Origin of the sequence: Streptococcus sp. HF-1907, from assembly GCF_015594605.1 — a bacterium.
GTDB lineage: Bacteria > Bacillota > Bacilli > Lactobacillales > Streptococcaceae > Streptococcus.
Map to the genome: position 1 here is coordinate 1 of NZ_JADNQT010000014.1, position 53074 is coordinate 53074.

The 53074-nt window shown below is 42.8% G+C and carries 56 protein-coding genes and 9 pseudogenes; 16 read left to right on the forward strand and 49 right to left on the reverse strand.

The genetic code is table 11. From position 1 onward, the window contains the following. The 5 genes from IYQ92_RS07780 to IYQ92_RS07800 form a co-directional block, all read left to right on the forward strand. The coding region (locus IYQ92_RS07780) for an IS3 family transposase (RefSeq protein WP_133162783.1) at positions 1–96 on the forward strand (96 nt) is incomplete at its 5' end. Positions 97–619: 523 nt separating this feature from the next. After that, entirely contained in the window at positions 620–1372 is a 753-nt protein-coding gene (locus IYQ92_RS07785; RefSeq protein WP_195676129.1) for a DUF6261 family protein, read from the forward strand. A gap of 34 nt (positions 1373–1406) precedes the next feature. Continuing rightward, positions 1407–1565: a hypothetical protein gene (locus tag IYQ92_RS07790; protein WP_195676130.1), complete on the forward strand. Its 159-nt coding sequence runs from the start codon at positions 1407–1409 to the stop codon at positions 1563–1565. A 425-nt stretch (positions 1566–1990) separates the two neighbouring features. Continuing rightward, the gene (locus tag IYQ92_RS07795; protein ID WP_195676131.1) at positions 1991–2419 is read left to right on the forward strand and encodes a hypothetical protein; all 429 of its coding nucleotides are present in this window, start codon (positions 1991–1993) and stop codon (positions 2417–2419) included. Between the two features lie 276 nt (positions 2420–2695). After that, positions 2696–4216, forward strand: coding sequence for an ATP-binding cassette domain-containing protein (locus tag IYQ92_RS07800; RefSeq protein ID WP_195676132.1), 1521 nt, complete (start codon positions 2696–2698; stop codon positions 4214–4216). Positions 4217–4240: 24 nt separating this feature from the next. Here the strand turns inward: IYQ92_RS07800 and IYQ92_RS07805 are convergent, their stop codons facing one another. The 5 genes and pseudogenes from IYQ92_RS07805 to IYQ92_RS07825 all read right to left on the reverse strand — a co-directional run bounded on the left by IYQ92_RS07805 (position 4241) and on the right by IYQ92_RS07825 (position 7372). Then, positions 4241–4405 (reverse strand): hypothetical protein, encoded by a 165-nt coding sequence (locus IYQ92_RS07805; RefSeq protein ID WP_195676133.1) that lies wholly within the window; start codon positions 4403–4405, stop codon positions 4241–4243. Positions 4406–4456: 51 nt separating this feature from the next. Beyond that, positions 4457–5770: a GTPase ObgE gene (gene obgE, locus IYQ92_RS07810; RefSeq protein WP_195676134.1), complete on the reverse strand. Its 1314-nt coding sequence runs from the start codon at positions 5768–5770 to the stop codon at positions 4457–4459. A gap of 57 nt (positions 5771–5827) precedes the next feature. Then, complete coding sequence (locus IYQ92_RS07815) at positions 5828–5956, reverse strand: DUF4044 domain-containing protein (RefSeq protein ID WP_195676135.1); 129 nt, start codon at positions 5954–5956, stop codon at positions 5828–5830. A gap of 71 nt (positions 5957–6027) precedes the next feature. Beyond that, the gene (locus tag IYQ92_RS07820) at positions 6028–6756 is read right to left on the reverse strand and encodes a pseudouridine synthase (RefSeq protein ID WP_195676136.1); all 729 of its coding nucleotides are present in this window, start codon (positions 6754–6756) and stop codon (positions 6028–6030) included. Further along, positions 6756–7372: pseudogene (locus IYQ92_RS07825) on the reverse strand (sugar O-acetyltransferase). Before IYQ92_RS07825 ends, IYQ92_RS07820 begins: the two are co-directional and overlap by 1 nt. A 142-nt stretch (positions 7373–7514) precedes the next feature. Here IYQ92_RS07825 and IYQ92_RS10540 point away from each other — a divergent pair. From IYQ92_RS10540 to IYQ92_RS07840, 4 genes are all read left to right on the forward strand, one after another. Further along, the gene (locus tag IYQ92_RS10540) at positions 7515–7847 is read left to right on the forward strand and encodes a hypothetical protein (protein WP_267490051.1); all 333 of its coding nucleotides are present in this window, start codon (positions 7515–7517) and stop codon (positions 7845–7847) included. A gap of 64 nt (positions 7848–7911) precedes the next feature. After that, on the forward strand, positions 7912–8553 hold the full coding sequence (locus IYQ92_RS07830; RefSeq protein ID WP_267490052.1) for a hypothetical protein: 642 nt from the start codon (positions 7912–7914) through the stop codon (positions 8551–8553). 64 nt (positions 8554–8617) lie between these two features. Next, positions 8618–9292 (forward strand): NAD(P)H-dependent oxidoreductase, encoded by a 675-nt coding sequence (locus IYQ92_RS07835; protein WP_195676137.1) that lies wholly within the window; start codon positions 8618–8620, stop codon positions 9290–9292. A gap of 17 nt (positions 9293–9309) precedes the next feature. Further along, positions 9310–9702: a VOC family protein gene (locus IYQ92_RS07840; RefSeq protein ID WP_195676138.1), complete on the forward strand. Its 393-nt coding sequence runs from the start codon at positions 9310–9312 to the stop codon at positions 9700–9702. Between the two features lie 53 nt (positions 9703–9755). Here the strand turns inward: IYQ92_RS07840 and IYQ92_RS07845 are convergent, their stop codons facing one another. From IYQ92_RS07845 to rplK, 22 genes and pseudogenes are all read right to left on the reverse strand, one after another. Then, complete coding sequence (locus IYQ92_RS07845) at positions 9756–10919, reverse strand: sensor histidine kinase (RefSeq protein WP_195676139.1); 1164 nt, start codon at positions 10917–10919, stop codon at positions 9756–9758. Beyond that, positions 10916–11608 carry a response regulator transcription factor gene (locus IYQ92_RS07850; RefSeq protein ID WP_195676140.1) on the reverse strand — a complete coding sequence of 231 codons (693 nt, stop codon included), beginning with the start codon at positions 11606–11608 and terminating at the stop codon, positions 10916–10918. Before IYQ92_RS07850 ends, IYQ92_RS07845 begins: the two co-directional genes overlap by 4 nt. A 72-nt stretch (positions 11609–11680) precedes the next feature. Beyond that, positions 11681–12532: a hypothetical protein gene (locus IYQ92_RS07855; protein WP_195676141.1), complete on the reverse strand. Its 852-nt coding sequence runs from the start codon at positions 12530–12532 to the stop codon at positions 11681–11683. Between the two features lie 190 nt (positions 12533–12722). Continuing rightward, a complete protein-coding gene (smpB, locus tag IYQ92_RS07860) occupies positions 12723–13190 on the reverse strand; it encodes an SsrA-binding protein SmpB (protein WP_195676142.1) in 468 nt (155 codons plus the stop codon). A gap of 226 nt (positions 13191–13416) precedes the next feature. After that, a pseudogene (gene rnr, locus IYQ92_RS07865) lies at positions 13417–15583 on the reverse strand (ribonuclease R); the annotation flags it as partial. Between the two features lie 116 nt (positions 15584–15699). Beyond that, positions 15700–15936 (reverse strand): preprotein translocase subunit SecG, encoded by a 237-nt coding sequence (secG, locus tag IYQ92_RS07870; protein WP_195676144.1) that lies wholly within the window; start codon positions 15934–15936, stop codon positions 15700–15702. A 46-nt stretch (positions 15937–15982) separates the two neighbouring features. Then, a complete protein-coding gene (gene rpmG, locus IYQ92_RS07875) occupies positions 15983–16129 on the reverse strand; it encodes a 50S ribosomal protein L33 (protein ID WP_195676145.1) in 147 nt (48 codons plus the stop codon). Next, positions 16126–17337, reverse strand: a complete 1212-nt coding sequence (locus IYQ92_RS07880) for a multidrug efflux MFS transporter (RefSeq protein WP_195676183.1) — start codon at positions 17335–17337, stop codon at positions 16126–16128. The genes rpmG and IYQ92_RS07880 overlap by 4 nt, the downstream gene beginning before the upstream one ends. 523 nt (positions 17338–17860) lie before the next feature. Next, complete coding sequence (gene coaE / locus IYQ92_RS07885) at positions 17861–18451, reverse strand: dephospho-CoA kinase (RefSeq protein ID WP_195676146.1); 591 nt, start codon at positions 18449–18451, stop codon at positions 17861–17863. After that, positions 18444–19268: a DNA-formamidopyrimidine glycosylase gene (mutM, locus tag IYQ92_RS07890; protein WP_195676147.1), complete on the reverse strand. Its 825-nt coding sequence runs from the start codon at positions 19266–19268 to the stop codon at positions 18444–18446. Before mutM ends, coaE begins: the two co-directional genes overlap by 8 nt. A 53-nt stretch (positions 19269–19321) precedes the next feature. After that, positions 19322–20221, reverse strand: coding sequence for a GTPase Era (era, locus tag IYQ92_RS07895; protein ID WP_195676148.1), 900 nt, complete (start codon positions 20219–20221; stop codon positions 19322–19324). 35 nt (positions 20222–20256) lie between these two features. Next, positions 20257–20658 carry a diacylglycerol kinase gene (gene dagK, locus IYQ92_RS07900; protein WP_195676149.1) on the reverse strand — a complete coding sequence of 134 codons (402 nt, stop codon included), beginning with the start codon at positions 20656–20658 and terminating at the stop codon, positions 20257–20259. Continuing rightward, positions 20639–21136 (reverse strand): rRNA maturation RNase YbeY, encoded by a 498-nt coding sequence (gene ybeY / locus IYQ92_RS07905; RefSeq protein WP_195676150.1) that lies wholly within the window; start codon positions 21134–21136, stop codon positions 20639–20641. Before ybeY ends, dagK begins: the two co-directional genes overlap by 20 nt. Positions 21137–21225: 89 nt before the next feature. Next, the gene (locus IYQ92_RS07910; RefSeq protein WP_195676151.1) at positions 21226–21381 is read right to left on the reverse strand and encodes a hypothetical protein; all 156 of its coding nucleotides are present in this window, start codon (positions 21379–21381) and stop codon (positions 21226–21228) included. Between the two features lie 36 nt (positions 21382–21417). Then, the gene (locus IYQ92_RS07915; protein WP_195676184.1) at positions 21418–22398 is read right to left on the reverse strand and encodes a PhoH family protein; all 981 of its coding nucleotides are present in this window, start codon (positions 22396–22398) and stop codon (positions 21418–21420) included. 570 nt (positions 22399–22968) lie between these two features. Next, positions 22969–23184 carry a YozE family protein gene (locus IYQ92_RS07920; protein ID WP_195676152.1) on the reverse strand — a complete coding sequence of 72 codons (216 nt, stop codon included), beginning with the start codon at positions 23182–23184 and terminating at the stop codon, positions 22969–22971. Further along, a complete protein-coding gene (gene msrA, locus IYQ92_RS07925) occupies positions 23181–23690 on the reverse strand; it encodes a peptide-methionine (S)-S-oxide reductase MsrA (protein WP_195676185.1) in 510 nt (169 codons plus the stop codon). Before msrA ends, IYQ92_RS07920 begins: the two co-directional genes overlap by 4 nt. 78 nt (positions 23691–23768) lie before the next feature. Then, entirely contained in the window at positions 23769–24623 is an 855-nt protein-coding gene (gene cvfB, locus IYQ92_RS07930) for an RNA-binding virulence regulatory protein CvfB (protein WP_195676153.1), read from the reverse strand. Between the two features lie 108 nt (positions 24624–24731). Then, on the reverse strand, positions 24732–25289 hold the full coding sequence (gene frr, locus IYQ92_RS07935) for a ribosome recycling factor (protein ID WP_195676154.1): 558 nt from the start codon (positions 25287–25289) through the stop codon (positions 24732–24734). 17 nt (positions 25290–25306) lie between these two features. Next, complete coding sequence (gene pyrH, locus IYQ92_RS07940) at positions 25307–26035, reverse strand: UMP kinase (RefSeq protein WP_195676155.1); 729 nt, start codon at positions 26033–26035, stop codon at positions 25307–25309. 115 nt (positions 26036–26150) lie between these two features. Then, positions 26151–26840 carry a 50S ribosomal protein L1 gene (gene rplA, locus IYQ92_RS07945; protein WP_195676156.1) on the reverse strand — a complete coding sequence of 230 codons (690 nt, stop codon included), beginning with the start codon at positions 26838–26840 and terminating at the stop codon, positions 26151–26153. A 102-nt stretch (positions 26841–26942) separates the two neighbouring features. Then, positions 26943–27368 (reverse strand): 50S ribosomal protein L11, encoded by a 426-nt coding sequence (gene rplK, locus IYQ92_RS07950; protein ID WP_195676157.1) that lies wholly within the window; start codon positions 27366–27368, stop codon positions 26943–26945. A gap of 172 nt (positions 27369–27540) precedes the next feature. Here rplK and IYQ92_RS07955 point away from each other — a divergent pair, with 172 nt between their 5' ends. Next, complete coding sequence (locus IYQ92_RS07955) at positions 27541–27891, forward strand: DUF3397 family protein (RefSeq protein ID WP_195676158.1); 351 nt, start codon at positions 27541–27543, stop codon at positions 27889–27891. Between the two features lie 46 nt (positions 27892–27937). Here the strand turns inward: IYQ92_RS07955 and pabB are convergent, their stop codons facing one another. Both pabB and IYQ92_RS07965 read right to left on the reverse strand, forming a co-directional pair. Beyond that, positions 27938–29659 (reverse strand): aminodeoxychorismate synthase component I, encoded by a 1722-nt coding sequence (gene pabB, locus IYQ92_RS07960; protein ID WP_195676159.1) that lies wholly within the window; start codon positions 29657–29659, stop codon positions 27938–27940. A 116-nt stretch (positions 29660–29775) separates the two neighbouring features. Further along, on the reverse strand, positions 29776–32148 hold the full coding sequence (locus tag IYQ92_RS07965) for a DNA translocase FtsK (RefSeq protein ID WP_195676160.1): 2373 nt from the start codon (positions 32146–32148) through the stop codon (positions 29776–29778). Between the two features lie 191 nt (positions 32149–32339). Here IYQ92_RS07965 and IYQ92_RS07970 point away from each other — a divergent pair, with 191 nt between their 5' ends. Then, entirely contained in the window at positions 32340–33146 is an 807-nt protein-coding gene (locus IYQ92_RS07970; RefSeq protein ID WP_195676161.1) for a peptidylprolyl isomerase, read from the forward strand. A 36-nt stretch (positions 33147–33182) separates the two neighbouring features. Here the strand turns inward: IYQ92_RS07970 and IYQ92_RS07975 are convergent, their stop codons facing one another. Genes IYQ92_RS07975 through IYQ92_RS07985 form a run of 3 tightly spaced genes read right to left on the reverse strand, consistent with a single transcriptional unit; the run spans position 33183 to position 35651 of the window. Further along, positions 33183–33992, reverse strand: a complete 810-nt coding sequence (locus IYQ92_RS07975; protein ID WP_195676162.1) for a metal ABC transporter permease — start codon at positions 33990–33992, stop codon at positions 33183–33185. Further along, the gene (locus IYQ92_RS07980) at positions 33989–34711 is read right to left on the reverse strand and encodes a metal ABC transporter ATP-binding protein (protein WP_195676163.1); all 723 of its coding nucleotides are present in this window, start codon (positions 34709–34711) and stop codon (positions 33989–33991) included. The genes IYQ92_RS07975 and IYQ92_RS07980 overlap by 4 nt, the downstream gene beginning before the upstream one ends. Before the next feature lie 13 nt (positions 34712–34724). Continuing rightward, positions 34725–35651, reverse strand: coding sequence for a metal ABC transporter substrate-binding protein (locus IYQ92_RS07985; RefSeq protein WP_195676164.1), 927 nt, complete (start codon positions 35649–35651; stop codon positions 34725–34727). Between the two features lie 156 nt (positions 35652–35807). Between IYQ92_RS07985 and IYQ92_RS07990 the strand changes: the two genes are divergently transcribed. Further along, positions 35808–36455, forward strand: coding sequence for a metal-dependent transcriptional regulator (locus tag IYQ92_RS07990; protein ID WP_195676165.1), 648 nt, complete (start codon positions 35808–35810; stop codon positions 36453–36455). Positions 36456–36504: 49 nt separating this feature from the next. On the opposite strand, the gene IYQ92_RS07995 is transcribed toward IYQ92_RS07990, so the two are convergent. The 15 genes and pseudogenes from IYQ92_RS07995 to IYQ92_RS08070 form a co-directional block, all read right to left on the reverse strand. Next, positions 36505–37197, reverse strand: coding sequence for a 5'-methylthioadenosine/adenosylhomocysteine nucleosidase (locus tag IYQ92_RS07995; RefSeq protein ID WP_195676166.1), 693 nt, complete (start codon positions 37195–37197; stop codon positions 36505–36507). Between the two features lie 8 nt (positions 37198–37205). Then, entirely contained in the window at positions 37206–37502 is a 297-nt protein-coding gene (gene macP, locus IYQ92_RS08000; RefSeq protein ID WP_195676167.1) for a cell wall synthase accessory phosphoprotein MacP, read from the reverse strand. After that, the gene (locus IYQ92_RS08005) at positions 37502–38056 is read right to left on the reverse strand and encodes an NUDIX domain-containing protein (RefSeq protein WP_195676168.1); all 555 of its coding nucleotides are present in this window, start codon (positions 38054–38056) and stop codon (positions 37502–37504) included. Before IYQ92_RS08005 ends, macP begins: the two co-directional genes overlap by 1 nt. 20 nt (positions 38057–38076) lie before the next feature. Next, a complete protein-coding gene (gene glmU / locus IYQ92_RS08010) occupies positions 38077–39456 on the reverse strand; it encodes a bifunctional UDP-N-acetylglucosamine diphosphorylase/glucosamine-1-phosphate N-acetyltransferase GlmU (protein WP_195676169.1) in 1380 nt (459 codons plus the stop codon). 121 nt (positions 39457–39577) lie between these two features. Then, positions 39578–39994, reverse strand: coding sequence for a VOC family protein (locus IYQ92_RS08015; protein ID WP_195676170.1), 417 nt, complete (start codon positions 39992–39994; stop codon positions 39578–39580). Between the two features lie 16 nt (positions 39995–40010). Further along, positions 40011–40373, reverse strand: a pseudogene (locus IYQ92_RS10645) (VOC family protein); the annotation flags it as partial. Between the two features lie 722 nt (positions 40374–41095). Then, positions 41096–42625: pseudogene (locus tag IYQ92_RS08030) on the reverse strand (adhesin). A gap of 1321 nt (positions 42626–43946) precedes the next feature. Beyond that, entirely contained in the window at positions 43947–44909 is a 963-nt protein-coding gene (locus IYQ92_RS08035) for a Gfo/Idh/MocA family protein (protein ID WP_195676173.1), read from the reverse strand. Positions 44910–45245: 336 nt separating this feature from the next. Next, the gene (locus IYQ92_RS08040) at positions 45246–45692 is read right to left on the reverse strand and encodes an ASCH domain-containing protein (RefSeq protein WP_195676174.1); all 447 of its coding nucleotides are present in this window, start codon (positions 45690–45692) and stop codon (positions 45246–45248) included. A 7-nt stretch (positions 45693–45699) separates the two neighbouring features. Continuing rightward, positions 45700–45942 (reverse strand): DUF3977 family protein, encoded by a 243-nt coding sequence (locus IYQ92_RS08045; protein ID WP_195676175.1) that lies wholly within the window; start codon positions 45940–45942, stop codon positions 45700–45702. Then, positions 45939–46637 (reverse strand): 3-oxoacyl-ACP reductase, encoded by a 699-nt coding sequence (locus tag IYQ92_RS08050; RefSeq protein ID WP_195676176.1) that lies wholly within the window; start codon positions 46635–46637, stop codon positions 45939–45941. The genes IYQ92_RS08045 and IYQ92_RS08050 overlap by 4 nt, the downstream gene beginning before the upstream one ends. Then, positions 46630–46866: a DUF2829 domain-containing protein gene (locus IYQ92_RS08055; RefSeq protein ID WP_195676177.1), complete on the reverse strand. Its 237-nt coding sequence runs from the start codon at positions 46864–46866 to the stop codon at positions 46630–46632. The genes IYQ92_RS08050 and IYQ92_RS08055 overlap by 8 nt, the downstream gene beginning before the upstream one ends. Before the next feature lie 95 nt (positions 46867–46961). After that, positions 46962–48102: pseudogene (locus tag IYQ92_RS08060) on the reverse strand (tyrosine-type recombinase/integrase). 317 nt (positions 48103–48419) lie between these two features. Beyond that, positions 48420–48659, reverse strand: coding sequence for a hypothetical protein (locus tag IYQ92_RS08065; RefSeq protein WP_195676178.1), 240 nt, complete (start codon positions 48657–48659; stop codon positions 48420–48422). 320 nt (positions 48660–48979) lie between these two features. Beyond that, complete coding sequence (locus IYQ92_RS08070) at positions 48980–49558, reverse strand: helix-turn-helix domain-containing protein (RefSeq protein WP_195676179.1); 579 nt, start codon at positions 49556–49558, stop codon at positions 48980–48982. 181 nt (positions 49559–49739) lie between these two features. On the opposite strand from IYQ92_RS08070, the gene IYQ92_RS08075 reads away from it, so the two are divergent. From IYQ92_RS08075 to IYQ92_RS08085, 4 genes and pseudogenes are all read left to right on the forward strand, one after another. Further along, entirely contained in the window at positions 49740–49937 is a 198-nt protein-coding gene (locus IYQ92_RS08075; RefSeq protein ID WP_195676180.1) for a helix-turn-helix domain-containing protein, read from the forward strand. 9 nt (positions 49938–49946) lie between these two features. Next, positions 49947–50364 (forward strand): annotated as a pseudogene (locus IYQ92_RS10365) (Rha family transcriptional regulator); the annotation flags it as partial. 32 nt (positions 50365–50396) lie between these two features. Then, positions 50397–50534: pseudogene (locus tag IYQ92_RS10725) on the forward strand (XRE family transcriptional regulator); the annotation flags it as partial. Then, a pseudogene (locus tag IYQ92_RS08085) lies at positions 50531–51029 on the forward strand (hypothetical protein); the annotation flags it as partial. The pseudogenes IYQ92_RS10725 and IYQ92_RS08085, both read left to right, overlap by 4 nt. Before the next feature lie 218 nt (positions 51030–51247). Here IYQ92_RS08085 and IYQ92_RS08090 read toward each other — a convergent pair. Both IYQ92_RS08090 and IYQ92_RS08095 read right to left on the reverse strand, forming a co-directional pair. Continuing rightward, complete coding sequence (locus tag IYQ92_RS08090) at positions 51248–52078, reverse strand: alpha/beta hydrolase (RefSeq protein ID WP_195676182.1); 831 nt, start codon at positions 52076–52078, stop codon at positions 51248–51250. Positions 52079–52593: 515 nt separating this feature from the next. Beyond that, a pseudogene (locus IYQ92_RS08095) lies at positions 52594–53074 on the reverse strand (IS982 family transposase); the annotation flags it as partial.

The window sequence follows — 53074 nt, forward strand, 5'->3', positions numbered from 1 at the left end:
ATTGTAGACTATATTGATTATTACAACAACAAACGAATTAAGGTAAAATTAAAAGGACTCAGTCCTGTGCAATACAGAACTAAATCCTTTGGATAAATTAAATGTCTAACTTTTTGGGGTCAGTACATCATCAGCGTTTTTTTCATTGATTTTCAACTTTTTCCTGTAAACCGATTTCTAAATTGAGTATTTTCGATTATAATAGCCTTTATAAGGTTTTTTGCCTTATAATTTCTACTACACTTTAGCCTGAGTGCCTCTTGAGAAAGGCATTCATCCTTCTTTTTATCTTTTAGGAAAATAGCATAGCTGGATTTCTTGTCTGCTCACCCTACCCGATTTAGGTAAAGGCTGACCAACCCCTCGGCTAGCCTCATCGGAGTGCGGAGAACACAATCGACCCATCGGTTGACCTCATCGGAACGCGGAGAACATAATCGACCCATCGGTCGCCTTCATCGGATTGCGAGGGACACAATCAACCCCTCGGCTGGCTTCATCGGAACGCGGAGAACATAATCGATGCCTCGGTTGCTATTTTCCAAAAATTGAACAAAGAAAATGACTGCTTTTTATCAAAGAGACGCCCCAGGCTAGGCCAAAATGAGGAGGAACTTACATGACAACATTGTCGCTTACAACGCTTGCCATCAGTAAGCTGCAAAACCACGAGGTGTCAGACTTAATCTCGCGCTTTTTAAAAGATTTTGACCAAAAGGGCTATAGTTTAGAGGATGACCTATCACTTGCCATCCTAGCCCAATTACGCAAAGATGCTCAAGCCTACCGAAAATCGCTTGAAGTACAACATCTAGACCAAAACACCAAGGAAATCTCACAAGCAGATGCCGACCGTGATGATGACCTAATCGCCTTTCGAGCAGGGCTCAGAGCCTATGCCAAAAGCCGCAACGCTGACAAACAAGCTGCCTACACGCAACTAGCTAGTCTGCTCAGCCATTATAAAAATATCGAAGACGCTAACCTCAACAAAGAGTCAGGGCAAATCACGGCGCTGCTGACGGACTTGAGCAAAGAGCCTTATAAAACAGCGCTCAAAACCTTGAGCTTGCAAGCCTTCGTCACCAATCTAGCCGAAAGTCAAGAACGCTTTGAAGAAGCCTATAGTAAGCGTCACGAAGCAAAGGGCAATCATAAACTCTCAGAAACAAAGGACAAACGACAGCTACTTCAAACCAGCTTCATCGACTTTTGTAACCAAATCGAAAATGCCAGCCGTTATCTGACAGATAAGACGACTTACCAACAGGTGCTAGCAAGCCTTAACCTTATTCGTAGTGAATATGCGGAAAGCCTTAAAAAGCGAAAAGGTAAAAAGGCTGTGGTGGGGAAAGAGGAGAGCAAGGAATAACCCAACTTTACAAACCTAGAAAGGTGAGGATGACATGATAACTAAAGAGGAAGCCCAACGCATCGTTGATAAATACCATGGTAGTTTCAGCCTCTTACAAAGAGAAGGAACGCTTGAAGAAAAAACCGCTGTCCTCAAATGGGTCGCCGACGAAGCCAACCGCAAACAACTTAAGCTAGCTGGGTTAGAATAGACTTCGGTTCTTAATTACTAGTCTAAAACTCCCTACTTACAAAAGTGGGGAGTTTTTACATGGATAAGGCGAATAAAGGGAGTCATAACCTGATATTTTCTACCTGATCCTAGAACCAAAAAAGCGAAGAAGACCTTAGCAATGGAACTTCATGGATTCTAAGAAATTGTCCACTGGATAATTTCTCTTCCATCCGCACTGCCCAGCAACATGGAAATTTCAAAATCGATACTATTTTGAAACTGTAATTAGTAAGGTAGCTAGGTAAGTCGCCATAGCGATTACCATAGTTTATCAGTGATTTTTAATCGCTGATAAACTTGCTACGTTAGAAAATATCAAAAACAAATTTGTAATAAATCTCCTAAAACGTTGCTATTGCACAAGTCAACGGTCTATGTTAAGATAACATTATGAAACACTTGATGACAAATTTATTTCGACCGATTACAGAATTTTTTACCTATCTCGTCGCTTTTACTGATGAGTTTATCATGATTAACTGGGAAAAGGTGAAAAGGCACCACTCCCGCTACTGGTGGGCACTGCTAGCTTATTTTATTTTCATGTTGCTGACGCTGGCACTCATTTACCTTGGTCTAGTCTTACTATACCAAAGTTTCTTGACTAAAAATACTGTGGTTTACGTCATCTTCTTTGTGGTTCTGCTCTTATCATTTTGGTTCACCTACCGCCTCATGATTTACACGCCAGCCATTCTTAGAAATACCGGCTATTACCTAAAGCAAGTCATCACCCAACCAAAACCTGCAAAAACAGTCCAGCCTAAAAAACAAGCGGTCGCTAAGAAAAAAACAAACCAGTCATCAAAACCCAAAAAATCATCGAAATAAGATAACATCCTTTGAGCCAAACACTCAAAGGATTTGTTTTTCTTTGACTTCTAACTGAAACTTTGCTAGAATTTAGGTAATCAAACAGGAGGACAAGGAGCCATGAACAAGTAAGACAAGTTTCTAGTATGGATAACCCTTATTAAGCTTGTTTTAGTGTGCCTTTTTCCTCAGATAAAAACAGCAAAGACTTAAGGTCTCTTGCACTTATTTTAGGTAGCCTCACTTTCTACTCTCTGCTTAATAAGGCAGGGAGTTTTTTCTTTGGAGGTTTTTATGTTACAAGTCAATCACTTAACCCTAACACATCTCAAGGACAACCGTCATTTGATTGAAGATTTATCTTTCGTCGTTAATTCTGGCGACCGCTTGGCTATCATCGGCGAGGAAGGGACGGGAAAATCAACTTTGCTGAAGTGGCTCTATCGACCTGAGATTCTAACAGACGACTTTTCCGCTTCTGGTCAGGTGACTTCTCACTTCAAGGAAGTAGGCTACTTGGCACAGGAACTGACAGTACATGACTTGGGGCTTAGCATTGCCGATTTTATTGACCAAGATATTAACTATGACCGTTTTGATTTTGGGCGTTTGTATCAAATGGCTGCGCAACTGCAATTTGATACTGACTATCTGGACAATCGGCAACTGTTAGTCAGTCAGCTGTCGGGTGGGGAACGATTGAAGTTACAGCTCATCAAGTTACTCGCTTACGACCCAGACTTGTTTCTTCTGGATGAGCCGACTAGTGACTTGGATGTGGCTAGCATGGCTTGGTTGGAGAGATTTATCCAGCAGTGCCCAGCGACTGTGATTCTGGTTTCTCACGATGAAACTTTCTTGAGGCATACTGCCACAGCTGTCTTGCATTTGGAAATGGTGAAAAAGCGTCAGGAGACTAGGCATACTTTTGAAGCAGTCAGCTATGAAGTGTATCAGCAAGAACGCTCTGCTCAATTTGAGCGACAGCTCCAAAAAGCGAAATCAGATAGGGAGGTCTTTGCCAAACGGCAGGCAAAGATGCACCGCATTCATCAAAGCGTGGAGCATACTGTGAGAAATACCCACGATGCGACAGCGGGGCGCTTGATTGCTAAGAAAATGCGAATTGTTCTGGCGCAGGAAAAGCGCTATACTAAGGAGGCGAAGGAACTGACCGAGATACCGGTAGATACCGAGGCTATTCAGGTCTTTTTCTCAGATATTCAGCCACTGCCCGCCTCAAAGACTATATTAAACTTACAAGATTGGCTGGCGCCACAGGGTCAGAGGGTTTCTTTAACCTTGAAAGGGCAGGACAAGATAGCCATTATTGGCGAAAATGGAATTGGTAAAAGCCGCCTTCTAGGGGAATTGCTGGCGCTGTTGAAGGATAAGGGAGTTCGTCTTGCCTACATGCCACAGTCTTATGACCTTGACCTGTCTGAAGAGCAGACGCCTGTGGCATTTTTAGTGGAGACTTGTCAGGTTGAAGAGGAAATCTGTCGTTCCTTGCTAGCTAGTCTCCTCTTCACGCGCCAAGAAATACAACATTCTTGCTTGGCCTTATCTGGTGGACAAAAAGCCAAACTGTATTTAGCCAAATTGATTTTGCAAAAACCACAGCTACTCATCCTCGATGAACCCAGCCGCCACTTCTCACCCCTATCACAGCCACAATTACGACAAATCTTGCAAGATTATCCCGGTGCCATTATCAGCATCTCACACGACAGACTATTTTTAAAAGAAGTCCCTCAAAAGATATACCAATTGACTAAAGATAGACTGGTTGAGTATTCATCAACGGAATCATAGAAAAAAGGATAGAGCTTAATCGCCCTATCCTTCTTCATTTTTCTTTTCCAATCGCTCGCGCTCCAAGCGGAACTTGCGGTTGGGATTCAATCGATTAAATAATTCTTCCAGTTTCTCAGCATTCCAAACATCTGCCGCAGAAACGAAATTACCATCTTTATCACGAAAAGATATCGGCTTATCACCCATAGTAATACCTCACTTATCAGATTGAACAGCTCCTTTAACGGTCTTTGTATCTTAGTCTACAAATTCAAATTCAAAGTTGCCGATACGAACGATGTCACCATCTTTAGCACCGCGTTCGCGAAGAGCCTCATCGACACCCATACCACGCAATTGACGGGCGAATTTCATGATGGATTCATCGCGCTCCATGTTGGTCATGACAAAGAGTTTTTCAAGTTTTTCACCCGAAAGCACCCAAGTTGCATCATCATCACGGCTGATGTCAAATGGACGCTCGTCCTCATTGAAACCGTAGTAAACTTCTTCCGCTTCCATATCAGACTCGTCATAGAGAAGGAATTCATCTGTTTGGTCAAGCAATTCTGCTGTCGCTTCTAGCAGATTTTCCAAGCCCTGATGCGCCAAGCTAGAGATTGGGAAGATTTGTGGCAACTCGTCAAATTCATCATAGTTGGCAGCCAATTTTTTTTTGAAAACTTTCAAGTTTTCTTGCGCTTCTGGCATATCCATCTTGTTAGCAACGATGATTTGCGGACGTTCCATGAGACGAAGGTTGTAAGTTTCAAGCTCGTTGTTGATTGAGACATAATCTTCGTAAGGGTCACGCCCTTCGCTGGCTGACATGTCGATGACATGAAGGATAACGCGGGTACGCTCGATATGGCGGAGGAATTGTGTTCCAAGACCCACACCTTGGCTAGCCCCTTCAATCAATCCAGGAAGGTCAGCCATGGCAAAGCTGTCGCCAGATTTAGTACGAACCATACCCAAGTTAGGAACGATTGTTGTGAAATGGTAGGCACCGATTTTTGGCTTAGCAGCTGAGACAACACTCAAGAGCGTTGATTTCCCGACTGAAGGGAATCCGACCAAACCAACGTCAGCCAAGATTTTCAATTCGAGTTCGAGTTCACGTTCTTCACCAGGTTCACCATTTTCAGCGATTTCTGGTGCAGGATTGCGAGGTGTCGCAAAGCGAATATTACCACGTCCACCGCGACCACCTTTAGCAATGACAAATTCTTGACCATTTTCAACCAAGTCAGTGATGATCTTGCCTGTTTCGGCATCACGAACGGTTGTTCCAGGCGGAATTGGCACAATTAAATTCTCAGCACCGCGGCCGTGCATGCCTTTTGTCATGCCTTTTTCACCAGCTTTTGCCTTAAAATTGCGATTGTAGCGGAAGTCCATAAGGGTGCGAAGCCCTTCGTCCACTTTAAAGACGACTGAGCCACCTTTACCACCATCGCCGCCCCAAGGACCGCCATTTGGCACATATTTTTCACGGCGGAAAGCCACCATACCATCACCACCGCGACCAGCTTTAACGCTAATCTTGGCAGTATCTAAAAACATACTCATAATTTTTCCTTATTCTTTATTATCTTCAAGCATAAAAAAACGCCTACTAGCGTTCTTTTACATGATTGCGCTGACAGCACTCATAATGAGACTTCCAACTGTGATCACTACCATAATTAAAACAACCAACAATGTGATTTTTTCAAATGTTGTTTTTTTACGTTGACCGTTATCTCCAAAAGCCACTCTTGTCACCTCGTCATTGATTCTAGTTAAAACTATCTTACCATGAAATACCTGTTTTCGCAAATGACAAGCTAGAGCTCGACGTCGAATATTTGGAGCGCAGCCAGTTCACTGTCTCTTAATCTGCGCCAGCTTCCTTTTGCCAAAGACTCATCTAAAACCAACGGCCCCACGCTCAGGCGTTTGAGGGTTGTGACTTCTTTGCCACGCGCCGCCACCATACGCTTGACCTGATGAAACTTGCCTTCCTTGATGGTGAGGCGAACCAAGCTGGTGTTCGCTTCTTGGTCTGTCTTCAGAATCTCCAAGTCAGCGGGCTGGCAGATGAAATCTTTGAGTTCAATCCCAGCCGCAAAGGCCTCGATGTCATCTGCCGTCATGATTCCAGCAACCTGCGCTTCATACAGCTTATCGACGTGCTTTTTAGGTGACAACATGGCGTGCGCTAGCTGACCGTTATTAGTCAGGAGTAGCAAACCGGTCGTATCAATATCCAGACGCCCCACAGGAAAAACTTCCTTATCAATAGCAGTCTGGTCTAGCAAATCTATGACGGTGCGGTGACTCTTATCCTCAGTCGCTGAAATCACACCCTCAGGCTTATTGAGCATGTAATAGACGAATTTTTCATAGCCTAGAACTTGACCAGCACAGGTAATCTCATCTTTATTCTCGTTAATTTGTGTCTTGGGAGATGTTTCAATCTGCCCATTAACCGTCACTCGTTTTTTCTTGAGCAGTGTCTTGACTTGGGTGCGCGAGCCCATGCCACAATCTACTAAAAATTTATCTAAACGCATCAGTCTATCTCATTCCAATCTATCCGTCGATTTTTAAAATAATAGTCTCTATCCTTGTCCGACACAGGTCTCAAGACCTTGCAAGGATTGCCGACCGCAACCACATTGTCAGGCAAATCCTTAGTCACAACACTGCCAGCACCGACAACAACATTATCACCAATAGTCACTCCAGGCAGAACAACTACATTTGCTCCCAGCCAGCAGTTTCGACCAATGGTCACAGGCATGTTGTACTGATAGGCTTTCTCTTTCAGCTCTGGTAAAATAGGGTGCCCTGCGGTAGCCAGCGTCACATTGGGACCCATCATGGTATGGTCTCCGATATAGATATGAGTATCGTCCACCAAGGTCAGATTGAAGTTAGCATAAACACCATCCCCAAAATGAACATGGTGCCCGCCCCAATTTGACCGTAAGGGTGGTTCAATATAGCAGTTATCACCAAAATCGCAAACATTTCTTTGAGTAATTGCTGGCGCTTAGCCATTTCTGACGGACGCGTTGCATTGAAACCATAGAGTTTTTCCAAGCAAGCGGTCTGCTCCGCAATAATGGTGTCATCGGTTGGGAGATAGAGGTCTCCAGTATGCATCTTTTCGCGGTCATTAGCCATCGCATTTTCCTACTTTTCCATAGTCTTGTATCCATTATATCATAGAAAAACTGGGCATGCTAAGTCGGAAAGTTGGCGCTTTTGGCTATCAGTACCGCTATTTTTGTTATAATAAAGGTGTCATCAAATGGAGGTAAAGGAAATGTCAAAACTACTAAGCCCAGTTCAGTTGGCTAAATTAGACTTGAAAAACCGAGTGGTCATGCCCCCATGTGTATGTACGGTGTTAAGGCGGAAGATGGGATGGTCACAGCCCTTTCATGAAGCCCATTATGGCGCACGTGCTATTGGTCAGGTTGGGCTTATCATCTTAGAAGCGACGGTCGTTGAATCCGATGGACGCTTGAGCAATCAAGACCTGGGTATCTGGTCTGACCAACAACTGCCTGGCTTGACTAAATTAGCTCGTCAGCTCCACGATTTGGGCAGTAAGGTTGGGCATTTAACTGGGGCATGGCGGTCGCAAGGCGCGTGATGCTAAGGACAGAATTGCTCCTAGCCCACGGCCTTATGACGATTCTTATGGTGTCCCTCGTGAAATGACATTGGCTGATATTAAGCGTTTCCAAGAGGCCTTCGTTGAGAGTGCTCGTCGTGCTCAGGAGGCTGGTTTTGACATGGTTGAACTGCACGGTGCCCACGGCTATCTCATCAATGAATTTTTAGAGCCTCTAACCAATCAGCGTCAGGATGCCTACGGCGGTTCTTTGGAAAATCGCTACCGCTTCCTATCTGAAATTGTCCAAGACGTCAAAAAAGTTTTCCACGGCTCTATCTGGGTGCGTTTGTCCATGACTGCCTACGATGAAACGGGTATCCAAAATAGCATCGAAGACTGGCAAACTATCGGTCGTTGGCTGGAAGCAGATGGCATTGATTGCCTTGATATTTCAACGGGTGGTGTCATCGACAAACGTCCAAACATTCCAATCTATGGCGGTTATCAAGCCCCCTTTACTGCTAAGATGAAGGAAGCAGTGACCATTCCTGTGACTGCTGTCGGTCTCATCACCTCACCCGAACTTGCTGAACACCTTCTTCAAACCAATCAGGCTGATTTAATTGAAGTCGGACGCGGTTTGATTCACAATGTCAACTGGCTTGCCGAGGCAGCGCAAGCGCTCCACGACCACGACTTTCAAACTTACAACAATTCTTACCAGCGTGGTCAGGTCAACTAAAACCCAGCTCTGCTATTTTCCAAAAATTATGTTATTATAAAAAGTAACACTATAGGAGGTTGCTATGTCAAAAGATACTATCAAAACTCAGGTCCGTAAGGCCTTAGATTTCCGCACGGCGGTCCGCGTTTACAACGAACAAACCATTCCGCGCGAGGATATGGACTACATTTTAGATACTGCTTGGCTCAGTCCATCGTCTGTTGGACTAGAAGGCTGGCGCTTTCTTGTTTTGGATCGCAAGGCCATCCAGCAAGTTCGAGATGAGCTTAAGGAAGTTGCTTGGGGCGCTCAAAATCAGTTGGATACGGCGAGTCATTTTGTGGTATTACTAGCTGAAAAGAATGCCCGCTATGATTCTGACAGCATGAAAAACAGCTTGGTTCGTCGTGGACTGGGTGATGAAGAGGCGCTAGTCAGCCGTCTTAAATTATACAAGTCTTTCCAAGAATCTGACATGAAACTTGATTCAGAGCGTGCGCTCCTGGACTGGACGGCTAAGCAAACTTACATCGCCATGGGCAATATGATGACCGCGGCAGCCATGATTCAAATCGACTCATGCCCAATCGAAGGTTTCAACTACGACGCTGTCAATGGTATCTTTGCTAAGCACGGTCTTATCGACAGTGACAAAGAAGCTGTTGCCAGCATGGTGTCCTTTGGCTATCGCCTCCGCGACCCAAAACACCCACGTAGCCGTAAACCACGTGAGCAAGTGATTACTTGGATTGACTAATTAAAAAAGGAGAAAAAATGCCATTTTTACATACTTGTATCCGCGTCAAAGATTTAGACGCATCTCTTAAATTCTACGAAAAAGCTCTTGGTTTCAAGGAAGTTCGTCGCAATGACTTTCCAGAATACAAATTTACCTTGGTCTATCTAGCCCTCGAAGACCATCCCGATGTTGAGCTTGAATTGACTTACAACTATGACCATGAAGCCTATGATTTAGGAAATGGTTACGGTCACATTGCCGTTGGGGTCGATGACTTAGAGGCAAGCCATGCTGCTCATAAAGAAGCTGGATACCCTATCACAGACCTCTCAGGACTACCAGGCAAACCAAAAATGTACTACTTCATCCAAGACCCAGACGGTTACAAGATTGAAGTCATTCGTTTGAAACAATTCTTAGACAAATAAGATAAAAGGACTTGAATCGCCTTGTTCAAGTCCTTTTTTATGTCTCTTTTTCCCTATTTCAGTTTAATATAAAAGACAACCTGTTCATCCTGATTATAGGCTTTGATTTTCCAGCCGTGCTGACGAATGATTTCCTGAGTCAGAGCAAGTCCGATGCCTGACAATCCACCTTTACCAGTATAAAAACGATCAAAGAGATGTTTTCCCTCATCAGATGTCAATAAGCGACCATCGTTTGCGATGATGATTTCTTTTGGATTGGCCTGCAGAGTAATCTTAGACTGAGCGTAGCGCAAGCTATTGTCCAAAATATTAGACAGAGCCCGCTCTAGTTGCTGAGGGTCCCCTACTACCATCGTATCCACAATGTCCTGCTCTATAGCTATGCCCTTCTCCTGAGCTGGGTAGTCAATATGATAAAGGCAATTATCCAGCAATTCCTGTAAGGAGAAGGAGGTCTTTTGCAACTTCAAGGCACCACTTTCCAAGCGTGATAAATGCAGAATTTCATTGACCAGCTTGGTCATTTTTTCTGTCTCTTTTAGAATAGCTTGGTTGGCACGGTCAGCTGGCATGAGCCCAGACGCAACACCGTCTGCATAGCCTTGAATCACCATAAGTGGCGTCTTCAAATCATGGGAGGCATTTTCAAAAAATTCCTTCTGCTTCTGACTATCCCTTTCCTGATAACGCCCCAAAATCAAACCAACCGCTCCAGCCACAAGCAAACTGATAAAAAGCACCACCCAAAGAACTAGAGAAATATAGGAAATCAAGCGATACTCAGGACTAACATCCGCAAAAATAATCAGTAGCTGACCATCAACTTTTTCAAGTTTTAAATAATAATGGCTTCCGCCGATACTAGCAAAAGTGAGCTTGTCACGATGGGCATGCGCCTTAGTCCACTTAACAATCCGATTAAGCTCTTTATCATGATTTTCCAAGTAATTTGACGAAATGTCCCAATCATGGTCAGTTGCCCAAGAGGACTTGCTAAAATCATCCTCTAGATAAATAATTTCCCCGTAGAGACGATTGTTATCATCGCTAGCTGCTTTTGCCCCTCTGACAACTTTTTCTGTCCCGCTAATGATTTCCTGCGCATTTGATGATACATAGGTCGTCATGGTTATGCGAAAGGTAAAAAGCATACAGAGGCTAAGTAAAGCTGCTGTCACACTAAAAATCAGAGTTGTTCGCCATTTAGATTTCATAGGCTGTGCTCCTCTAACTTGTAGCCGTATCCCCAGACGGTCGTCAATGCCACTCGGCTCTGCTGGGTAGATAATTTCTTACGAATCCGACGCACGGTCTCATCCGTAACTCGGGTTTCTAGCTCAGCCGATATGCCCCAAACCTTGTCCAACAAAGTCTCACGCGCCACCGCCTTGCCAGCTTCCAACATCAAATATTTTAGAACCTGAAGTTCAGTCTCCGTCAGCATCAGATTCTTGTCCCCCACGAAAATGGCGTGAGCATCGTCAGAATAACGAAGGTCACCAAAAATCGTTTGATTGGGTACCATTTGCGCGCTATCCATGTCAATTCGGCGAAAAAGCGACTTCATGCGACTAACCAAGATAGACGGCCGAAAAGGCTTCATCATGTAGTCATCACTCCCCGAATTGATGCCCAAAACGTAATCCATATCCGTGTCCTTTGCCGTCAAAAGAATAATAGGCACCTTGGACTGAGCACGAAGCAATTTGGTGATTTCAAGACCAGACCGACCAGGCATCATAATGTCTAGCAAAACCATGTCACAGGGGGTTGATTTGAAGCATTCCAAAAGAGCATCTCCTGTTTCGAATACTTGAACATCGTAGCCAGCATCCACTAAGAAAGTCTCCAAAATTTCACGAATGGAAGCATCGTCATCGGCAGCATATACACGTTTTTTCATCGTCATTCCTTTCACAACTGTAGCGTAAGATTACTGACCTTACTCTACCTTATCTGACCTCATTTTGCAAGTCTATCCTGCGTGGTAAGGGACACCTTGGACATCATTGTAAGTCCCAAAGACCTTTTCCTCAAGCGGACGAATGCTTTCTTGCGCCTTGTCAATCTTATCTTCCAGAGCCTTGGTTTCCTCATCACTAGGCTGAGCCCCCTTACCTTGGGACAGATTAGCCAATTCCGCTTTCATAGCATCAATTTTCTTGTAGGTCGTGATGAAGCTTTCTTTTTCCTCTTGGGAAATAGCAGAGCTAGCATTGATGCAACCTTCAACCATTTTTTGGTCGAAATCAGTCTGTTGGCTATAAAGTGGTGCTAACTGCTCTTCTAATGTTTTGATTTTCTGACTATCTGGGTTGCCAGCTTGTCTCAATTCCTCCACTTCTTTTTCCAGTTTCTGAATTTGCTCATTCAAGGCTAAATAAGCTTCCTTCTCAGTAGCTGTCAAAGCGGTGCTTTGAGTGATGCGGTTGGTCACATTCTTCTTCTCAGTGATGTCATTTTCAGCATCGATTTTAGCATTTAAATGCTCTACTGATTTGAAGATACTATCCAATTCTTTGTCGTATTGAGCAGCCTGCTTTTCATCTGTCAAATTGCCATCTTTATCATAAAGCGCAGCTATTTTATCATAGATAGGGGCAGCCTTTTGGTAGGCAGCTTTCAACTGTGTTTTTTCAGTAGCTGTCAGGGAGCTGGTCTGGTCAATCCATGCTAGGTCAGCTGATACATCTGTCTTTTGAGTAACCTGACTTGTAGTGCTCTCTGCAAGAACACAGTCTGTCTGACTGACACTTGTCGTCGCCAAAACAGTCACAGCTGCAAGTGAAGTCAAAAGGAGTGTCAAAGATTTTTTGCTTGTTTTCATAAGAATATACCTCGTTTTCATTTTTCAATAACTTATCTCATCTGAAGACACTCTTATTATAGCGCCAGCTATTATCAAAAATCCCCATAAACCTGCGTCAGACTTGTCACAAAAATGTCAAGGTTAGTCTTAGCTCTTAAAATATTGGAAGCATCAAAAAAACAGCTGACTCCTACCAGCTGCTAATGATTTATCTCGCATTGAAACTCTTGATTTGACGAGCAATGTCGCGATTTTGTTCGCGGCGTTTGATTGATTCGCGCTTGTCGTAATCGTGTTTCCCTTTCACAAGGCCGATTAAGACCTTGGCGAAGCCATCCTTGAGATAAACCTTGAGAGGAACCAGCGTCATACCAGTCCCTTTAAGTTCGTCAGATAACTTCTCAATCTCGCGTTTTTTTAAGAGGAGCTTACGAGTGCGGTCTGGGTCCTGATTCCAGATATTTCCTTGTTCAAATGGTGAAATATGGACATTGACCAGCCAAGCCTCACCATTTTTTATCTGCGCATAACCATCTTTGAGGGTGATTCTAGCTGCACGGACACTCTTGATTTCAGTACCAGTCAGCACAATCCCCGCCTCAATAGTGTCAACAATAGTATAATCATGACGCGCCTTCTTATTTTGCGCCACGACATTGCCTTCTCCTTTAGCCATACTTACCCTTTCTTAGTCTTGCCTTTCTGACCTTTCTTGGCTACGCCTTTATAGAAAGGTTTCTTTGCTTTTTTCTTTTTAGAAAAATCGGATTTATCATTTCTATCGTGATTTGAGCGGCTGTCGCCACCAGAGTGCTTAGCTGATTTTCCAGATCTGCGCTTATCAGATGACTTGCGGTCACAGCCACTACGACCAGCTTTCTTGTCACGACCACCACACTCACGACGATCAGACTTAGCAACCTTTTCAACTACATCATAGTCTGACGGGATATATTCAAAGTCAATATCACCAGTTTCCTTATCAGCTCGCGTTAATTTAATCTTGATTTGTTGACCAACGCGGAAGACCTTACCAGATTTTTCACCTTGAAGGGTAAGCGTACGTTCGTTGTAATTGTAGAATTCAGGCAGTGTTGTCACATGAATGAGACCTTCAATGGTATTTGGCAACTCAACGAAGAGTCCAAATTTGACCACGCTGGCAACCACACCGTCAAATTCTTCACCCACATGTTCTTCCATGTATTCAGCTTTCTTCATGGCTTCAACCACGCGCTCGGCATCAATGGCACGGCGTTCAAGCGTTGACGTCTGACCAGCAATTTCAGGAATAATACTTGCAAAATGCTCTGCATTTTCAGCGCGATTCTTGCCATACTCCCGAATCATGCGGTGAACCAGCAAGTCAGGGTAACGACGAATTGGACTGGTAAAGTGTGTGTAGTACTCAGCCGCAAGTCCGTAGTGACCATGGTTGTGTTCAGAGTAACGAGCCTGTTGCATAGAACGAAGAAGCATCATTGACAGAACTTCGCTACCCGATTGTCCTTCGACCTTCTTCATGAAGTCTTGCAAAGCAGACTGACTGATTTTATTGGCAGTTCCTTGTACTTGCACACCAAAGATTGACGCATAGTCGATGAACTTCTGCAATTTTTCAGCCTTGGGCTCTTCGTGAATACGGTAGATGAATGGCAATTTGAGACGCGCAAAATGTTCAGCAACCGTTTCATTAGCTGCAAGCATAAATGACTCAATCATACGCTCCGCAATACCACGCTCACGAACAACGATATCGACAGGCATCCCTTTGTCATTGACCAAAATCTTAGCTTCCATTGTGTCAAAGTTAAGGGCACCGCGACGCACACGCATGTCTTCCAAAATCTTATGAAGAGCTACCATATTGTGAACAGACGGCACAATGGCTTGGTACTGCTCAATCGTTTCCTGGTCACCCGCGATAATGTCGTTGACCGCTGAATAAGTCATGCGGAAAGTTGTCTTAATAACCGATTGTCCGATTTGGTGGTTAACAACATGACCATTACGGTCAATTTCCATGATACATGACTGGGTTAGACGGTCCACGTTTGGATTTAGCGAACAGATACCATTTGACAAACGTTCTGGCAACATTGGGACCACACGGTCTGTCACATAGACGGATGTTCCGCGACTGAGGGCTTCTCGGTTAAGGGCAGAGCCTTCTGTCACATAATGGGACACATCAGCAATATGAACACCAAGTTCAAAGTTACCATTGTCCAGTAATTTGATATGCACGGCATCATCCAAGTCTTTGGCATCCGCGCCGTCAATGGTAAAGGTGATTTCATTTCGGAGGTCCATGCGACCAATCAGGTCTTTTTCAGACGGCGCATCTGGCACAGCATTTGCTTCTGCCAAAACATCTTCTGGAAATTCTGAAACAATGTCCATGCTTTCAAGGACTTCAAGAACATCAATCCCCACATCACCTTGGTGCCCAACAATATCGCGAACCGCACCCACGAAATAATCATGACCCTTGGTTGGGTATTTTTCAATAGCAACCTTGATGATTTCAGTACCATCTAGGACAACAGGCTCTTTACGAATGTAAATCTTTTGTTGGATTTTTTGATTCTTTGACTTGATGTAGCCGGCATATTTTGGACGTTCATCGTCTAGGATGAACTTGCCAACAACTGTTTTTAAGCTACGTTCAACGACCTTAACAACACGTGCTTCGGCTGCTGTACCTTTGAGGCGGTCAGCTGGTTTCTTGATGACAACTTCAACGGTGTCGCCATCAACAGCATGACCTACATCATTGCGACCGATAAACATATCTTCTTCGGCTTCATCAACGCTGAGGAAACCAAAGCCTGCCTTGTTAGCGCGGAAAATACCTGTAACGGTAATTTGGTCTTTCTTTTCTTCTTTTTTACGAAGGGATAAGTTCCCCGCATTGTCAAAACGCAGTTGACGATGACTTTCTAGCTGTGACACAGCTTTAATCAGCTTTGGAAAGGCCTTCGCGCCAGCCATGTTAAGACCGGCAGCCAATTCATTAATATTAACCTTTCCATGCTCTTCTAAATAAGTTAAAATGTCTTCTTTCATGATATCCTTTTTCTCTCTTGGGGCTCACCACCCCGAATAATCTTGTCCTCACAATAAAAAAGGAGGTTGGGATTCTCCCACCCTCACTTATCTAGTCCTGCTCTTTTGATAGTCTTTTAGCGACTTGATAAAATTGCTAAGCCAAGGGCAATTAACAACCAGAAGAAGACTAAAACAGCAGTGAATCGTTGCATGAATGCTTCGAAACCACGCGCTTTTGAACGTTCAAAAAGTGCTTCTGAACCGCTATTATCAAAAACATTACTACTTGGATTTTTTTGCGGTTGCATGAAAATGGCAATCACAAGTAATACTGATAATACAAGTAGGATTGTGAGTAATAGGTTGTACATGTTAATTCCTCCAGTTTGGTCAATGTTCATTCTAACATAATTACCACTAGGATTCAACATGTAGGGTTACTTTTCTCTCCTTGGGGCAATACTTAAGCACCGAAATTTTTTCAGGATGATTGGCTTTATTCTTACTGGTAAGATAATTCTTACTGCCACACTCACTGCATTTTAAATTGATTTTTACTCTCACACGATTTCCTTAACTTTGATATATTTTCTAAAATTGATAAAGCACCAGCAGAAATTGAAGAGGACAATGGCACTAGTCACGTAAAATACTGAGCGGTAGCCCATTTGCGTAGCGACAGCGGAGCCCACAAAAGGACCTACGACTTGCCCCATGTAGCTAAACATCTGATTATAGCTGAAAATCCTTGAGATGCCTTCGCGTGGCGTGATTTTTGATAGGAGCGAATTGATGCTAGGCATCAAGGCACCTGTCCCAAAGCCATAGAGGAAGCGTAGAATCCCCAGCTGAAGGGGAGTCTTGGCTAGCGCACACAGAAAATACATGGTAAAACTGTAAAAGAGCGCCAGCAATAAGAGACGGTGATTGCCGATGCGGTCACCAATCTTCCCCAAGGTTGAGCTACTCAACATGCTTGAAAAACCCATGGCTGAAACAATGATACCAGCAACAAACATGAGGTTCTCCGTCTGTCCCAAATGTCGAATATAGAGCGATAGAATGGGAGAAACTGACTGGGCAGAAATTTGGATAATCATGCTGGTCACAAAGAGCCCAATCATGATTTGAATGCCTTGAACCTTGCTGAAAACTTCCTTGGTGGACATAGCTTCTGACCGATGAACAGGTTCAAAATCTTCTTTAATAAAGAAAATGGTCATCAAGGTCGAAATCAACAAAATCGTTCCAACCAAGAGGAATACATTTCGCATGCCTAGCCATTGAGCCAAAGCTCCTCCGATAAGAGGACCCAGTAAGGTTCCACCTGTAACACCTGTTGCTAAAGTTCCTAAAGCATATCCCGATTGTTTCTGTGGAGCTTGACTGGCAATCAAGGCTGTAGAATTGGGCACATAACCCGCGAAAATACCATTCAAAACCCGTAAGATTAAAAGCCAAGCGACATTTGGAATGAAGGCCAAGCCTCCCATAGTAAAAGTCATGACCAAGCTAGCTCGAACCATCATGGGCTTACGACCATAACGGTCAGCCAATTTTCCCCAGATGGGGGCGACCAAAGCTGAGGCTAGAGCTGACAAGGACACCGCAAGTCCCGCATAGAACTCAACACGATTCTTGGGCGCCCCTAACTCCTCAACATAAAGCGCCATAAAGGGCATCACCAAGGAAAAACTAGCCCCCGTAAAGAAATTCCCCAACCAAGCTACTTTTAAATTCTGCCGCCAATTAACCGATTCAACCGCCGCGATAAATCATCATCTTCTTTCTCTGAAATGTCTTTGATTATTATAACATAAATAGATAGGAAGCTAAGGGGATTTAGTTAGATTGTGGAAGAATTATAAGGAAAGGCTAGGACTATAAAGACGATAGAAAATTTATTTTTGAAATATTAATAAAATCACTCCAAAAATTTTCATATCACCTGCATCAGCCTAACTACTGCTACCAACTGAGTATTGCTAAGCTGTTTCACTTCTTTATTTATAAACTTCAAACGCATGCTAAAATGTTTTACCTCGGTATTCGCTGTTTTTTGGTTGATGTCGACTTGTTTCACCCCGTTGTGTAGGAATTTTTAGTGATGTTTTTCAACATGACAAAAAATTCATGTGATTCTGAGCAATGTTACACAACATCATCAAAAATTCACGTATTTCAGGACGATGTTGAAAAACATCACTAAAATTTCATGTACGTCAGAGTGAAGTTGGCTAACATCACCAAAAAGAAAACGGACAAGCCACACTCATCCGTTTTATCTTCTTCTAGTTAATTCAAATTTATCAAGACCTCATGTACCTGAAGCATGGTCTGACCCAGACTGCCGTTGTTATCAATAATCACATCTGCCATAGCCTTTTTTTCAGATAGGGGCATCTGGCTGGCTAAGCGCTTGTCGGCTTCTTCTGCTGAGTAGCCGTTGCGTTTCATGAGACGTTCTTTTTGTACTTCTGGGTCAACGGTCACCAACCAAATTTGGTCGAACCAGTCCACATAATCTGCTTCAATCAAGAGCGGAATATCCATGAAAAAGACTGGTAGCTGCTCTGCCATTTTATCCCTACGCTCAGCCAACTCTTGACGAATAATCTGGTCTTGAAGCTGAGAGGATTTTTTGAGATTTTCGGGACTTGAAAAAATCAGCTGCGACAAAAGGGAACGGTCAAGATTACTATCCGCATCCAAAATCTCAGTGCCCAGCCAGCCAACTAGAGCCTCATAGAGCTTGCCACCCTTGGCTTGAAGCTCATGCACCACTTGGTCGGCGTCAATCACCTGATAACCCAGGCGACGCAACTCAGCCACCACCGTTGATTTACCCGAAGCGATACCGCCCGTAAGTCCAATAATCTTAACCATTTACCTGACAATGAGGGCAGACGTGCGTCCCTCGACCTCCCAACTTAAATTTTTCAATCGGCGTTCCACAGCGTGCGCAAGGCTCGCCAGTCCTGCCATAAACCTGCAAAAAGTTCTGCATGGTTCCGTCCTCACCCAAAGCATTGCGATAAGTCCGAATGGTCGAGCCACCCTTCTCAATGCCCATCTGCAAGATACGAATAATCTCCTCGCGCAGACGTTTGGCTTCTTTCTCGCTTAGGGACATAGCAGAGCGACTTGGATGAATGCGACTAGCCCAGAGAGCTTCGTCCACATAGATATTTCCCAAACCCACAACTAAGCTCTGTTCTAGCAAAAGTGTCTTGATAGGCTTCTTAGACTGGCTCAATTTATCCTCAAATGGCGCTAGCGCAAAGTCAGCCTTCGTTGGCTCAGGACCAAGCTTCTTCTTGGCAAAATAATCCTCCAGCTGCGCTGAATAAACCAATTCAAAAGTCCCAAACTTGCGCACATCCTGATAAACAAGCGTCGAGCCATCATCAAGATGAAAGAAAACATGAAAATGCTTGTTGTCAGGCACCTGGTCTTTAAAAAGCAGGTATCTCCCTTCCATTCGCAGGTGTGAAATAATGGTTCGTTTCCCAAGATTGAGCAAAAGATACTTCCCACGACGACCAATAGACTCAAAAGTCGCTCCGACCACCGCCAGTTCAAACTCTTCCAGCGGATAATGAATCATCTTAGGCACGCGCGTCTCAAAGCCAACAATTTTTCGCCCGACAATCAAACACTCCAAACCACGGCGCACCGTTTCAACTTCAGGTAATTCTGGCATAAATTTCCTTTCTTCATTGTCACAAAAAGCTGAGCATGGCCCAGCTTCAAAGATTAATATTCCTTCTCGTTATAACCAAAGTCAGCTAGGTCCAGCTTTTTATCGCGCCAATTTTTCTTGACCTTAACCCAAGTTTCCAGGTAAACCTTGTCCCCTAGCATGATTTCGATGTCACGGCGAGCCATTTTACCGATTTTCTTGAGCATGGCACCTTGTTTACCGATGATGATACCTTTTTGGCTGTCGCGTTCTACCATGATCGTTGCACGGATATGCACCTTGTCCGTCTCTGGATCACGCTTCATAGAATCAACGATAACCGCAACGGAGTGAGGCACTTCCTGCTCAGTCAACTTAAGGATTTTTTCACGAATCATTTCTGACACCAAGAAACGTTCTGGGTGGTCAGTGATTTGGTCTTCTGGGAAATATTGGAAACCTTCTTCCAAGTTGTCTTTCAAGATGTTGATAAGGGTCTCAACGTTATTTCCTTGAAGGGCAGAAATAGGCACCACTTCTTTGAAATCCATTTGACTACGGAAATCATCGATTTGTTCCAAGAGTTGGTCTGGGTGGACTTTATCGATTTTATTGATAACCAAGATAACTGGAATTTTCGCTGCTTTAAGGCGTTCGATAATCATATCGTCACCTTTACCGCGTTTTTCATCAGCAGGCACCATGAAAAGGACGGTTTCCACTTCGCGGAGGGTGCTGTAAGCTGATTCCACCATGAAATCACCAAGAGCAGTCTTAGGTTTGTGAATACCAGGGGTGTCGATGAAGACGATTTGTTCAGTCTCAGTCGTATAAATCCCCATGATTTTGTTACGTGTTGTTTGTGCTTTGTCTGACATGATGGCAATTTTCTGCCCCATGACATGATTCAAAAATGTTGATTTTCCAACATTTGGACGACCAAGGATGGCTACGAAACCTGATTTAAAAGTCATTTGTTCTCCGTTTTATTTTCTAAATAGCTCTGCTATTACCCAAAAACTAAGGCCCAAATCTTTGGAATAAAGATAATCAGACCTGTCAATAGGGCAAAGCTGGACACGACCAAAACAGCGCCAGCTGCCATGTCTTTAGCGTTTTTCGCCAACATGGAAAAGTGATAATCACTGGCCAAATCCACCACATTTTCAATGGCAGAATTAACAATTTCGAAAGTGATTACTAAGATTATACTGAGGAGGAGGAAGAGCCACTCAACCACTGAGACTTGAAAAATCAATCCCGCAAAGAGGGCTAAAAGGGCTGAGACCGCGTGTTTGCGTAAGTTACGCTCCTCCTTAAAGGCGGTCACAATTCCCGTGATGGCAAATTCCATGCTGGAAACCAAGTCACGGTTCTTCCATTTCTTTTGATTATTGTCGTGTGAGGCCATAGGCGGTCAAAATCTCTTCCTGTAGAGTGAACATTTCTTTTTCTTCTTCTGGCGTGTAGTGGTCATAACCGTTAACGTGCAAGAAACCATGCACCGCTAAGAAGCCCATTTCACGTTCGAAAGAATGTCCGTATTCTTCTGCCTGCTCGCGCGCCTTATCAATGGAAATGAAAAGCTCACCGATATAGCTATCAAATTCGTCCATCATTTCAGCAAGTTCTGGATTGTCCGCCAAATCGTCCTCGTCAAAAGCGATGTCCATTTCAGGCTTGTACTCCAAGCTAATCACATCTGTCGGACGGTCAGTGTCACGGTATTCAAGGTTAAGTTCATGGCTGCGCTCATTGGTGACAAAGGTCACAGCCATTTCTTTGTTTTCTTTCCCCGTTTTTTGCGCTGCAAAGTCTAATAAATCTAGCGTCTGCTTTTTAATTTCTTCTGAAACTTGACCCGTTTCATCAATCATTTCTACGTACATAGTTTTCTTCTTTCGTTAACTTGATTTATCTTATTATACCATAAGAACACGCAAAAAGGGAGCGAAAGCTAGCGCTTACTCCCTTGACTCTAGTCTTTTGAATCATCTGATTTCGCAGGTTGATCAATCACCTCATAAGAGGTTAAACCCGACTTCTGCTCTGCTTTTTCCTTAGGAAAATCGCTGGCGCTGTCATAACGCAGTAGCTGACTGAAGATTGACTTCGCTGTTTGACAGCTCGTCACTATTCTAGTCAGCCTTGCGGGGGAAGGACGACAGAATCAATCCCTTCGGGATACTGATTCTTGTCCTTCTCCCTCATAAGCATTAATAATCTCTGCAACGACAGGGTGACGAATCACATCCTTAGCTGACAAATAAATGAAGTCAATCTGTTTAATGTTTTTCAATTTTTCAGTCGCATCAATGAGACCTGACTTAACGTTACGTGGCAAGTCAATTTGACTAATATCACCATTGACAATCATCTTAGAATTGAAACCAAGACGCGTCAAGAACATTTTCATCTGCATGATAGTCGTATTTTGCGCTTCATCTAAAATGACAAAGGCATCATCAAGCGTACGCCCACGCATATAAGCCAAAGGGGCAATCTCAATAATCTCACGCTCCATGAGACGAGTGGTCTGCTCCTTACCAAGAATCTGATAAAGGGCATCGTAAACAGGGCGAAGGTAAGGGTCAACCTTTTCTTTCAAGTCACCTGGCAAGAAACCAAGGCTCTCTCCAGCTTCAACAGCTGGGCGCGTTAAAATAATGCGCTTAACCTGACCGCGTTTAAGAGCAGTTACTGCCAAAGTCACCGCAAGGAAAGTTTTACCGGTACCTGCTGGACCAATACCAAAGACCACGTCGTGATTTTTAACGCTGTCCACATAGACTTTTTGTCCCAAAGTTTTGACACGAATAGGCTTACCGTAACTGTCCTTGATAATTTCTTCCTCATAAAGGGCAACAAACTTGTCAATGGTGCCATTTTTAACCATGGAAAGCGCCGTTACTACATCAGAAGTATTAACAATCATGCCACGCCCAACAAGAACTAAAAGGGCTTGAATGGTGATACGAGCCAGTTCGACATCTTCTTCGGTATCCCCTAAAATCTGCACGCGCTCTGTCCGAGCATGAATAATAACACCCAAATTTTCTTCAATCAATTTAAGATGACGCTCATTTGACCCAAACAAGCTCATCATATCATCAGGATGTTGTAAAGCAATTTCTCTTGAAAATTCTTGCAAATTCATTCTCTTTTCTGTCTTAATCTAGTTTATTATAACAAAAAATCCCCTAAGATGGGGAATGTATCCTTTTTTATACCCTTTCGTCCCCCTACAAATAAGTCTTGAACGTTTGCAGAAGGTTCTCGTAGGCCTACAATTGTCTTTTACAAGCCTGCAAAATAGTCTCGTAGCCCTACAAATGCTTTTTGCACGTGTGAAAATTGGATTTGTAGCCCTACAAATAGTTTTTGCAAGTCTGCAAAGTAGTCCCGTAGCCCTACGATGGGTGTTTGCAGGTCTGCAAAAGGTTATTGTAGGCCTACGATGGTATTTTTCATGCCTGTAAAACCTTATCGTAGGGCTAAGATAGGACTGTCAACTAAAAGGATTCTTCCTAACCAACCTCCAATTACTGCACCAAAAACAAAACCGAACACCAATCATCTGTAGCATTATTTTTATTTCTATCTGCTGAATCTGCTTTGAATTTTTAGTCGTTTCATACAATCAACTATTGGATAACTAGTGTGATAAGGATTATGACAAGTAGTCTAATCGCTAACCTTATCTTCTTCCTCTTTGTTTTTCTTAATGTGCCAGATAATCTTCCCAAATCTTATCAAATTCACTCAAATTAAATGAAAAGCTAGCCTCGTCTTCTAAATATCGGCTAACGGTTTCAAAATTTGAACTGTGCTTTGGAAAAGTTGTCTCCTCAAAAACGTGGTCTGCTAAGATAGCGGCTGGTTCATTTGACTTGGGATTGCGCTGGGTCATGAGCCAGGTATAAAATGATTTTCTCACTGCCAATTCTCCTCTAAAAATTGATGACGTTTTGCACTGCTGATAGCATAACGTTGTGGATTGGTTCTGTAGAAGGCTTGATGATAGTCCTCTGCTGGGTAGAAAGGCGCGGACGGTTCTATGCTGGTCACGATAGGTCTGTCGAAGCGCCCAGAAGCTTGTAAATTATCTTTTGACTGCTCTGCTATTTGGCGTTGCGCCTCTGTCTCGTAAAAAATCACTGGACGGTAGTTGTCGCCACGGTCTTCAAATTGCCCAAAAGCATCAGTCGGGTCAGTCTGTGCCCAGTAAATCTCCACCAAATCAGCGTAGGAAATTTTTTCAGGGTCAAAGATAATCTCAACCGCCTCAGTGTGACCAGTGGTCTTGCTACAAACCTGCTCGTAGGTCGGATTGGGAACATGACCACCTGTATAGCCCGATAAAACAGACTCAATGCCGTCTTGTTCCTCAAAAGGTTGTACCATACACCAGAAACAACCACCTGCAAAAATCGCTCTTTCCATCATCTGACGTCCTCCTAACTTTCCTAATATTGTAACAGAAAAGGAGCCAGTTGAAAACTACTAGCTCCTATCATAAAATTACAACAATTCAGTTCCAAACTGGTCTTGCTTGATTTTCTTAGCTTTCATCAAGCCACCAAGCGCTTTTTTAAATTGACCTTTTGAGATACCGAAGGTCGCCTTGATGTCAGCTGGTGATGATTTATCGTTCAAAGTCATAAAGCCACCGTTGTTTTCAAGATAAGTCAAAATCATTTGAGCGTCATTTTCTAACATTTCAAATGAGCGTGGTTTCAATGACAAATTTAGGGTACGGTCAACCTCACGGAATCCAATGACACGTGCATTGAGAACCTGTCCCAAACGTGGCTCATTATAGCGTTCGCTTGGGTGAATGAAGCCCAGCATATTATTTTCTGGTAGGTAGACGAAGGTTCCAGAAAGTTTCAAGCGGTAAACAATAGCTGACCAGTTTTGGTTTTGCATATTATTGTAAGCTGGACCTGCCATTTTTTGAAAAACTTCTGGCTCTGCTGGAATGGCCCAAATACGGTCTTTCTTATCCACATCAAGACGAACATAAAGTTTATCATCTTTTTTGGGCCACAATTCTTTCATTTCTGGAAGGACATCCAGTGATACGACGATTTGCTTATCAGGAAGACCAGTATCGACAAAGATGCCTAAATCCTTACGGACATCTGCTACCACACCCCAACCGTATGTTGAGCGTGTAGCTGTCACATTGATAGTCGTCAAACGAGCTTTTTGATGCATATCTGTGTAGGCGAAGCCTTTAATCATATCGCCAACTTGGTGTTGACCTTCTGATTTAGCAAGGGCAAAAGTCGTCCCATCTTTTTGAACAAAGTAAAAATCCTTGTTCTCATCGGTTACCATTCCTGTCAGGAAGGTTGCTAGTAATTCGTTCATTTATTCTCTTTTCTATTACATTAAAAAAATGGAGGGACCATCAACACAAATCCTTCTGGTTTTGATTGATTAGTCACCCCCATCTTTTTGTACTTCTTATTGGTTAGATTAAACTTCGAGCAATTCTTTTTCTTTATTTGCTGTCATTTGATCGATATGTTTTACAGCATCATCTGTTGCTTTTTGGATATCTTTTTCAAGAGATTTCAATTCATCCTCAGTGATTTCTTTATCTTTCTCTTGTTTTTTAGCTTCATCCATGGCATCACGACGGATGTTACGGATAGCGATTTTTGAGTTTTCGCCAACTTTTTTCACTTCTTTGGCTAAGTCTTTACGAGTTTCTTCCGTAAGAGCTGGGATAACCAAGCGGATTACAGAACCATCATTAGCTGGGTTGATACCAAGGTCAGATTCGTTGATGGCACGTTCGATATCCTTGATTGATGATTTGTCAAATGGTGAAATCAATAGAACACGTGCTTCTGGAACAGTGATAGAAGCCAATTGGTTAAGAGGTGTTGGTGCTCCGTAGTATTCAACTTGGATACGATCCAAAAGACTTGCGTTAGCACGACCTGCACGAATAGACGCAAATTCACGCGCCAAGCTTTGATGTGATTGTTCGAAACGTTCGATTGCTTTTGTTACAATTGCGTTTGCCATAATGTCAGAAATTCTCCTTATTCAGATACTTTGTTTGAAACGGTTGTACCGATTTGTTCACCGAAGACAACACGTTTGATATTTCCTGGTTCATTCATGTTGAAGACAACAAGGTCAATATCGTTATCCATTGATAATGTTGAAGCTGTTGCATCCATGATTTTGAGACCACGTTTGATAACTTCAACGTGTGTCAATTCATCAAATTTGACAGCGTTGGCATCTTTCTTAGGATCGGCATTGTAAACCCCATCAACGCCATTTTTCGCCATCAAGATAGCGTCAGCTTCTATTTCAGCTGCACGAAGGGCAGCTGTTGTATCTGTTGAAAAGTAAGGTGAACCAATTCCTGCACCAAAGACAACGATACGATTTTTTTCAAGGTGACGAAGGGCACGCCCACGGATGTAAGGTTCAGCCACATTTTGCATTGGGATAGCAGTTTGAACACGGGTATCCACACCATATTGTTGAAGGCTGTCAGCCATTACAAGAGCGTTCATAACTGTTCCAAGCATTCCAGTGTAGTCCGCCTGAACACGATCCATACCCGCAGCAGCTGCCGGCTCACCACGCCAGAGGTTACCGCCACCGATAACAAGAGCAATCTGAACACCTGAACTATGTACTTCAGCAATTTCTTTAGCTATAGCTTGAACGGTTGGCAAATCAATCCCCACACCTTTTTCACCAGCCAAGGCTTCACCTGATAACTTAATTAAAATACGACGATATTTAGGTTCCATCACTTTTACTCCTTATTTTATCCTATCTATTTTACCATATTTAGAACAATTTACCTAGTATAAATCCTCCTGAAATAGAAAAAACCACTTCCGAAGAAGCGGTTGTAACTACTAATTAAAATGAGTTTGGATCTACTTTGATACCAACACCTTGTGTAGTTGTGATTGAAAGGTTTGTGATGTATGTACCTTTCGCTGTAGCTGGTTTAGCTTTAACGATAACATCGTTGAATGCTTTGAAGTTTTCAATCAATTTATCAGCATCGAATGAAACTTTACCAATAAGAGCTTGAACGTTACCTGCTTTGTCAGCACGGTAAGTGATTTTGCCACCTTTAGACTCTTGAACTGCTTTAGTAACATCCATAGTTACTGTACCAGTTTTAGGGTTTGGCATCAAGTTACGTGGTCCAAGGACACGTCCAAGACGTCCAACAAGTGCCATCATATCTGGTGTTGCGATAACAACATCAAAGTCAAGCCATCCACCTTGGATTTTTTGTACCAAGTCATCTTCACCAACGAAGTCTGCGCCAGCTGCTTTAGCTTCTTCAGCTTTAGCACCACGAGCGAAAACAAGAACGCGAGAAGTTTTACCAGTACCTGCTGGCAATACCATAGCGCCACGGATTTGTTGGTCAGCTTTTTTAACGTCGATGTTAAGTTTGTATGAAACTTCTACAGTTGCGTCAAATTTCGCAAAGTTAGTTTCTTTTGCAAGAGCAACAGCTTCTTCTACGCTGTATGCTTTTGTGCTGTCGATTTTTTCAAGAGCAGCACGTAAGTTTTTACTTTTTTTAGCCATTTTAATTTTCTCCTTGTAATGTGGTCAATCGATTTGATTTAAAATCTCCCACGTCACTCATCGGAAACGATGAAGTCTTGCGGGTTATGTGGGTGTTGCTGATTAGTCAGTAACAGTGAATCCCATAGAACGAGCAGTACCTTCGATCATACGCATTGCAGACTCAATGTTTGCAGCGTTCAAATCTGGCATTTTAGTTTCAGCAATTTCTTGTACTTGTGCACGAGTAACTGTTGCAACTTTAGTTGTGTTAGGTGTACCTGATCCTTTTTCAACACCTGCAGCTTTTTTCAAAAGAACAGCAGCTGGTGGTGTTTTTGTAATGAAATCGAATGATTTATCTTCATAAACTGAGATAACAACCGGGATGATCATACCAGCTTGGTCAGCTGTACGAGCGTTAAATTCTTTTGTGAATCCCATGATGTTGATACCTGCTTGACCAAGAGCTGGTCCAACTGGTGGAGCTGGAGTTGCTTTACCAGCAGGAATTTGAAGTTTTACAAGTTTTTCGACTTTTTTAGCCATTTTAAAAAATCCTCCTGTTGTGGTTTTGGCGGTAACTCAATATTTTTACCTCCCACAGGTATGCCATTTAGCATACTCAACTATTATACCTTATTATTTTAAGAAATCAAGGATTTTATCTTTTCTTTTAAAAAAAGTTTACATCTCTGCGCTTTCATTATAAAATAAAGCTATGATGTATAAAATTATTGCAATCCTATTTCTCGTACTGACACCATTTTTTGCACAAATTTTGATTAAACTCTTTGAACTCAAGCGATTTGGGCTGCTTTTCACTGATTTAGCATTCCCGCTTTATGCTTTTGAGGCTTTTTTGATGATTAAAAAATTTCAAATTCAAGGATTTCTGCCTATCTACTTTATTCTCTTATCACTGCTGACCCTGATTCTGATTTTTCAAATCACACGCAAGGGACAATTTTTCACCTACCGCAGATTTATCAAATTATTTTGGCGCATTGGATTTATTTTAACCGTGATTTCTTATCTGGTGTTAACCATTTTCATTTTTATTAGCAAATAATCGTCCGCAATGTCACGGACGATTTTTTATTTTGAAAATAGCCGAGCTATTCTTTTGGTAAGGTCAAGGGATAGAGGCCTCGAAGGGCATTACAAGCATAGACGGCTGTCGCCGCTTTTAAGTCATCAAGAGTCAAAACACGTTCAGTAACTTTTCCTGTTTCTAAGAGGTGTCGGCGATAAATGCCATCTAATAGTCCAAGAGAAACAGGCGGTGTTACCCACTCACCATCTACTTCAAGCACCAAGTTCCCAATACTGGTCTCTGTCAGACGTCCATCTGATAGGTGATAAATCTGCTCTTGTTGAGCAGGTTGACGATGGGGACGATAACTCGTTTTAAAGTAGGCAAAAGCAGACTGACTGTCCTTATCCTCTTGTTTGACGAGGATAACTTTTTGAAAACTTTTTGGTAAGTCTTCTAATATCTGGCAGTCCAAAATGAATTTTCCTGATTTTGTCAAATTTATTTTAAGACGATAAGTCTCTTGTTCCAAGTTTCTTAAGAGCTTCGAGAGTTGGTCTTCTAGGGTAGCTTGGTGGTAGGGATAGTCATAATACTGTGCAGCTTCTTTTAATCGTTTGAGGTGTTCATTGTAGAATTTTATCTGACCTTTTTCGACTTTTGCTGTTGTGATGAGTTCAAATAGTGGGGAAACTTGCGTAAGAACAGCAGATTTTTGCCGCGTTTCTTCATACTCGTCTCCCGCTTGACTGTCCCAAGTAATTCCTCCACCTACACCATAATATGCTTGATCCTCCCGCATTTGAAGAGTCCTGATAGAAACATTGAAAATAGCTCTGCCATTTGGCAAACAAATCCCAATTGTCCCACAATAAATGCCACGTGGCCGTTCTTCCAAGCGATTGATAATGGCCATGATTGAAATCTTTGGAGCACCAGTAATTGAACCACAAGGAAATAGCGCTTGAAAAATTTGAAGTAGACTGGTTGATGGGTCCAGCTCTCCCTCGATTGTCGAGGTCATTTGCCAGACGGTTCGATATTGTTCAACATCACAAAGTTTGCAAACCTTGACAGTCCCCGTACGGCAAATACGTCCCATATCATTACGAAGTAAATCCACAATCATCATATTTTCAGCGCGATTTTTGAAATCAGCCGCTAGCCAAGCTTTTGCCTCCAAATCTGCCTTGAATTGCGGTTTCCTGGCAGTCGTTCCCTTCATTGGACGAGTCACTAAGGTATTGCCAAAACGTTTGAAAAAAAGCTCCGGACTGACAGATAAAATCCGCTTATCATCGTAGGCAATGTAAGCATTGTAGCCTGCTCCCTGCTCCACCATTAGACGCTGATAAATTTTCCAAGCATCAGCCCTAAAACGCTGGCTCAATTCCAATGTGTAATTCACTTGATAGGTATTGCCTTGCCGAATCTGAGACTTGATGTCTGCAATAGCCTCGTCATATCTTTCTTTAGAAATATTAGGTTTCCACTGATTGGGTAAATCTACCGGTGCATAAGTTAGAGGAAAGTCTTCTGTCTGAACTTGGTCATGCACCGTAAAATAAGCTAGGTATTCGCCTGCCAAACGATGGCTGGACACCTGAAAATGACTGTCAAAAGCTGACGCTGCCTCGTAGGACACATAACCGACAACATAGAAACCCTTAGCCTGATAGTCATTAACAGCCTGCAAAACTGCCTCTACCTGATTAAGTTCCTTAGCAATCAGTTCCTTTATTGGTTGGGTAAAACGTAAACGTTGCCCCAAATCTTTAAAATCAATAACTGTTTCAATATGCATACTGATTTCCTTATTCTTTTTTTACAGTATAACATACCAAGCTCCCCCTTTGTAGGGTGGACAGATATTTATTGCAAACACTAAAAAAGAAAATTCATTGCTGAACTTTCTTTTTATTATTCTGTCGTATTGGTTATTAGGACTTTGCGGGGTTTAGTGCCTTCGGCTGGTCCGATGACGCCTGCTGCTTCTAATTCTTCCATGAGTCGTGTGGCACGGTTGAAGCCGACAGAAAGTCGGCGCTGAATCATTGAAGCGCTAGCTTTTTGAGTTTCAAGTACCAAGGCTTTTGCGTCGTTAAAGAGTGGGTCTCCCTCAGAAGCTCCGCTATTTCCACCAGAAGCATCAGACTCGGAAACCTCTCCTGGGTCGAAACTCTCGTCATAGTCCGCATCAGACTGGTTCTTGATAAAGGTCACGATGCGTTCAACATCATCATCTGAGATGAAAGATCCTTGCAGTCGGACGGGGTGGTTCTCATCAATGGGCTTGAAGAGCATGTCCCCTCGACCAAGCAACTTTTCAGCACCATTTTCATCGAGAATAGTACGGCTATCGGTACCGCTGGATACGGCAAAGGCAATACGAGACGGAACATTGGCCTTAATCAGCCCCGAAATAACGTCAACAGATGGGCGCTGCGTTGCTAAAATCATATGAATGCCGGCAGCACGCGCCTTTTGCCCGAGACGAATGATGGCATCTTCAACTTCCTTGCTGGCAACCATCATCAAGTCCGCCAACTCATCAACGATAACGACAATGAGCGGTAATGGGATTTGTTTCTCATTGGATTGGGCATTGAATTCCTCTACTTTAGCGTTAAAACCTTCGATGTTTCGAACACCGACGTGGCTAAAAAGTTCGTAACGGTTTTCCATTTCGTCTACGACTTTTTGAAGTGCCTTGCTGGCTTTACGCGGATTGGTCACTACTGGAATCAATAGGTGCGGGATATCATTATAGACAGACAACTCCACCATCTTAGGGTCAACCATGAGGAATTTGACCTGGTCTGGACGAGCCTTCATCAAGATGCTGGAAATAATGCCATTGACAGCAACTGATTTCCCTGAGCCGGTCGAACCTGCCACAAGCAAATGAGGCATCCTAGCAAGGTTGAAAGAGCGGGCGGTACCATTGACAGCTTTTCCTAGTGGCACTTCCAGTAGTTTTTCAGGGTCTGTATTGGATTGCTCCCAAAGTTCGCGGAAGGAAACGGTGGCAATTTCTGAGTTGGGGACTTCGATACCAACCAGAGATTTTCCAGGAATCGGTGCTTCGATACGAACATCCTTTGCAGCAAGAGCCAGTGCCAAATCATCAGCTAGATTGGAAATGCGGTTGACACGAACACCAACGGCAGGCTTTATTTCATACTTGGTAACTGACGGTCCAATCTCCGCTCGCTCAACCTTGACGTCGATACCAAAGCTCTTGAAGGTATCTTCTAAAACCTTGATATTTTTGCGAACCAAGCTCTTTTCCTTGGATTGATTTTTAGGTTTGTCAGGGACAAATAAATCAATGCTTGGTAGCTTGTAGAGGAGGTTGGTCTTGGGATTGAAGTCAACAGTCACCTCGTCGTCTCCCGACAAATCGTCATCCATATCAAAAACCACTTCTTCAGGCTCTGAATTGATTGGTTCAGATTCGTCAGGTAAGTCTGTTGGTTCGTCGTAGCCAACGATTTCTGGTTCTGAGCTTGCAATGACTGGGTCTGCTGCCACTTCTGGTTCATCTTCTAAAATTTCACCCGTTTCTGGGTCGACTTTGACTGATGCCAAGTAGGCTTCTTCCTCTGCTTTTTCACGCTCTAAGCGTTCTTGCTCAGCGATAGCCTTGCGCATTTCGCGTTTGGCAAATCGTGCTTTTTTGCTGGCTTCGTACTTGCTGGTAAGGCTCTGCCATATTTTTTTTGCAAAATCAACCACATCGTAAACATCCCAAGTACTCATCAGAAAAATCCCCAGAGATATCAAGAGGAGGCCAATGAAGAAGGAGCCGACATTTGAAAAGAGGAAGGCAACTGGTTTGTAGAGTAGCGCTCCAAGGAGACCCCCACCCACAAAAGTCGTCACCTTAAACTGAGTCAAATCTTGCAAAATAAGCTGAATGGTTCTGCTAAAAACTTCCTGATTGTGGTAAGCCGACGATGAAAAAAGATAGGCGTGCCACTCAATCAAAAGTCCCCAGAATAAGATGATAAATCCTGAAATCAGACCCTCTTTCTGGCGCAGCCATTTAAAACCAAAGAGATAAAAAATAATCGCAAACATAGCTAGGTAAGCTAAACTTCCAACCAGCAAACGAACAACATTATAAACCGTGATGCCAAATAAGCCCAGACGAATGATGGCAATAAAGAGAATTGCCGTGATGATAAAGGTCGTCACCATCCGCTGAAAGGCTGCTTGTTTTTCCAGGTCAGCCTTGCTTGGACGCCGTGTCTTACTTCCTTTTTTTCTTGTTTTTTTCTTTGTAGCCATAGGTTCTGCATCTACTGATGACTGTCGAAATCAAGTCTCAGAGGCACCTTTCCCCACTTTCTATAAAATATCGTGCTCCTCTATTTTAACATAAATTCAGTCAGTACCCTAATTTTCCTTTTGCTTTAAGACATGGCTTGCGCTTTTATGGTAAAATGAAATCTTGTAAAGACAATTATTTAGGAGACAACATGAAAAAACTTATTTATCTTGGTCTTGCTGTCGTGTCATTGACTGCTCTGACTGGTTGCGAATCGGTTGAGCGCGCTCTCAAAGGTGATGATTACGTTGATGCCAAAATCGCAGCTAGCTCTAGTTCTGCAGCTAGTGGTCAGTCTCAAAAGACACTTGCCAAAGTCCTCAAAGCTAACAGTTCCGCCTTTCCCCAACTTAGCGACAAGGTTGGGAAAAATGAAGCTGAAGTCATTTTGAACACTTCCAAGGGTGATATTACCATCAAACTTTTCCCAAAATACGCTCCGCTAGCTGTTGAAAATTTCTTGACACACGCTAAAGACGGTTACTACAGTAACCTGACCTTCCACCGTGTCATCAAAAATTTCATGATTCAATCTGGCGACCCAAACGGTGATGGAACCGGCGGAAAATCCATTTGGAACGGCAAAAATAAAAAGATTGATTCAGGAAATGGTTTCAAAAACGAAATTTCACCTTATCTCTATAACATTCGTGGCGCCCTAGCTATGGCAAATGCTGGCACGGACACCAACGGTAGCCAATTCTTCATCAACCAAAATAGCGCTGACCAATCTAGTAATTTGTCAAGTTCAACGACTCCGTCAGCCATTATCAAGGCCTATGCCAAGGGAGGAAATCCTAGTCTAGACGGTGACTACACGGTCTTTGGACAAGTCATCTCTGGCATGGATATTGTTGATAGCATCGCTTCTGTTGCGACTGACGATTCCGACAAACCCAAAGAGGACATCACCATTAAATCTATTGAAATTGTTAAGGATTATGATTTCAGCAAGTAGCAGTAAAACCATCAGCCGAGACGACTGATGGTTTTCTTATGCCCATTTTTTGTAGATAAAGCAGATGCCAAATAGCAGAGCCGAGGTCAGGACAATACTTGAGCCCACAGCTAGGTTAAAAGTGTAACCGAGATAGATACCTACAATCGATACCAAGGCTCCAATGCTAGACGACAAGAAAATCATTTGGTTTAGTTTTTTGACAAATAGATAGGCTGTCGCTGCTGGCGTTATCAGAAGAGCCACAATCAAAATCGTTCCCACGCTCTGCATGGCTGTCACAGAGACCAGTGTCAGCAAAGTCATGAGTAAATAATGATAGAAGGTCACCTTAATGCCCATTGATTTTGCTAGGACGGGGTCAAAAGAGGTCAGCTGGAGTTCTTTATAGAAGACTTTAATCAAAATCAGAACCATCCCTGAGATGGCAATAGTCACGTACTTGTCAACATCTTGCACCGCTAAGATATTGCCAAAAAGAATATGAAAGAGATCGGTTGAACTTTGAGCTAGGCCGATGAGGATGACGCCGAGGGCTAGGAAGCTAGAGAAGGTAATGCCGATAGCAGTGTCACCCTTGATGATGCTGTTCTCCTTGATGTAGGTGATGATTGTCGAGGCTAGGAGACCAAAAATGATGGCACCGATAAAAAAGTTGAGCCCCAAAATGTAGGATAGGGCAACTCCGGGCAAAACTGCATGGGAAATGGCATCGCCCATCAGCGACATGGAGCGCAAAATAATGAAACAGCCGACAGCTCCTGCGACAACACCGATGACAACTCCGGTCACTAGGGCATTTTGCAAGAAATGATACTGCAATAAACCGTCTAAAAACTTGGTCATTGTGCTACCTCCTCGTCTAAGAAAATGGCAGAGCCATAAGTTTTCTTAAGATTGGACTTGGTAAAAATCTCTGGGGTCGAACCACAGGCAATTAGCTTTTGGTTTAGCAGCATCACCTGGTCAAAATAATGACTGACTTTGTTGAGGTCGTGATGGACTACCAAAATCGTCTTACCTGCCTTCCTCAAGTCCCACAATAAATCCACAATCAACTGTTCACTCGTGGCATCAATGCCTACAAAAGGTTCGTCTAGAAAAATAATATCTGCTTCTTGGACTAGGCAGCGGGCAACCAACATTCGTTGGAACTGTCCACCTGATAATTGACTGATGGGGTGATCCTGAAAAGCTGTTAATTGGAGTTGCTCAATCACCTGATCTACTTTTTGCCAATCGGATGATGTCAAGTGCTTAAACAAACCGACCGCCTTATAACGACCCAGCGATACACATTCTCGGACGGTAATCGGAAAATGATAGTCGATGTGGCTTTTTTGTTCAACATAAGCAACTTTTCCGAGTAAATTCGTTTCTTGGTTGTCTAAATAAATCCGTCCTGAACAGGGTACCAAACCTATCAAAGCTTTTAGTAGGGTTGATTTTCCAGCACCATTTGGACCAAGAATCCCCATTAACATCGGACCTTCCAGCGATAGGCTGACATCGTCTAAAACTGTTTTTTGACCATAAGTGACGGTCAGATGATTTGTTGCTAACATAGCTTTCCCCTCTTTATTTGCTCAAACCTTCAGCAATCTTATCCAAATTCCATTTCATCATGGCGTAATAGCTGTCGCCCGGCTTTCCTTTTTTAGCGATAGAATCTGTGAAAATTTCAGCGTAGATTGGAATGCCTGTCTCTTTGGCAACTGATTTCATCGGACGTTTATTAACACTGGATTCGACGAAAAGTGCTGATGGCTTTGTCGTTTTTAATTGTTGGACAAGACGGGTAATTTGGTCTGGTGTCCCCTCTTCTTCAGTGTTGATTTCCCAGATGTAGGCAGATGGGACGCCGTAGGCTTTTGAAAAATACTTGAAACAGCCTTCGCTTGTGACAATCAATTTCTTATCCGCTGGAATAGCCTTGAATTTAGTTTTTGCTTCTTGGTCAAGTTTTTCTAGTTTTGCCACGTAGGCATCTCGGTTTTTAGCATAAAAGGCTTTATTTTTAGGGTCCTTAGCAATCAATATTTTTGCGATATTCTTAGCATAGATAATCCCATTTTCAAGATTTAACCAGGCGTGAGGGTCTTCCTTGCCCTTTTTATTTTGACCTTCTAGGTAGATGACATCAACGCCATCGCTGACCGCAAAATAATCTTTATTTTTCACTTTTTGAGCATTTTTGATAAGTTTGGTAAACCAGGCATTCCCACCAGTTTCCAAATTGATACCGTTGTAAAAGACGACATCGGCATCTGTCGTTTTCTGAATATCCTCCGGAAGCGGTTCATATTCGTGAGGGTCTTGTCCGATTGGGACAATGCTATGCAGGTCAATCTTATTTCCTGCAATCCTTTTGGTCATATCTGCCAAAATGGAATTGGTCACGACCACCTTCAACTTCTCGCTAGAAGCTTGTTTAGCTTTACTTGAACAAGCTACAAGACCAACTGCCAACAAGGCGCAAGTCAAGAGCGCTAGCCATTTTTTCATAAAAATTCTCCTTTGTTAATCTTATTTATAAAATTAATTAAGTTCACTTAATTTTAAAGTTAGTATAACCCATCTCTGTGTTTCTGTCAATCACTTTTATATTTTTTTGCTATAATAGTTTTTGACAATAATTTTGAATGCTAAGAAAGAGAACTCATGACCCCAAATAAAGAAGATTATTTAAAATGTATTCACGAGCTCGGTGAACAAAATGGCAAAATTTCTAATAAAAAAATCGCTGAAATGATGCAGGTTTCAGCGCCAGCTGTTTCTGAAATGATTAAAAAAATGATTGCCGAGGAGCTCATTGTCAAAGATAAAACGCTAGGCTATTATTTGACCAAGCAGGGACTTCTGGTCGTTTCCGACCTTTATCGTAAGCACCGCCTGATTGAGGTTTTTCTAGTCAATCACCTTCACTACACTGCTGACGATATCCACGAAGAAGCCGAGGTTTTGGAGCACACGGTCTCAACTACCTTCATCGACCGCTTGGACCAGATGCTGGGATTTCCACGATTTTGCCCGCACGGGGGAACCATTCCCCCAAAAGGAGAATTGCTGGTTGAAATCAATCAGACGACCTTGGGTAATATCAAGAAGCTCGGGCACTACCAGCTTAGTCGCGTCCATGATGATTTCAAACTCCTCAAATACCTTGAAGAACACCATCTTGCCATGAACAGTCAGATTGAATTGCTGACCATTGATGATTTTGCACAGACTTATCACATTAGCTACGATAATCAGACATTGACCATTCCAAAAATCATTGCAGAGCAGATTTACGTTAATCCTATTTAGAGCATACAAAAAGAGCTAGGACCAACTCCCAGCTCTTTTCATATTGCTATTAAGCCAATTCTTTCAAAAATGCCATCAAGACTTGGGCAGATTGTTTGCCTGCTTGGATGATGAATTCATCAAAAGTGATGTTGGCATCGTGGGCTGCTGTGTCGCTCATGGCACGGATGACGATAAAAGGTTTGCCAGTCGCATGGGTTGCTTGGGCAATGGCTGCGCCTTCCATCTCAACTGCGAGGACCTGTGGGAAATGACCCTTGATGGCATCAATCTTATCTTGACCTGCAATAAAGCTATCCCCAGTCGCAATCAAACCGATTTTGCTAGCAAGTGATTGCTGAGTCAAGACTTTTTCAAAGGTTTCCACAAACTTAGCATCCGATTCAAAGTAGAGTGGCTGCATGGACATTTGACCATAGTCATAACCGAAGGCTGTCAAATCCACATCGTGATAGACTAATTTATCAGCAACCACTACGTCACCGATATTAAGCCCTTCTGCTACCGCGCCAGCTGAGCCAGTATTGATGATAGCATCCACACCAAAAGTTTCCACCAAAATGGCAACACTCATGGCAGACATGACTTTGCCGACACCAGATTGTACCAAGACCAAGTCATGGCCTGCAAATGTTCCAGTATAGTAAGTATTTGAGAGGACTGTTTCCTCTTTTTTGTTTTCCAAATGTTCCACAAGGAGTTTGAGTTCCTGCTCCATTGCAGCAATAATTCCAATTTTCATGTGTTTCCTCATAGTTTAAAGACGGCGTAAAATAGCAGAGCAACCAAAATGATTAGGACAAATAATATGAGATTCAGTTTTTTCTGAAAGGCACTGCGCTTTTCATTCTCAATACGACGGCTTTTATAAACCATCTTATCCTTGTTGGCTTTACCATGGCTGGCTAGTCGTTCTCGGAGAGATTTGCTTGGACGGTCACCGACTTCAATGACTTTGGTCTCTTGATTATCCAAAGGTTGGTCGTCCATCAACTCCCCGCGGTTAGCCTTTTCAATAATCTCATCAGTCAACAGAGGCTTTCCCATTAGGCCTTACCCCCGAGATGGAGTCCATAATATTGAAGGGCAATGATGGTTTTGGCATCCTTGATGGCGCCTGTCGCTACCAAATCCATGCACTCCTCGTAAGACAATTCAAAGAGTTCCAGCACCTCATCATCATCCTGCGGGCGTGGGTTGACCACTTTTTCCATGTCTGTCGCTAGGTAGAGCTTAATCTTTTCATTACAGAAGCCGATAGCGGTGTAAAATTCGTAAAGAAGTTCGAGTTTGCCTGTGTAGTGCGTTTCTTCTTCCAATTCACGCGCAGCTGCTTCAAGCTCAGACCCAGCTTCGCCTCTTTCCAACTTACCAGCGGGAATCTCATAAGAAATATCTTCAATAGCCTTGCGGTATTGCTTGACGAGGACGATTTTTCCTTCTGGCGTTACCGCTAGTACTGCTACCGCTCCGCGGTGAAAGACTAGTTCTCGTTTAGCCTGTCCAAGACCGTTGGGGAGTTGGACATCATCTACCGCAACTTTAAAAATATGACCGTCAAAAATCTCCGTCCGTTTGATGGTTTTTTCTTCAAATTCCATAGGTCACACCTCATATTGATTTATTGTTGAGAAGGGTGGTGTGGTTTTTTAATCGCATAGCCTTCTTTGTTGACTTGACGACCGCGACCAATAGCAATGCTGTCCATTGGGACATCTTCTGTGATGGTTGAGCCTGCTGCTGTCAGCGCATTGTCGCCAATTTCAAGCGGTGCAATCAAGGTTGAATTGCTGCCGACAAAGACGTTGTTGCCTATAGTCGTTTTGTATTTGTTTTGACCATCGTAGTTGACAGTGATAGTCCCAGCACCGAAGTTGACGTTGCTGCCCACTTCTGCATTGCCGATATAGGTCAAGTGACCAGCCTTGGTATTTTCACCGATAGATGAACCCTTGACTTCCACGAAGTTACCGATGTGAACGTCCTTAGCAAGGGTTGAACCTGGGCGAATATGAGCATATGGTCCTACCGTCACGCCAGCTTCAACAGTAGATTCTTCAATCATTGAGTTAGTGATAACGGCATCCTCACCGATAAGGGCATCTACCAAGTAAGTCCCGTTTGTTAGGACAGTCCGAGCACCGACTTTAGTTTGACCCTTGAGGGTAACGTTAGCTTCGATGACAGCTTCTTCACCGATTTCAACGTCCGCATCGAGGTAAGTCGCGTCTGGGTTGACGAAGGTCACACCGTTGACCATGTGTTGTTTGGTCAAACGCGCACGCATGACTTTTTCCGCCGTCGCCAAAGCCACACGGTCATTGACCCCAAGACTTTCATCGAAGTCGCGAAGTTTGTAGGCACCCACTTTTTCACCAGCTTCTTTGAAGATACCGATGACGTCTGTCAAATAGTACTCGCCTTGAGCGTTGTTAGTGTTGATGTTTTTGAGGGCTTCAAAGAGACGTTTGTTGTCAAAAAGGTAAGTCCCGGTATTGATTTCCTTGACTTGCTTTTCAAAGTCGTTGGCGTCCTTTTGCTCCACAATCTTGGTCACTTCATCGTTTTCATTGCGGATGATGCGACCATAGCCAAATGGTTCATCAGCTTCCGCTGTTAAGATGGTTGCGACATTCTTGTGATTAACGTGAAAATCAACTAGCTTGGTCAAGCTGTCGCCAGTAATGAGTGGCGTGTCCCCAGCGATGACAAGGGTTTGACCATCAAGACCAGCTAGCTCATCTTCTGCCATCATGACGGCGTGACCAGTCCCAAGTTGCTCTGTCTGCATGACAAATTCAGACTTGTCACCAAGCACCTCACGAACAAGCTCTGCCTTATGCCCAATAACCGTCACCGTTTTAGCCGGTGTAATGGCTTGAACGGCACGGTAAACATGCTCAAGCATGGTAAGCCCAGCAACCTTGTGCATGACTTTTGGAAGGTCAGATTTCATGCGAGTTCCTTTACCCGCAGCTAAAATAATTGCGTAATTTGACATCTTGATATCCTTTAATTCTTTGATAGTAACCCCTATATTATACCACAAATGCTTAAGGTTAGCATAAGTAAGGGAAGGTATGCAAAAAGATGGGTGCAACTGACCCATCTTACTATTAGACTTATTCCCCAAGCTCCGTGTTAATCTGCCACATGACACCGTACTGGTCAACCAAGTTGGCATAGGCTGGGCTGAAGAAGGTTTCTTGTAATTCCAGACTGATTTCCTGAGCATTGACCTTGAGTCCGTCGTAGATAGCTTGTGCTTCTTCGATTGAGTCAACAATGGCAGCCACTGACATATTCTTGCCTTGTTGGAAAGTATGCTCTGGATTTTCATCCGATAATTGCAAACGAAGACCATCAAACTCCAACTGGGCATTGATGAGCATATCTTGGTGCTCTACTGGACAATTTGGATTCATGTCCTTCCAAGTCTTGAGGCTAGTCACCTCAGCATTGAAGATGTTTTTATAAAATTCAACCACTTCTTTTCCATTGCCGTTGGTGACGATATAAGTTTCTAGTGCTTTTACCATGATAGTCCCCTTCTTTTATAACTTCGCGGACTGCAAAGTAATTTTCTTCCTCATCACAAAAGTTGAAGACCTTCATGAAACCAAGGTCCATAACTGGATTAGCCTTGATGCCATTGGTCACAAAAGCTTGGTAGGTCGCTTCGACGTCGGCACTTTCCATCAAGATAGACGGCGTCTCCAAGTTCATTCCTGGATTCATCTTAGACACTTCCTCCTTGTCGTGAAGAACATGTCAGCCTTGAGAGCTATGATGTAGGACACTTGTGGACCCTTGCACCTGTTTCTCCACGCGCTCAAAACCCGCTTTTTCCTTCCAAAAATGAGCTGCCGCTTCCACATCATTAACGTAAAGCATGACCTGACCGATTGATGTAATCATATACTGTAATCTCGCTTTCAAAAATATCTTTCCCACAGTATAACACAGAAGCCTGAAAAACAATGACAATATAACTGGGCTAGCCTGCTAAACACGACGGACTCCCAAAATCAGGGCAAGCTGTCACTGACTGCGAGAAGCTCTCCTTTTTTCAGTTTGTTTGCGTCGTCTCTAACTGCGAGGGACTCCTGCAAAACTGCGACAAGGGCTGATAATAGTATTGACAGCCCTTAGAAGAAGAGTTAGGCAAAACCAAAAAGGTTAAGACAAAAATCTCAACCTCTTCACTTTCTGTTCGGACTAATTGTGAGTCGCAGTTGTTGAGTGGCATCTAAGCACTGATAAATCAGCACTTAGAGACCTACTCAACTGTGCGGAGGTGGGACAACGAAATCGAAGACTTCGTCTTACCGATTTCTGTCCCACTCTCAGTCTCTATTGATTTTTATAAGACTAGATAGTCACCTGGTCAGTAGTCGCTATAGATGCAGGCGCTACTTTAACCAGAGTCGCAACTATTATTGTCTTTGATGCTGTAAGACACCAATCAAAGTCGCCATCGTCATTACGGTTGCAATACCAATCATTACTTTTTTAGTCATCATTGTTTTTCTCCTTACATCATTTTGTCAGTTATTAGTTATTCCTATGATTTAAGTCTAAAAGAATTAGCTTAAGAGGGTCTTAAGTGGAAGTTAAACAAGCCTTAACCCACTTTGCCTTTAAGCATTACTTCTATAGGTCGTGCTGGTCTTGAACTGCTTATCAAAAGCCGTGCGGTCGATGGTTTTACTGCTTACCTTGTTACTATCGCTAGTCGTCATCTTAGTCGAGTAAGTACCCGTCACGGTCAACGTGTAAGAACTTGTCCCCTTAACCACCGTTTGCCCATTAGCCACAATCGTCACCGTCTTGCCCTTGCTATCCACAACCTTGGCACCCTTAGCCACATTAAGATTAGACACCGTCGAGTCACCTGTCACCACCCATTTTGAGCTCTTGTCAATACTTATGGTAATGGGGCTGGCGCTAGCTGAGGTATTGACTTAGTTGGTCGTGATAGAGGTAGCACCAGTGTAGGTTGAGCCCTTCAAAAGATAATAGTCTAGACTACTGATACTATCTACCTCAATATTTCCCTTCAAGGTCTGCTTGATGCCTGTAAAGGTAATTTTGGCGCCATTGCTGCCTGCCGTTCCCCAACTATTGGAGTCATTCCCAGCGATGGTCATAAGATTAGCTTTTGAACTGTCATAGTCAACCTTGGTGTTTTTCAGTACCACATTGGCTGTGGTGTTGGTCATGTAGAACATGGCGCCTGAGCTGATTCCACTCTTCAGAGTGGAATTAGTTGCTTGGAAAAGGGCTGTGCTGCCAGTCGTCGTCTCAGCGTCACCCGACGTTGATTGATAGAGGATGACACCGTTGGCAACAGGGTCACTACCCGTTGTCCCCATATTGGTGCTAGTCAGTTTGGAATTGTTAATGAGAATAGTGTTGAGCCCTTCCATCCCAGCAATCTGACTGGCAGAGGTTGTTCCTGTGACATTATCCACTTCAATATCACCCGTTGAATAAATCAGAGGTGAACCCGAACCCGCCGTTTTGATGGTTGAATTTGTCAGAGACACATTACCGCCGCCACGGTCAGTCGCCAAAGCCGCGCTATGGTCACCCTTGGTTGAGATGGTCATTTTATTGGCAATAATGGTCCCGCCGTAGGTCGCATCTAGGCCACGAGAGTTGTCCGCAGTGGTTGCAATACTTGTCTTGTTGGCATAAACAGTCGCTGAATCTGTCGCAAAAATCCCATTGCTACCCGCACTGTCAGCCGTCAACTTGCTATTAGATACATAGACCTTTGAATTAGCATTGACCACTAAAATAATAGAGTTAATCCCATAAAAATTGGCAGCATCCGCATCATCAACATCACCTGACTTGGTGAAGGTTGCATTCTTTAAAGTCAATGTTCCTGCATTTTGAACCAAGGCCGCATTTTGACTAGAGGTCGTTGACGAGATACTGTCGCTTGAGGTTTGACTGGCTCCATCAGCTGTCAGAGCGCCGCTATATGTCCCAGTATAATCATAGGATTGCGTATCCGCACCACCACCAAAGCCCCCTCCTTCTGGTGAAACTTGGGTCGTATCCTCCGCAAAGACTACCGCCACTGGTGCTACAACCGCCGCCGACAGGGTTGCAACTGTCAACAAAGTCATCATGCCACGCATCGCATATTTTCTAGCCATAAGCTCACTTCCTTCATGTTTAGTTAGCCACAGTATAAAAACCAAGACTTAAACGAAACTTAGACATTGCTTAAGAAGACCTTAAAGCAGAATAGCAGGAATGAAAATCCGCTGGTCATGTGGAAAGCAGTTGAATATTTCAGAAGCTGTCTAGTCTGCATACAAAGACACTTGTCTTTTAGTAAATGCTCTCGCACGCAAAAGAAAGAGCACCGCTATTACTCGGTGCCCCTTCTGGAGATTATACCGTATTCGTAGACCTTTAGGTCGTACGAATACGTATGCAACAGCTACTGTCAGATTGAACGGCGGAGCCGTGAAAAGATGACTAGTAGCCACTGCTATGATACGTAGCTGTTGCAACTTTAGTTGCTTACAGATACGGATACCGAAGCTTGCCTTCAGTGAAAAGTTAACTCTAAGTTTGCACCCTAGTCTATCTAACTAATGGCACTTGTACAATCGAACGTTTCTTCTCAACTGTTATCACTAAACACAAAAAGATAAGCCCTCGCTACTACTCAAGGACTTATCTCGGAGATTTATGAAAAAGAAAAGTTTTAGGATGACTATAGTATACGAAGTCTTCCTTAAAGAAACCTAAAAGCGAATCTAAATTTTCTAAATTGAGGTTTTGATTAGGTCAAACAGGCCACGTAAAGCCGTTTGAAATCTGCTACAAGTTGGCTACTGCCTTATTTAAAAATTGTCTAATCTGCATACAAAAAGATAAGCCCTTGCTACTACTCAAGGACTTATCTCGGAGATTTTATGAAAAAGAAAAGTTTTAGGATGACTATAGTATACGAAGCCTTCCTTAAAGAAACCTAAAAGCGAATCTAAATTTTCTAAATTGAGGTTTTGATTAGGTCAAACAGACCACGTAAAGCTGTTTGAAATCTGCTACAAGTTGACTACTGACACATTTAAAAAATGTCTACAATGTCGCATTATCATCAACAACCGTCAAAGGCTATGACAACTTGGTGCCACTCGAACAATAACCTGTCAGGGGCTACGACAACTTGGCGCTATTTGAAAAATGGTCATTCCGAGGCTCTAACGCTTTGTCGCTCGTTGGAAAATAGCCGTCAGCAGTGTTGAAATCTTCTCGCCCGTTGGAAAATCACCGTCAGCAGTGCTGAAACCTTCTCGCTCGGTAGAAAATACTCGTCAGCAGTGCTGAAAAACTCTCGCAACCCTAATTCTACTCATCAGAAATTTTGACGGTCTGCTGAAACTTTATTACTACCCGTCATAAGTTTTAACAGCAGGCTTTGTGAAGAGTAGAAGACAAATAAAAAAGAGGTCGCCCTCTTTTCTATATACTGCTGACAGCCATATCCAAAACTTGCATGACAGCTCGGCTATGCTCCAAAAGTTCCTTAGCACGCACCAAGTCTTGCTTTGCCATAATGTCCTGAAAGGCTTGAAATTCGTTCTGCATGCGGTGTTTGCCCCTGTTGAAGTCATGCGTCTCCTTGTCCTTGCCGTTCAGCATCAAGCTGACAGAAGGCAAGCTGTTAGGCGCACCATTGACAGCGATAGACCCTTTATTGCCCTGGATAGTGGACTTAATCTCTGCGCTGCAATCCTTGGCACCGATACAGACGCACTTGAAGTTGCCGTAGTCCATGACCAGCATACCCGACGTGTCCACACCGCGCTCCATATTTGGTAGGTAAGTGGCTGTCTCTGGCTTGCCAAACAGCCCCACAACCAAGTGGATGTTGTAGATATTGAGGTCTCGGAGGGCACCGCCACCCATTTCTGGGTTGAAAGCTGGCGCGATAATTCCTTGCTTGAAGTTGTCATAGCGCGAGCTGTATTGAGAATAATTGCACTCGACGATTTTGATGTCCCCAAGCTGATCCAGATGTTCCTTGATATAGTGGAAATTAGGCAGGTGCTGGTTGGTGATGGCTTCTAGGAGAAATAGCTGGCGCTGATCTGCTATTGCCACCAAATTCTCCAACTCTGCCGCCCTGAGCGTGGAAGGCTTCTCGCAGATAACATGCTTGCCCGCCTCAAGAGCTCTTTTGGCGTAATCATAATGCAGGTGGTTGGGCAGACCAACGTAAACCGTGTCCACCTGATTGCTGGCCAAAATCTCCTTGTAATCGCTTGTCGCAAGACCGAGCCCATAAGTGGCAGCCAGCTCTCTTGCCGTCTCAATACTGCGAGGCGTCGATAAAATGGCTGTCGCCTCAATACCGTCAATCTTCTGCAAAACAGGCAAGACCTCTTTGACAATCATACCCGTGCCAAGTAGCGCTAGTTTCATATCTTCTCCTTTGTGGTAATGTGAGAAAAGCCTAGATACCTAGGCTTTTAGTGACCCTTATCAAATACACTTAATCAACTTAAATAGCCAGGTAAATCAGGGCTAGCGGAGCCATTAACAAAATCCATACGAAAATGATAGCAGGAAAAGCCATACGATAGCCTCCTCATAGTCTCTCAAGCTCACAGTTGATTGGATTACTTAGACTTCGAATCCAATTCGCAATAAAATAAACCAAGGCAACCAAGCAAATCAAACTGAAAATGGAATAGACTAATGTGATGAGCATAGTCGCCACCCCTTTATCTACTCTCATTATAAAGCTTTTGAAAGCCTTTAGCAATTTTTAGGATAAACTACTTCAAATTCTTCTAAAACGATTTTTGAGTCTTCCGTGAAGGTCAGACCGCACTCTTCAAACCATTGGGTAAAGAGTTGCTGATGAATGTCTCGCCACCAAGCTAGACTTCGGTCTCCCTCACCTTCTTTGAAGGCATGGTCAGCTGAGACTTGATTGAAAGGGACGACAGAGACCTTCTTAATTTGGATGATACAGATAGCCTTATCGTGACTATCTAAGACCACATCGTAAGTGCCGACTTCTGGAAGTGGCTCTTTGTCTACTTCGTACAAATTATAGGCTGACGCTGTTGCTGTTTTAATGCCTTCCAAAACCAACTGAGCCAGCTGGTCAGGCTCCGCACCGAATGCCCAAGCGTCCATCTCTTGAGTGACTTCTGGGTGTAATTCTAGGAATTGTTCCCACATTTCTTCTGCTGTCATGTTCTAACTAAACCTCCGATGCAATGCCAAAAACAACTTTAATTGCTCTGCGATTTTTTTGCTGCTTTTTAAAGCCTTCTTTTAAATCTAGTATATAAACTTGCTGACCTATCCAGATACACAAGTAAACCGATATAGGTTTTATTTTTCCAGCAATCCCTTTGACTTCGTATTCTGTTCCGTCAGATTGCTCAAACTCTGTCCGTAGCCACCAAGTATTACCATAACCAAACTCGATGTATTTTCTCACTTCAAACTCCACCCGCCATCAATCTTGACGATTTCACCTTGCATTGAGCTGGCTTTGCCTGTGGCTAAAAAGCCTGTCAGCTCTGCGATTTCGCTGGGCTGTGACCAGCGCCCGATAGGCGTCTCTGAGGCCACCCAATCAGCAAGTCCCCCAGGCTCAAAGTCGGCTTTGGTCATGGCAGTCTGGACGGCACCCGGCGCGATGCCAAAAATCTGAACCTTGTCCTTGGCGTAGTCCAATGCTAGCTGGCGCGTGAAGCCAGCGAGAGCGTGCTTTGCACTTGTGTAGGCTGCGCCACCGCCCCCTGCCATGAAGCTAGCAATAGAGCACATGTTGATGATAATCCCAGCTTGCTTGGCTACCATATCCTTGAGATAGTGGCGAGTAATCTTGACTGTCGCGAAAAAATCAATGCCAAACAGTCCTTCAAGTTCCTTATCCGAGACATCTAGCAAGGGCTTGTAATCATCCAAAATCCCAGCCGTGTTGCAGAGGACATCAACCGTCGGCAACCACGTGAATAGTGGGGACAAGTCAGCGGATAAGTCCAGTTGAAGGAAATGAAAATCGCCCTCAAGCGGTGGACAAGTTGCCTTATCCACACCATAAACACGGTCGCCATTCTCTAAAAAATACTGAGCCTGTGCATAACCAATACCAGAAGCACAACCCGTCACCAAAACCGTCCTAGTCATTGACCTCAACCCAGTCCTCTGCTAAGACATCGCAAGGTGTCGGTGCCCACATAGAGAAACCTTCACCGTCGCCAGATACGTTGATGAGGAAATAAGGTGTCACTTCCAACTCTTGCTCATTAACTTCAAGGGTATCAAAGAGCTGCACATAATTTTCAGCACCGCCCCAACCTGTGCGAACATATTTTTTCTTAGCCTTAAGTCCTGGTAATATTTCTTCAAATGTCATGGTTTTCTCCTTTATTGTCTGTAAACGTTGATTTAATAGGCTTTTCAGTCAGCCTATGAGTTCTTAAAAATAAATTTGTTCACCTTTTTGTGGACTTACAAACTATTCATGGCTTTTTCGTAATATGAAACAGCCTCTTTTTCTTTATCCGCGGATAGGTGGCTATAAATATCCATGGTCATAGCTAAAGTGGCATGACCTAGGCGGTATTGTAATTCTTTGTAGCTGATACCAGCATTTAGCAATAAACTAGCATGAGTATGGCGGAAAGCGTGGAAAGTAAAGCGCGTAATACCAATTTCAGCACACCGCCTATCTAGGCTTTCCTGTCTAGTTGCCATGTTTTGATATTCCTTTGTGGGAGTTGCATACACTACAGAAGAAACACGCGCCCCAGTCTCTAAAAATAATTGTCGCTGTCTGTTCTTATAAAGCCTTAGTATATTGACTATTTTCTTGTCTATGCTGATTGTCCTAATTTCTGCTTTACTCTTTGGCGTACCTATCAACTTTAGTAACCTACTGTAATTCTTGGTTATACTGATAGTTCCATTCTCTAGGTCAATATCAGACCATTCTATGGCTACTGCTTCACCAAAACGGCAACCAGTAGCAAGTAAAACACTGTACAGGACATAATCAAGATAATGACCGTATTTCTGATTAGACAGCCTTTCCATGTAGCACATTAGAGCTTTTAAGTCGTCTGAAGCTATGAATTTGATAGCCTTGTTCTCACGCTTAGGCTGTTTAGGAAGAATAATGTTCCTAGCTGGATTAAATGGCAATAGCTAGAGGGACACCCCATACTGTAAGACACGCCTGTTTATTGAGTGAACCACAGCATAATGAACTAGCTGAGTAGATAGGTCATTGATAAAACTTTGTATATAGCTAACAGATAGCTTGGCCAGTCTTAGAGAACCCAAGACAGGTATTAGGTGATTATAAAGCATTCTCTTAGTTGCTATGAAGGTTTGAGGTTTAACAGTAAGCCGATAACTTTCTAGCCATAATTCAGCCAGTTCTTGATAGTTCTTAACAGGTACTATTTTTGTGACCGTATAGCCATTAGATATAAAATCATCTTGCGCGTGCTTTCTGCTTAACCTCTTTTCTTGTCCTACCCGTAACGCTAGTTTTAGCTTTCTTTCCTGTTACCTGGTCAACGCCTAGATAGACATTGGCACGGTACACAATAGCACCGTTTTTCTTTTTGACTTCATTTATTTTCATGATATGAACCTTTCCATCAGCAGGCAAGCCGTTATTAAAAAAATTTTAGATTGAATTGGGTTTATATCATGCTGAGCGTTACAAGAACGCCCCTATTTTCGTTTATTTTGGGTAAGTAGTCTAATTTTTATATGTTTTAGCCCTAAAATCACTTAGAGGGCTTTTTAGGCGTGTATTTTGAGAAGTATATTTTTAGAGATTTAAACAGGTCAAAAATGAGCGGTAGATACTAAGGTTTTACAAAGGTATGCGCCCTAATATTGCCCTAAGGTGTGTATAGGTTTTGTAAAGATGGTTGGACTTAAAGCCACGTGCCGTTAATACGGAATGACTTCAGGAAAATAGTAAAAATATATCGTAACAGCCAGTGCAATCAAGGAGATGCCAAAAGCAACCCATGAAGAACGTTTGTATTTTGTCCAAAAAATGCTCATGACAGCTAATACTGTGGCAATAATAGGTAATTCCATGTAACCATAAGGGAGAAAGGACAAAAAGTTGTCTAATAGAGAGAGAATGGCTAGTGTTATGCTGCTGATTGGGAGTAGTTTTTTCATGGTATTCCTTTCAAGATAATATTTTAGGACTTTTGCAAGTTCTCTTTTTTTGTATTTAAGCACGCGCATAATGCTGAATTCCGAGGATAATAGACTAGTACCAAATGTGACAAGGTTGTCAGATTTAGGAACGTCAGCCCTCTATCTCATAGCCACCCTACCAGCAGAATAACATTGACCACGCGCAAAATACTAATTTTGTTGAAATATGCTGAAAGATATAGGTTTACATAACTTGACAAAACTTGACTTTTTCAAGGTATTCAAAAACTTATATTTCAGATTTTGAATATAGGGGTGCGTGACACATACAATCAATTCTAAAAATCAATATCTAATCCAACCATTCCCTCTAAAATATTTATTATGCTTTCCCTTTCTTTTGGGGTTAGTAAAGAAAAATAAAAAATAAGCTTTTTAAAAACATTTGGGGTATCCCCACCGTCAATAAATTCAATAAATTTTTTCGTATGCATTTCCCACATATCAATAAGTTGTTGGTCAGTAATACCGATTTTCCAAGGTTCAGCTTCTTCAAAATAATGACCAAAGCTATTTTTTAACTCAACCGATACGGTATTTTTAATCTTTTCAAGATTCTTATCACCTAAAACCTCAGAAAGAGCTGTATAAGCATCATAATCAAAATTGTCATCACTATCTTCATCAACTGTATACGGTTCTAATGCTACTAGCATATGTTCACGACTTAGACTATAGCCCAATAAATACCCAATATGTACACCGAAAAAGTTAGCTAACGTTTGGGCTTTGTCTTGTTTGATACTATTTACACCATTTTCCCAGTTTTGTATAGTTCGGTATGATACCCCAATTTCTTTACCTAAAGCTTGTTGTGACAAGCCTTTTTCTTGTCGTAATTCTTTTAACCTATTCATTTATTCAACACTTTTCAAAATTCATTATATCACAGACACCGAAAAAAAGTACACTACGACGAAAAAAATCATTGATAACGAAAAACAAAGGTGCTACCATACACATATGCACCGAATAAAGGTGTTTCATAAACACTTCCACACCTATTCATCTAGTAAAAAATCAAAAGGAGGAAAGAACATGAAAAATAACATGCGCGTGCTTTTAGCAAAGAAACGCCAAAAAGTTTCCGATGTGGCAAAAGCAACAGGGCTATCTAAAAGTACCTTGACAGCTTTATACTACGAACGCACCAAGCGCCCAGATATTGAAACCTTGCAAAAGGTAGCTAATTATCTAGATGTTACCATTGACGAACTACTTACTGTCGAGGATTAGGTGTACATCATGAACATTGTTTACATGGACGGCAATAAAGAGCCGTACACAACGTACGACATCATAGCTGAACATGCTGAGATTGATACTATTTCAGTTAAAAAGCTAATTGATAAGCGTAAAAAGGATTTAGAAGCGTTTGGGGTTTTGTCATTTGAAATCCATAAACCTGAAAAAGTTCACTAGGCGGACGACCTAGGAGAATTTATCACTTAAACGAACAGCAGGCGACTTTATTAGTTACCTATCTAAGAAACACCGAGCCAGTCAGAGAGTTTAAAAAAACCTTGTCAAAGCATTCTATGACATGCGTAACGAGGTGGCAGAATTCCGCTATCAGAGGGCGATAGAGAAACCAAAACGCAAAGAGTTGGTTAAAGCTGTCAGCGAATGGCAAAACGCACCTAAACACGCGCATAATACCATTACAAGAAAGAGGTTTATAATCCATGAATGACAGGCTTAACGACACCTACGCAGATAAAAAATGAATTGGACGTAGATTATAGCACCTTGAAACGTTGGGAACGTGCTGGACTACGACGCTACTCCCCTCCTATCGAGGACATTCTAATCTTTTTAGGAGCGGACAAATGACAATATATGAAAGCCGTGGCTTTGGGTCTTTACTTTATCCATACAAGGGAAATCTAGAACCTTTTGAATATATTTCTAAGTTTAGACCTTTAGAAGTCCCTAAAGGCATTGATTTAGAAGAATATAAGCGAACACACCCCCTACTATTTGAGTGGTAAGGTTACGCCAGATAAAAACGGTAGCTATAAGCGAAACAATGACAGTCTTTTATCTATCGTGATTTGATTTTTCTTGATTATGATGACATTGAAACAGGCGTAAACCTGCCTAAAATCGTTTCTGAGAGACTTTCGAAGTACAGTTATATTATATTTTTATCCAACTATCAAACACACCGCCGAAAAGCCCCGTTATAGGCTTGTGGTAAAACCTAGCCACACCATAAACGAGGCAACCTATAAAGAGATCATCCGAGAGATAGCAAATAAGATAGGGCTACCTTTTGACCTAACTAGCCTTACCTGGTCACAATTGCAAGGCTTACCAGTCACAACGGCACGACAAACGCATGAAGAAAATGTGCACAACTTAAATTTTCATCGTGTGCATTTTTTATGAAATTTTCTTGAAAATTATCGAGATATCTAGATTTTTTCATTCAACAGTACCCGTTTCCGGGTACATTCTAGCACTATTTTATAAAAAATAACTCAAAATTTATGAAAAATAGTTTTCTGAAATCAATAGTTTCTTCATGCGTTTGTCGTGGGTTACTAGCCGTTGATATTATCCGAAGCTACTCCAGATCTATCATCTTCCAATCCTAGCCAATCAATGAATTTTTCCACTGATTTATCCCAGAAAGCCCACTCGTGACCGCCTGACCAGGTTTCATAGGTATGAGGAACTTTGTTTGCTTTTAGCTCTGCGACAAAGTTGTTGTTGGCTTCTAGGAATGAATCCTCGGTTCCGCAAGTGATGTAGAGCTGGGGAATGGCTGCGCTGGATTTAGCTAATTGACGGACTTGGTAGGCTGGGTTTTGGTCTGACTCTAGGAGCGTGGTCAAATCGCCAAATACTGCTTTGTAGTAGGAACGTTTTTGGAATGGGACTGGGGACTCGTCGGTGCTAGCGACAGCATCTTCCAAAATCAAACCACTAGAGAAAGCTCCGATAGCACTGAAATTATCGTGGAACTTGAGACCATTGTGGAGGGCGCCGAAACCACCCATGGAGAGACCAGCGATGTAAGTATCCTCGCGCTTGTGAGAAAGGGGGAGCATGTTGCGGGTCAAGTCCAGCAGCTCCTTGCCGATGAACTGGCTGTAGTTGTTCATGTGGTCAGGCTGGTCCAGGTAAAATTGATTCTCGCCCGCTGGCATGACAACGGCAAGATTGTGGTGCTTGGCGATTGAGGCAATGCGCGTGCCCACCAACCAATCATTCTGGTCACCGATGATACCGTGAAGGAGGTAGAGGGTCTTGTAAGGCGGTTTAGCAATCAAATTGCCAGTCATATCTACCTTGTCAGAAGGCAGGTAAACATTGAATGTCACGGTCCGCATGAGGGATTGGGACATAGCGTTGACAGTTAGTAGAGTCATGTGAGGGTCTCCTTTTTGTTTTGATAGGGGTATTGTATCATTTTTTGCAATGGTAGGGGCTAATTCACTGGTCAATGGATACCAGTAGTTATGATATTTTTGTCATGTTGACTAACATCACTCTGGTTCACGCGAATTTTTTGTGATGTTGGAATATTTCAACTTGGTGTACATGTTATTTTTCTGAGTCCGAGCAAATTCACTCTGAATACTACTGTATTTTTCTAAATCTAAGCAAATTCACTTTAAATACTATGGTATTTTTTTGAATCCAAGAAGATTCACCTTGGACAAATTAAAACTCTTCACTCGTTTCAGTTCGTTTTACAGGTATGTTATAATAGTAAAGAATAAAATAAAGGAGTCTAGCATGATTACAGGAAAAATAAAATTGATTTGATTTGGACCACTTCGTGAACTGATAGGTTAACTAATATTGAATAATTGACCTTTTGCTACTCATGCAGGAGTTAGAGCCTACCGAGTTGGAACGTGAAGTAAATATCCCCGTGGTGCTAGTTAATTTCAAAATATCTTAAATTATAAGCTAATACGATTTGCTCTATCCTCAATTGCAATCCTGTTTTTGCTCTAGCTAGTGTTTGTTCCATATCGAAAAGCGTACAAAGTTCTGAAAAACGTGTCTCAATAGTCCTTCTCATAGCCATTAGTTTCCAATGATTATGTTGCTTAGCCCCTGCCATGTTTTGACGTAAGGGAGTCCAAAGATGATAACCTTTATACTCCAAACTATTTCTAAGCTCGTGACTAAGATAGCCCAAATCAGCCAAAATGTGAGAGTGATGGCAATTTTCCAGTAAGTCCTCAACGGCTCTAATATCGTGAACAGATGCTGGTGTCACAACGTAGTTCAGAATATAGCCTGATAGGGTGACCAGCATAGGAACTTTGAACCCCTAGATTCTTGGAGGCATTGTAACCAATATCTGCCAAGCCATCAAAAATACGTGTTCTATAATTACGGACAGGTTGACA

Excerpts from the sequence above, each read along its gene's own strand:
- era (WP_195676148.1), bottom strand. The coding sequence starts at position 20,221 with ATGACTTTTAAATCAGGTTTCGTAGCCATCCTTGGTCGTCCAAATGTT.
- macP (WP_195676167.1), bottom strand. The coding sequence starts at position 37,502 with ATGGGAAAGCCTCTGTTGACTGATGAGATTATTGAAAAGGCTAACCGC.
- IYQ92_RS07840 (WP_195676138.1), top strand. The coding sequence starts at position 9,310 with ATGCCATTTTTACATACTTGTATCCGCGTCAAAGATTTAGACGCATCT.
- IYQ92_RS08040 (WP_195676174.1), bottom strand. The coding sequence starts at position 45,692 with ATGACAGCAGAAGAAATGTGGGAACAATTCCTAGAATTACACCCAGAA.
- IYQ92_RS07850 (WP_195676140.1), bottom strand. The coding sequence starts at position 11,608 with ATGAAAAAACGTGTATATGCTGCCGATGACGATGCTTCCATTCGTGAA.
- obgE (WP_195676134.1), bottom strand. The coding sequence starts at position 5,770 with ATGAGTATGTTTTTAGATACTGCCAAGATTAGCGTTAAAGCTGGTCGC.
- pabB (WP_195676159.1), bottom strand. The coding sequence starts at position 29,659 with ATGCATATTGAAACAGTTATTGATTTTAAAGATTTGGGGCAACGTTTA.
- IYQ92_RS08070 (WP_195676179.1), bottom strand. The coding sequence starts at position 49,558 with ATGAATAGGTTAAAAGAATTACGACAAGAAAAAGGCTTGTCACAACAA.
- IYQ92_RS08075 (WP_195676180.1), top strand. The coding sequence starts at position 49,740 with ATGAAAAATAACATGCGCGTGCTTTTAGCAAAGAAACGCCAAAAAGTT.
- IYQ92_RS07965 (WP_195676160.1), bottom strand. The coding sequence starts at position 32,148 with ATGGCTACAAAGAAAAAAACAAGAAAAAAAGGAAGTAAGACACGGCGT.
- secG (WP_195676144.1), bottom strand. The coding sequence starts at position 15,936 with ATGTACAACCTATTACTCACAATCCTACTTGTATTATCAGTATTACTT.
- IYQ92_RS07980 (WP_195676163.1), bottom strand. The coding sequence starts at position 34,711 with ATGTTAGCAACAAATCATCTGACCGTCACTTATGGTCAAAAAACAGTT.
- ybeY (WP_195676150.1), bottom strand. The coding sequence starts at position 21,136 with ATGTACGTAGAAATGATTGATGAAACGGGTCAAGTTTCAGAAGAAATT.
- pyrH (WP_195676155.1), bottom strand. The coding sequence starts at position 26,035 with ATGGAACCTAAATATCGTCGTATTTTAATTAAGTTATCAGGTGAAGCC.
- IYQ92_RS07835 (WP_195676137.1), top strand. The coding sequence starts at position 8,618 with ATGTCAAAAGATACTATCAAAACTCAGGTCCGTAAGGCCTTAGATTTC.
- glmU (WP_195676169.1), bottom strand. The coding sequence starts at position 39,456 with ATGTCAAATTACGCAATTATTTTAGCTGCGGGTAAAGGAACTCGCATG.
- coaE (WP_195676146.1), bottom strand. The coding sequence starts at position 18,451 with ATGGTTAAGATTATTGGACTTACGGGCGGTATCGCTTCGGGTAAATCA.
- IYQ92_RS08035 (WP_195676173.1), bottom strand. The coding sequence starts at position 44,909 with ATGAAACTAGCGCTACTTGGCACGGGTATGATTGTCAAAGAGGTCTTG.
- IYQ92_RS08005 (WP_195676168.1), bottom strand. The coding sequence starts at position 38,056 with ATGGAATTTGAAGAAAAAACCATCAAACGGACGGAGATTTTTGACGGT.
- IYQ92_RS08065 (WP_195676178.1), bottom strand. The coding sequence starts at position 48,659 with ATGAAAAAACTACTCCCAATCAGCAGCATAACACTAGCCATTCTCTCT.
- IYQ92_RS10540 (WP_267490051.1), top strand. The coding sequence starts at position 7,515 with ATGTCAAAACTACTAAGCCCAGTTCAGTTGGCTAAATTAGACTTGAAA.
- IYQ92_RS07855 (WP_195676141.1), bottom strand. The coding sequence starts at position 12,532 with ATGAAAACAAGCAAAAAATCTTTGACACTCCTTTTGACTTCACTTGCA.
- cvfB (WP_195676153.1), bottom strand. The coding sequence starts at position 24,623 with ATGAACGAATTACTAGCAACCTTCCTGACAGGAATGGTAACCGATGAG.
- msrA (WP_195676185.1), bottom strand. The coding sequence starts at position 23,690 with ATGGAAAGAGCGATTTTTGCAGGTGGTTGTTTCTGGTGTATGGTACAA.
- IYQ92_RS07995 (WP_195676166.1), bottom strand. The coding sequence starts at position 37,197 with ATGAAAATTGGAATTATTGCTGCAATGGAGCAGGAACTCAAACTCCTT.
- IYQ92_RS07830 (WP_267490052.1), top strand. The coding sequence starts at position 7,912 with ATGACATTGGCTGATATTAAGCGTTTCCAAGAGGCCTTCGTTGAGAGT.
- IYQ92_RS07975 (WP_195676162.1), bottom strand. The coding sequence starts at position 33,992 with ATGACCAAGTTTTTAGACGGTTTATTGCAGTATCATTTCTTGCAAAAT.
- IYQ92_RS07785 (WP_195676129.1), top strand. The coding sequence starts at position 620 with ATGACAACATTGTCGCTTACAACGCTTGCCATCAGTAAGCTGCAAAAC.
- IYQ92_RS08090 (WP_195676182.1), bottom strand. The coding sequence starts at position 52,078 with ATGACTCTACTAACTGTCAACGCTATGTCCCAATCCCTCATGCGGACC.
- IYQ92_RS07795 (WP_195676131.1), top strand. The coding sequence starts at position 1,991 with ATGACAAATTTATTTCGACCGATTACAGAATTTTTTACCTATCTCGTC.
- IYQ92_RS08015 (WP_195676170.1), bottom strand. The coding sequence starts at position 39,994 with ATGGTAAAAGCACTAGAAACTTATATCGTCACCAACGGCAATGGAAAA.
- smpB (WP_195676142.1), bottom strand. The coding sequence starts at position 13,190 with ATGGCTAAAGGAGAAGGCAATGTCGTGGCGCAAAATAAGAAGGCGCGT.
- IYQ92_RS07800 (WP_195676132.1), top strand. The coding sequence starts at position 2,696 with ATGTTACAAGTCAATCACTTAACCCTAACACATCTCAAGGACAACCGT.
- rplA (WP_195676156.1), bottom strand. The coding sequence starts at position 26,840 with ATGGCTAAAAAAAGTAAAAACTTACGTGCTGCTCTTGAAAAAATCGAC.
- IYQ92_RS08055 (WP_195676177.1), bottom strand. The coding sequence starts at position 46,866 with ATGACATTTGAAGAAATATTACCAGGACTTAAGGCTAAGAAAAAATAT.
- IYQ92_RS07790 (WP_195676130.1), top strand. The coding sequence starts at position 1,407 with ATGATAACTAAAGAGGAAGCCCAACGCATCGTTGATAAATACCATGGT.
- rplK (WP_195676157.1), bottom strand. The coding sequence starts at position 27,368 with ATGGCTAAAAAAGTCGAAAAACTTGTAAAACTTCAAATTCCTGCTGGT.
- IYQ92_RS07990 (WP_195676165.1), top strand. The coding sequence starts at position 35,808 with ATGACCCCAAATAAAGAAGATTATTTAAAATGTATTCACGAGCTCGGT.
- IYQ92_RS08050 (WP_195676176.1), bottom strand. The coding sequence starts at position 46,637 with ATGACTAGGACGGTTTTGGTGACGGGTTGTGCTTCTGGTATTGGTTAT.
- IYQ92_RS07985 (WP_195676164.1), bottom strand. The coding sequence starts at position 35,651 with ATGAAAAAATGGCTAGCGCTCTTGACTTGCGCCTTGTTGGCAGTTGGT.
- IYQ92_RS07970 (WP_195676161.1), top strand. The coding sequence starts at position 32,340 with ATGAAAAAACTTATTTATCTTGGTCTTGCTGTCGTGTCATTGACTGCT.
- IYQ92_RS07845 (WP_195676139.1), bottom strand. The coding sequence starts at position 10,919 with ATGAAATCTAAATGGCGAACAACTCTGATTTTTAGTGTGACAGCAGCT.
- IYQ92_RS07805 (WP_195676133.1), bottom strand. The coding sequence starts at position 4,405 with ATGGGTGATAAGCCGATATCTTTTCGTGATAAAGATGGTAATTTCGTT.
- IYQ92_RS07820 (WP_195676136.1), bottom strand. The coding sequence starts at position 6,756 with ATGCGTTTAGATAAATTTTTAGTAGATTGTGGCATGGGCTCGCGCACC.
- mutM (WP_195676147.1), bottom strand. The coding sequence starts at position 19,268 with ATGCCAGAATTACCTGAAGTTGAAACGGTGCGCCGTGGTTTGGAGTGT.
- IYQ92_RS07955 (WP_195676158.1), top strand. The coding sequence starts at position 27,541 with ATGATGTATAAAATTATTGCAATCCTATTTCTCGTACTGACACCATTT.
- frr (WP_195676154.1), bottom strand. The coding sequence starts at position 25,289 with ATGGCAAACGCAATTGTAACAAAAGCAATCGAACGTTTCGAACAATCA.
- dagK (WP_195676149.1), bottom strand. The coding sequence starts at position 20,658 with ATGGCCTCACACGACAATAATCAAAAGAAATGGAAGAACCGTGACTTG.